This window comes from Kitasatospora sp. GAS1066B (assembly GCF_041262605.1).
GTDB lineage: Bacteria > Actinomycetota > Actinomycetes > Streptomycetales > Streptomycetaceae > Kitasatospora.
In genome coordinates this window covers 1-57671 of sequence record NZ_JBGCCO010000045.1, presented here as the reverse complement: position 1 = coordinate 57671, position 57671 = coordinate 1, and the positions used below count along the sequence as shown (strand labels likewise).

Below are 57671 nucleotides of genomic sequence, written 5' to 3'. Positions count from 1 at the left end.
ACTCTCGATGGTCTCCGACCAGAACGGTGCCGCGTGCCTAATGATCAGTGGCCGTGAACAACATGGATGCTGAGGTAGTCCTGTTCCCGGACCTGGACGACCTGGCGACAGCGAACAGTGAGATCGGCGGGATACCGTGACCGTCGTTGCCTACGCGGGTGCGCCCGAGGTGCTCTGCCCGGCCTGCGGCGGCCGATTACGTCGGGACTACCGACCCTCAGGCGTTTGCTGATGGCCGCTCAGCTCGTGCCCCGCCTCCCGGCCCCGGCCGTCGACCGGCGGCGACCTGCGGCCACCACCAGGCCAGCCCTGGGCGGCACAGCCGGACAGGGCACGCACAGCCCCGCCACCGCCCACCTGCCCTACGAGCCTCAGTCCGTCGGCGCGGCCCGCCGCCTGGTGCGCGGCGCACTGCGCGAGTGGCAGCTGCCCGACCTGGTCGAGGCCGGCGAACTTCTCGCCAGTGAGCTGGCTGGCAACGCGGTCAAGACCGGTTGCGGGTGGCGTATGACGGTCGCGATCGAGCACCTCACCGACCGGTGTGTGCGCATCAGCGTCCGTGACGGCTACCGGAGCTTGCCGTGCCTGATCGAGGTGGGCTCCGGTGCCGAGCCGGGCCGAGGCCTGGCCCTGGTCCACCAGCTCACCGGCGGGCACTGGGGTGCCACCGCGCAGGCGTTCGGCAAGACTGTCCACGCGGAGTGCGCCCTGCTGTGTGGTGAGGGGCCGGGAGGAGTAGAGGGCCGGCGCTATCGCGATCGCTCCCGGCGCTCCGAAGCTTCTGGACCGCTACGGCGTCGGCCCGGACACCGTTGGCTAACGCATCGGGGCTGCAGTTTCTCTACGTACCTATTTGAGCATGGCTCCCGTCGAACAGATTCATAATTTCAGATAAAGTAAACCCCATCTTTCACGTCGGCTGGAATGGAGGTGGCCTGCAATGCCAGATGCCAGAGACAGGTATCTTAGGCCCGGCAATCCCGAAAGGGATAATTACCACCCAGACGTAGTGCCCAACTCCGACGAAATGAATGCAACAGGCGGACCCCTGAATTCGGCACGATTCCGGGCAAGGCAAGCGGATGCGTGGGCCCAGAACGACCCAGCGAAGGCAGCTTTTCACTACGAGGCCGTTGGGAGAATCAAGAAAGCAGAAGCGCCTAAGAGCACCATGGACTCCCTCAAGAACACCCTCGGACGCCTATCAATGACGAGCGCGCGGGAGCAGGAAAAAAACGTCGGCGGACGGTCTAGAGATGCAAGGAAGGCGCATGAGCACAATAGAACCCCTTCGCCTACAAATCGGAACCCATCGCAAAAATAGCGGCTGACGATGCTCCGATGACTATCTGGCGCTACTGATTCCCAAATAAGCTGACCGTCCCGTGGCTGCCGCGTCAGACGAGATGGCAGGGTTCTTTCCCTGGCGTGACATATCTTCGAAGAGAGGCGCGACATGTCGACCGGCTTCCCCTCCTCTGGCAGCAGTGGACCACCGGACCCTCAGCTAGACAGCCTGCGAGAAGCTGCCGGTAAACTCGATTCTAATATCGTCAAGCAGAAGCTCACTGGGGAGGTGCATGAATTCAGCGAAGCCGATATGAAGGAACTAAAGAGTCTCGACGCGCGAGCAAAGGGTGGAATTGGGCACGGCTATGCGCATGTTGGCGAGGAGGCTCACTAGGAGGCTTACAGAGAGGCTCTGTACGGAAACGCGATCAAAGGGGCGCGAAAGATTTTCGAAAGGGTAGGGGCCACAAATCCAGAGACTACGGAGAAGGAAATTTATCGCCTTCTTGACTCTAGCGCTCGCGATGGCTTTGCGCCCATTGAGCCCTCAAGGAATGGGCCGGGCATTGGACCGGCGGGTACGGCAGTGACTAAGGCCGCGTCATGGCACACCGAAGCCAAGGGTGAAGGTGTCAGCAAGTGGGACCGCCTCACCTCCGCGTTGGGCCGCCTAGGCAAGTCCGTCGGGTTGGGTGTCACGGACTCGCCGAAAGGGGCTCATGGTCCTACCAGTACAAAAGAGAGAGCGGCAGCAAATAATGCGGCAACACAGGAGCGGGCGAATAAAAATGGAGGGCGTCATATTAAGGGGCCCTAGCCTCAATGCCAGTGACTTAAGGATCGTTGCTGGTAGGTTGCCTGTCCAGGAGGTGCCTGGATGCCACGCTCTGGGCAGGTCAAGCCGTCGACGGACGAGCGATTGTCGGACCGGATAGCGATCGGTCTGCTGACGCACGCGTTCCCGCCAGAGCTGGTGGACCGGATCGTGGAGGAGTGCGGCCGGACCGGGCGGCGCCAGCGGCTGCTGCCGCCACGGGGGTGGTCTATTTCGTGCTGGCGATGTGCCTGTTCTCCGGGCAGGGGTAGGAGGAGGTCGCGCGGCCGCTGACCGAGGGGCTGGCAGGGCGAGGCACTGGTCGGGGTCGTGGCAGGTTCCACCATCGCGGCGATCTCCCGGGCCCGGGTCAAGCTCGGGCCCGAGGTCCTCAAGGCGTTGTTCGAGCAGGCGGCCGGCCCTGTGGCGACCGGGGCTACCGCTGGTGCATGGTATGGGCGTTGGCGTTCAATGGTCATTGACGGGACGACGTTCGATGTGCCGGACAGTGAGGAGAACGACGCGCGGTTGGGCCGTCCCAAGACCCACCGCGGTGAGTGGTCGGCGTTCTCGCGGGTGAGGGTGGTGGCGTTGGCGGAGTGCGGCACCCACGCGATCACTCACGCGACCCTGGGCCCGTTCAGCACCGCCGAGTCCGTGCTCGCGCGGGAGCTGTTCGACGTTCTGGGGCCTGAAGATCTGCTGATGGCCGAGCGTGGCTTCGCCGGCCTGGAGCGGTGGCGGGCCGCTGCGGCGAGCGGAGCGGACCTTCTGTGGCGTATCAAGTCCACTGCGGTCCTGCCCGTGTGGCGCGAGCCTCCTGGCGGCTCCTACCTGTCCGACATCGCCGCCGCCGGGGACCGCAAGCGCGCGGACGCGGTCGTCGCGCGGGTCATCGAGTACACCCTGGACGACCCCGGCCGCCCGCAGTACACCACCCGCTACCGGCTGATCACCACCATCCTCGACCACGAGTCCGCGCCCGCGATGGAGTTGGCGGCCCGCTACAACGAGCGGTGGGAGATCGAGACCGTGCTGGACGAGCTGAAGACCCACCAGCGCGGCCCCGCTCAGGTTCTGCGCTCCCGCTCGCCCGAAGGTGTCGAGCAGGAGGTCTGGGGCCACTTGCTCGTCCACCACGCGATCCGCTCGCTCATGCACACCGCCGCGCCCAGGACATCGGCGAGAACCCTGACCGGCTCTCCTTCACCCGCACCCTGCGCCTCGCGCGACGCCACGTCACCGCGCGGGTGGCCTTTTCCCCTGACCGCCTGACCGCAGCCCTCGCCGGTGGGCAGGAGGTGGCCCGCCACCTCCTGCCCACCCGGCGCAGACGCTCCAACGCCCGCGTCGTCAAACGGGCCACAGCCCACCTGAGACCCGATCGAAGCAGGTCACCATTGCGCCGCACCACAAGACCGCCTCGATCAACCCACCCGTCACGGTCAGGCAATCCTGGGACTACTAAGTCACTGTATTGAGGCTGACGCTGAACTGACGACCCTATGCGCAGTCGCTGGCCGCACGAGGCGGGGAATCCTCGAAAGGCGGTCGCAATCGCAGGCCGCACCGGCACATACTGGCGCGCATGTCACGGATGCTGGAGGATCTGTCCACGAGAGCGGGACAACGGGGTGGGCCGTGGGGTTGGGAGCTCTTGCGCGGGTGCGAGCTGGACGCCGCGATATGGAGGTGGACTGAGGTTCTGGTCCGCCGTGGTGGCCCAACGCTCGCCGCTTTGCGCCCATTCGACCCAGCCGAAGTAGAGCCGAATTCCCTGAGCGCACGTTACGGTAAGGCGCTCAGGCGTTGCATGTATGGGCAAACCAGCGAGACGCTCACCACGCACGGACAGCTGACGAATCGAGGTCAACGGTTCCTTCGAAGTCGATCGGCCCGCCCCGCAGCGTTGCGGTCACAGTCTCGGTGAGTGTGCCGGAGAATCCTTCGTGGAAGAAGGGTGCTGCCACACGGCACTGCGCGAGGACTCGCCCTGCTGTGTGAGATCGCCCCTTGCCGTGCCGATCCGTGCGGCGCGCTCTCGTAGCAGCGCGGCACGCTCCGTCGTTGACAACGCCCCCAAGCTGGCTGCTTCCTGGATCGCGGCTGTGAGCTGGGGGGCCATTTTCTCTCGCGCAGGTTTTGCGGTCTCGTAGCGCGATTGGGCGCCTATCTCCCTGAGCCGGTCGACGACGTTCTGCACGGTTGACTTGTTCCGTGATCTCGATCTGACTGCCTCGGCATGCCCGGCCACAATCTCTGGGCTGGGCGCCAATGCGTCGCTCCGGTCGGGCCTCCAGACGACTGGTTCCGCGCCCGCCGCTCCGATTTCGACGCGAGGCATCCCCATGTGGTGCAGGAACTTCGTCTCGACCGTGTGGGCGTAGTTCTCCGTCGGAATGTCTGCCACGTATCCCGCGAAACTATTTTCAAAATTAACCACCCTGGCCAGGCGTGCGGATTGGAGGTAGCCACTGTAGGAGTTCACAAAAGCGACCTCGGCGTCTCGGTGCTCCTGCGTCCCGGGTATCTTCCCGTCCAACTCGACAGAGGCCTTCACGGCATTTTTGAACTCCTTACCCACGATTTCCTTCTGTTCCTTGCTCATCCCCGCAAGTCTCGGCTTTTCATGCCTCCCTGGTCGGTGCAGGTCATCCAGTGGATTTTCATTGAAGGAGTCGATCTGTTTCTTGATCTTCGCCAGTTCCGAGCCGCTGTTCCCCTTTCTGCCGTAGTTACGCAATATGGGATCTTCTGCGTAGAGTTTCTTTGCCGTGCGATCGTGTGGCGAGGGAAACGTGTCCGGGAGTTTCGCGAAAACCTTCTTCCCGCGCCCGAATCCGGTTTCGTAGTACCTCTTTCCCAGTATCAGGTCCTGAGGAGTGGTCAGTCCAGCCTCTACCCGCCCTCTCGCCGCCGTGACCATGTCAGCATGGGGCAGCCTATTGCGCGAGTAGCCCATTTGCTCCCGAATTTTCTGATCACCCTCCCTCGGATGGGTATGGATAAGGTACTCCATCGACTTCATGTCGAACTCGTAGTGTGCCAACTCGTGGACCACCGTTGCTGCACCCTCGAGCGCTGCGGTGGCATAGTTCCCACCGGGAGCTCCCAGGACAGACATTTCATTCTTCACTGCGCTAAAAGACCCTAAGTCCATTCCAATCGAATTCACCGCTTCGGGATCAGAGAACCGCAGAGGCGGGCCCGGGTATCCATCGAGCTGCAGCTTTCTAATGCATTCCTCGTGAACATCTGTGATCAGCTTGCTGTAGTTATCCGCGGAGAGTACCAGTGAACTCTTTTCAGTGGTTCCCGGCTGTGTAACTCCCGGTTGCTCTTGTGAATAATAAGCCACGCGCTGGGTGGTGAAATTTGCGAGTGCCTTGAGGAAATCTTCATCGTCCATGGATCCCATCATGGCCTCCCGGTCGCGGTGAAATGGCCCCTCTCGTAGGATAGCAATCGAACATCCTCGTATCCCCTTATGATCGTAGCGTCATACGTAGTAGCAACGACCCCTGGGAGCTGTTGGTCAATTGCACGCGGCCAGAGCATGCGGGGCTGGCCCTTCAGCCTCGATCCTTCAGTGTCCGGTCGGTGGTGACCGTCTTGGCTGGGTGCCCGGTTTGTCCTGGGTGCCGGTGAGGTAGGCCGTCGCGTGACGCTGTGGGTGCGCCGGGTTCCACGGGCCCGGGTCTGCTTTTCTTTCTGGTTCGTCGGGGTGGTGACCGGCTGTCAGGGTGCGGCCGGGAGCTTGGTGGGGCGTTGCCAGGCCAGGGTGAAGGCTTCGGCCCAGGGCCAGGTGCGGTCGATGCGGAGCCAGCGGCGGCGGGTATGGCGGTTGAGGTGGGCCGGGACGCTGTAGAGGCGGTGGCGTATGGTGTCCGGCTCGGCGCCGGCGAGGTCTTCTTGGTCGTGCAGGGCGAGGAGGCGGACCCAGCAGTCCAGGTCGTGGCCGAGGTTCGCGGTGAGCATCCAGGCCGCGTTGACCTGCCACTTCTTGCTGGAAGGTTCCGCAGCCCCGTCGCCTTGCCGACCCGGAGGCGGGCCTCGACCATGGCGTGCGAGCGGGCGAGCGCGTCGAGGAACTGGGGCTGGTGGGAGCCGGCGATGTCCCACATGTGCCCGATGTTCGTGGCGACGATCGAGTACTTGAAGCCGGTGCGGGCCTCGTAGGTGGTGAGCTTCTTCGCGTGCCGCCCCGACGGTTTGACCCGGCGGACCAGCAGTCGCATCCCCGCCGGCCAACCCGTGCGAGTGTTCAGGCCGGTCAGCTCCGCGATCCCGTAGCCCTCCTGGATCTCGCCATCTTGGCGTAGGGCAGCCTCCCACATCCGCTCGGGGAGTTTGGCGATCGCCGTCTCATCCTGGTCGGTGATGGTCGAGCCAACCAGGTAGCGCACCGTGCGCCGGGCGGTGTTCAACGCCTCGATGTTCTTGATGAGCTCGTGGGTGGCCCCGGCCGTCGACCCGCACCAGGATCTTGGGGAGATCTGCTCTGGTGACCAGTCTTCGGCGAGCCTGGCAGTCACGAAGTCCCGAAGCTGTGTGTTCGTGGCGAGCAGGCACGGCTGCCGGCGTCGGGCGCGGTCCCAGGTGCGGTCCTCGGCGTCCACAGCGCGGTAGCGGGCGGGGCCCTTGTCACGGGCGATCTCCCGGCTGACGGTCGAGACGGCTCGACCCAGGCAGCGGGCGATCTCGCGCATCGAGTCGCCTCGGGCCAGACCTCGCGAGATCGACTCCCGTTCGGCAAGCGTCAGTTGGCCGTCCCTGCGCTGCCGGACCGGTGGAATGTAGCCGCCGTTGGACTTGATGATCGTGAAGATCGAGCCCGGCGGCCGGCCCAGCGCCCGCGAGATCTCGCGAATCGACTCACCGGCCTTCCAGCGGTCCCACAACTCGCGCTTCTGCATGTCCGATATGCCCGGATGGTGTCCCGCCTGGTGGTGTAGCCGATCTTGCTTGAGATCTTCACGACCGCCCAGCCGCCGGCGAGTCGAGTCGTGTTCTGCGACCGAAGCTCGCAGGCTGATGTACCGTCAGCCTTCCGTATGCTCCGCGGAAGCCGGATTCCGGTCCTGAACTGCGCTTCTACCGGCTTGATCGGCTACACCACGCCAAGGGACGCGACTCGAGGCAGGCGAGGGGGTGAGTCGCGATGGCTGGAGGAGACGCGGCCGTGCCCCCAGTCCGGGCCCGCGACAGCGGGTGCGCCGAGGCGGTAAGAAGGGCGACAGCGGGTCGGAACTGGCGAAGATCAAGGAACAGATCGATTCCTTCAATAAAAATCCACGCAGTCACGGGGCGTCCCTTGGGGGCGGCGGAGCGTGAGGCGGCGGCTGAGGGCCGCCGGTCTGTTCGAACAGGGTGTGCGGCAGGCGGAGGTGGCGCGTCTGTCGAAACAGCTCCCGCGCGAGCACGGACCCCGCGGTGGTGAACGGGCCCAGGGTCGCGTGAGTGATCGCGTGGGTGCCGCACTGCGCCAGCGCCACCACCCTCACCTGCGGGAACGCCGACCGCTCACCGCGGTGGGTCTTGGGACGGCCCAACCGCGAACAGGCGTTGCCCCGGCCGCCGCCGAGCAGGCTCCAGCCATGACGACACTTCACCTGACGAGCCGGTACTTCGAGGCCCCGCACGAGTACCGCCCGACCGCCGGCGACCCGACCGCCGTCTTCCTCGGCGGTGGGATCACCGGCTGCCCGAACTGGCAGGAGGCCGCGGCTCGCCGGCTGCTCAGGGCCGGCTTGGTGGTGCTGAACCCCCGCCGCGCAGTCGGCTTCGCTATCGACGACCCGACCGGCGCCCCGGCCCAGATCGCGTGGGAGCACCGCCACCTGCACCTGCCTGGCGTGCTCACGCTGCTGTGGTTCGCCGTCGAGAGCGTGCAACCGATCGCGCTGCTGGAGCTGGGCGCCGCCCTGGGTGAAGGCCGGGCACTGGTCGTCGGCGCGCACCCGGGCTACCCGCGGCGCCTGGACGTCCAGCAGGTGCAGCTGGCCCGGCCGGGCACACTGGTGTACGCCGCACTGGACGACGTCCTCGACCGTGTGGTGGAGCTGACGGGTGGGCAGGGCGCCCAGGCGGACCCCGCACGGAAGTAGCCCGGGGTCGAGGAACATTCGAGGTTTGCTCAGGAACCCTCATCCGTCCGGTGGTCCATCCGTTCGCCCAGCTCCACCCCGCGCGCGATGATTGCTGCGGTGAAGGAGTCGACCGGAGCCGGGCCCGTCTCCTCTGGTCGGTAGCGACCCGGGAACGACGGGTCGATGGCTGGTGCCCAGTAGCCCACGTCATGGCGGTTCGCGTACTCGATCAGGGCATCGCACAGGTAGTACTCGGCGCGAGCCCGACGATCTGCGGAGGTGCCGGGGGCGACGACCGCCCCGAACGACAGGTCAGCGAACACAACGCCCGCGTCGTCCCGATCAGCGGCCCGTAGAGCCTCCAACCGCACGTCAGAGGCCGCGCAGTCGAGGGCGAATGCGTCGGCGGGCACCGCACCCATCTCTCCTTCGTAACCTCCGTACATGATTCGCTGGAGTCGAATCCCGGGGTACTCGGCCAGAGTCCACCGGCTGTGCTCGCTGATCTCTTCCCACGGCCTCAGCGTCATGGGTGATCCCTTCGTGTCTGCGTCTTGTCGGGCGCAGGCGCCGAAGGGCGCAGGGCTCGCCGTGGGCGTCGGCGCCGAGCGGCAGCGCGTCACTGCGATCCGATGGTCAGGCTGCCCGCGGCTTGTCCTCCACGGGGTAGAGCTCGACCACGGCGTGGTCACCGAGGAGGAGAGCCGCACTGTCGCAGCTGGTCTTCGTCTGCGCGTCGCGCATACCCAGACCTGCGACGGCGAGCGCTTCATCAACACCCTTGAGCTGTTCGCGGCGGATGGCTGGGGCCTCGCCCTCCCAGGTGGCAGTGAGTTCCAGGGTCCGCCTGCTGCGGGCGGGGCCAGGGTGGATGTGCAGCGGTACCTCCCTGCCGAACCACGGCGCCAGGGCGGTGACCGCCTGGTCGAGCAGGCGCTCCCCGGCCAGGATGTCCAGGGCGATGGGACGGCTGTACACGTTGCCGGCGCGCTCTGCGACCTCATTCGCGCTGGCGCCCGCGCGGTTGTCCAAGAGCATCGCCTTCTCCAACCGTCGCTTGGCCTGCGTCACGGCCATCGCGGCGGGTGTGGTGTGGTCTGGTCCCGATGGCGTGGGCAGCGGCCAGCCGGTGCGCGCGCAGAGGTCATGCAGGTCCCCGGGACGCCCCTGCCATTCCGTCACAGCGGCCACGTGGCCGGCGACATCGTGCACTTCGATCCAGTCCAGTCCCGCGGCGCGCAGCCGCCCGACCAGCGTGTCCAGTGCCCGCAGTGAGCGCCGGGTGAAGGCGATCTCCAGGATCTCGTCAGCCATCGTCGTCCCTTTCGTGTTGGGGTGAACCCGCACACACGACCCTACTGATCAAAATCTTTACCAGTCAAGTTTTTTACCACTAACGAGTTCAGGTGCTGAACTCCCGACGGAGGCGGTCCAGCTTCTCCAGGACCGCCTCCGGAGACGACGAGCCGGCCCGCTCGGCGGCCGCGGTCGCCAGCGACACCGCCACGATCCGGTCGAGGCCGCCCAGGTTGCTGAGCAGCTCGAAGTGGCCGTCGGCGAAGGCCCGCAGCGCAGCCGCCACGTCTGCGGGCATCTCGATGCGCCCCATCGGGGTGGGGTGGCGTGGGCGTGGAGGTGGAATCCGGCGCCGAGTGCTGCCCCGCGCGGCCGGTGGCCAGGGGATGGGGTCCCCGGCCGAAGGCTGGGGGAGGGTGGGCTGATCGTGTTCGCGCTCTGGTTCCGGCGGGCTGCGCGGGGCAGGGGTGGGCGGCCCGTGTGGGCGCGTGCCTCCAGACGCTGGCCGAGGCCTGGTGGGGGGTGAAGCCCCTGGGGCTGGTCGGGGAGGGTGCGCGGCCTCGCCTGGGCGTCGCGCATGGTGTGTGGTGCCGGGTGGGTCCAGTCGTGGACCGGTCCACCCGGTGGCTCTGGGGTGCGGGGGTGGTCACCGCACGGGCGAGTGTCTCTACGACTGGGCGCCCGCCCGCGTGCCCGTTGCGTCACTGTCAGCGCTCGCCGTCCTCCGGTCGCCAGCTGCGCCCGGACCACAGCGGTTCGATCTGTTCCCAAGCCGGCTCCCAGGCTTGCTCTGCCTGCTGTGTAAGGGTGTGACGATGCACGACGTAGGTCGTCCAGACAACCGTCCCGGTGGCGAGGAAGACGCCCAGCCCACACAGTCCCGCGGCTACCGCCAGCTGGCTGTCCAGCGGCGGTGGCGCGGCGGGATTGCCGCTGTCGTCGACCCAGAGTGGGACGCTGCTGCCCGGCGCCGTCTTGGCGGCCACCGAGACCGTCCCGCTCCGATGCTCTGCCTGCGGATAGTCCCAGGACGCACGCGCCGAGGCGGTGTCGAGCCCTAAGCCGTTACTCGCCACCGCCAGCGTGATCGCGGTCACCTGATGGCGGTGCGCGGCGATCTGGTGGTTCTGTGCCCGCATGCTGCTCAGCAATGCCAGCGCGAGCAGCGTGGCGAGGGGCGCGGCTAGCGCCAGGGCCAGCGCGGCTGCGACCAGCAGCTGGCTGCGGGCCCGGTCGACCGGGCGACAGAGCGGATTAGGGTCCTGCCCGAGGGCGCGCCGCAGCTGGCGCACCAGGCACGTGCGGACCGCGGTGTGCCGGTGCGAGGCGGATATGGCGAACATGGCGGGCCTCCTCGTTGCCGCAGGGTCTTTCAGGGCATGACTGCCAGTTGTCGCTGCGCGATCTGCTGACCCGCAGGGCCGACGAGCCCAGGCATGGGCCCGCGACCCGGTCGGGCGAAGCCGAGCGTGTCAAGGGACCAGGCCCCGGCGGCCCAGCGGCGCGAAGGCCGCCCCGATACCGGCCACCTTGGTGGCCGCGAGCACCCCGGGGGATCCCCACGCGATGCTGGCGTTGGGCCGGCGCCTCGCTGGGCGCGTCGTGGTGGAACGGGCCCAGGTAGCCCAGCGGCGCCACCTCGGGCCAGTCGAGCGCCACGAAGGTCACCGCGCGTCCCACCGTGGCGAGCCCGATCACCGCGGCGGCCACCGGGGGCCGGCGACGCCCGACCGCCCAGACCACCAGCGCCGGCCCCCTTGTCCTCCACGCGAAGCCGTGGCCCAGCGGGCCGGCCGCGAACACCCCGCTCAGCAGCACCATCCGAGGCAACCGCGGTGGCAGGGCCACACCAACCGCCACCGTCAGCCTCGCCGCAGCATGGAGCAGTACCGAGGCGAGCGCGAGTATGGCCCTGCGCCGAGCCAGCAGCAGGTTGCGCGCGAGCGGACGAACCATCAGCAGCTCGGTGGCGCCCCACTCCACGTCGGCGGCGAACGCGACAGCGGCCGGCGAGCCGATCGCGGTGAGCTTCCCTACGATCCGAAGCCGATGGACCAGCCCGGCCCCCAGCGATGCGCGATGGCTGGCGATCGTCACCGCGCCGATCCAGCCGCTGAACACCTTGAAAACACCCGGCCAGTTGCCTGCTCACGCGGCCCTACCACCCTCGGCTGCCGCTGGGCCGGCCTGCGCGAGGTCGGCGACGGTCAGGTCGCAACTCAGCACGCCGCGTCGCATCAGCTCACTCTTGAGCGGCCGGTACCAGTCTTCCCGATCCAGCTCGTAGCGCTCGCAGTAGGCGGCCAGCTCCGCGGCCCTGGCTGGTGCCGGGTTCCTGAACAGCTCGGCGCAGAAGGCGGGTTCGACGTTGGCCAGCGCCACTGCCTTGCCATCCGGGGAGCCGGCCTCCAGCAGCAGCCGCTCCCTGCCCTGGTACACCGGTACGCCCGGATCAGCGGCGATCAGCCGCTTGATCGCCTGAGGGCAGCCGCTGGATTCCTTGACCGCCGCCACACCCGGCAGCCGGCAGATCCGCAGCAGGGTCGCCAACTCGGTGGCGTTGCCGCTGTGCACGCTCTCGTTGTACACGATCACCGCAAGGCCCGACTGGGCCGCGATCGCGGCGTAGTGCTGGTAGATCTCCTCCTGGCTGACCTGCGGCCCGTAGGGGCTGGTGGCTACCACCGCGGCCGCTCCCAGCCTCCTGGCCTCGATGGCCCGTTCGACGACCTGATCGGTGGTGGGCCGCTGAACGCCTGCCAGCACAAGGCGTCCGGCCGCATGCTGGATGGTCGTGGCCAGCATCGTGCGCCACTGATCATCCGTCAGGGCCCAGCCCTCGCCGGTGCTCAGCGTCACCAGCAGCGCGGTCACATGATCGCGCACCGAGCGCACCAGGCGCTCCACGTCCTGCTCAGCCACCTGCGCGCTGGAGGTCAACGGCGTTACCAGGGCCACCGTCACTCCTTGGAACATATTCACCTCCTGCCGGCCGCTCACAGCTCGGCGGTCGCGATCCGCAGCGCAAGCGATCGCTGGTAGAGCTCCTCCAGCGGTTGCGGGAAGGCCAGTTCGGGGCCCGGGTCGGGTGCTGCCACCGGCAGGTCCGGCTGCCTCGAGCGTCCGGTCAGGCGCGCGCTGACCGAGCGCAGCAGGCCGCCGCGGTGGATCACCATGCCCAGCAATAACCGTTCGTGGGTGGCGAGGCGGGGATACCTGGCGGCCTCAGGGGCACTGCGCAGATCGTCCTGCTCATAGCCGAGCCGGACGATCGCCATGACGGTGTGCAGGTAGTCCATGAACGGGTAGTAGGCGTCCTGCACCTCGCGCGGGAACTGCCAGACCAGGTCGTCGCAGCGGCCCACCTGCTCCAAGCTCATCATCACCCGCCCGCCGAGCCGGGTGGCGAAGAAGGTCCTGCACACCGCCCGGGTGTACTCATCGGTGCTGTTCATGCCCATGAAGAGCGTCGCGTCGACGTACTCCACCCCTTGGCCGGTCTTGATGTCAAAAGGCATGACGGTTCAGCACCTTCCGGATGATAGCCACCGCGTCGGCGAACATCTGCGGGTCACGGGCCAGCGCGAAGCGCACGTACGCGTCGCCCTTGCTCGGCTCGCTCCAGTAGAAGTACCGCCCCGGCAAAACGTAGACGCCCCGCGCGTAGAGCAGGCGCTGGACGTCCAACGCCTTCACGAGCGGGTGGTTGATCCTCGCCCAGGCCACGCTGACCTTGGCCACCGGCTCCTGGCACTCCAAGACGGTGCCATCCAAGGCCTCCCGGATCAGATCCCGGTTGCCGTCCAACACATCGCGGACGCTGGCGAGCTGCTCCTCGGCGGCGTCCCGCAGGTAGCGCGTCAGCACGTTCAACGTGAACGGCGAGACGTTGAGCAGCACACTGGTGTGCAGGTTATGGACAGCCTCACGAATGTCGTCGCTGGTGGTGATCATCGCGCACTTGGCGTCCTGGACCGGCCAGGTCTTCCCCGTGTCCTCGATCGCCAGATAGGTCACCCCCGAGTTCTCCAGCAACTCGTAGACATCGAAGCGGGTGACCGCAGAGTCGAACAGCGTGAACGAGGCGAAGCAGAAGTCGAGGACCAGCACCTTCTGCTGGTCCTTGCAGAAGCGGACCACCTCCTCGAAGCCGCGCCGACCGTGCCTCAGCAGGGTGAAGCCGGTGGGGTTGTTGGGGTCGACCAGGAAGAGCGCATCGGTGCGCACCCGCCGCTCGAGCTCCTGGTAGATCCGATCCGCAGCGTGCAGCGCCGACTCGTCGATCGGGTAGGCGGCCACGTCGAGGTTGGCGAGCACGTCGTACAGGTTGTCGAAGCACGGCTCGATCAGCGTGACGGCCATGTGGCGCTGCTTGAGGAACATGCCGACCACCATCGTGGAGATCGAGGCGGCGTAGGAGAGCATGGTCTTGTTGCGGGCCAGCGCGGTGGGCTGGCGCTGCAGGCGGAAGAAGGCCTCGGTGAAGCGCTGCTCGGAGGTGGCCTGCAGCCCACGCTCGGCCTCATACCACAGCTTGGGCAAGTCCGCGATGATGCCGCGCTGGCGATCCGACTGCCTCTGGTGGGTATGCGCGTCGGCAAGATTGTACCGGGTACGCAGCGCCTCGATCTCATGCTGCGTCAGATCAGGCAGCGCCGTGGCCGCGCTGGCGGCCTCGGTGACGGGCGGGTGGGAGCGGGGCTGGCTCTGAAGCGGGTTCATCACGGTCTCCAAGCCACCCGCGGGCGGGTGGACTACCAGATCTTGCATACGCCAGCCAATGCTCCTCTCACAGGAGATCCGGCGACATGGCGCGGAAAGTGGATCGAAGCGCCTAAGCCGAGGGATACACTGCCAGGCATCAGAGCGGGCCACATCGGGCGGAATGCTTCTGGGGCTACTTAGCCTCGATCTCGCACGACTGCCGTTGGCTTGGCCGGTAGGCCGTTTCTGCTTGGGCCGGGCCGGGTTTTCTGTCTGTCTCCACCAATCGGGCAGCGGCCCAGCGGGATTGGGAGATACCGCGCCACCCACGGGGGTTCGATCTTGGCGTAGCAATGGTCGACGACCGCATCGATAGTCCTCTCCCTGAGGCCCCTGACCTCGCGGATCTTGTCCGTGACGCCGATGAACAAGAGGCCGCCGTCGGTGCTGGCCAGTGCTGCCACACCGCAGGCGACCGAGTCGGCCAGCTGCTTCCTGTATTCGACGGTGGGAGCCGCGGGGCCGACTTGCCGCACCGCAGTGCGCACCCGGTCGGTAGTGAACTCTGAGGGAGCTGCGTCGAGCAGAGACGGTGCTGAACCACGCCTCGCGTCTTCCTTTGCCACCTCTGGCTTTGGATTGGCCGAGCCCCACGCTGGCGGTAGCCTCTGGCCGCTCTCGGGCAGTTGAGGGACTGTCGGGTCATGCTGGGTGTCGGCCGCGGTTGAGGGGGCTGAAGCCCTGGCTCTCGACCACATCCCATTGAACCTAGGTGTCCACATCACTGGGCAGTCGGGAAGATGTGGCCCGCGCGGCGTCTGTCGCGCGGAGCTTCTCCTCCCCAAACGCCGTGCGTGGCCTGCAGGCGGCGGCCCGCCTCACGGCACTCACGACGAACGGGGCAGAGCCTGCACCACGCCGCGGCCACCCGTTGGCCAGCGAGATCGTCAGTGAACCACAACTCCGGGTCCATGGCACGGCAGGGTATCCGAGCCTGCGCGTGATCCCGGATCCGCTGATACAGCTCCTCAACCGATCGTCTGATCTCTTTGGCCATCACGCTGCAACGATCCACTTCTCAGCCACGGCGATACGCTCCGCTCGCTCACCTGCACAAGGTGGCGGAGGCCATCAACTGTGTCCGAGTATGCCGCAGCGCCGCTGTCCGCGGACGCCCGGCCGATCCGGGCAGGGGGACCCGAAACTCCTGGCGTCGCACACCAATTGCCCAGCGCGGCAACCTCGATGCGCGTTACGTGCTCGGTATCCGAGTGGGACGACCACCTGGGGCCAACCCACTTATCAATATTTTTGAACGAGTTGCGCCAACCCGCTGGTTCCATCACGCCAGCTGTAGTTCGCGGTAAGCGCCGAGTCTCCGCTGGTCAGCGATCTGCCGAGGGCACTCCCGGCCATGGGGACCGCCACCGCGATCATGACCTTGGTGACGAAGAATCAGAGCGCGGCGGCGGTGGAGGCCACCGTAGCGCAGGCGGTGTGGCGGGACTTCTTCGGGGCGTTCATGGGGTTTGCGGCGAACTGCGTCCCACGCCGCGAGTCCCGGCAGACCTTGTGGGAGGTGACCGAGGCGGTCCTGATGGGACTGGAGTGCATCGCGCTGATCGGGCTGCTGCGTGAGCAGAATTCGGCGCTGGTCGAGCGGTGTGCCCAGTTGGAGGAACAAAACGCGAGGCTGACCGCGCGGGTGGCGGAACTGCAGCGCCGGCTGATCCGCGACAGCGGCAACTCCTCCAAGCCTTGCTCCTCGGACGTCTTCGGACGCCCGACGGAGAATCCGAAGCCGAAGGTCGCTGCCCTGCTCGCCCCCTACGACCTGGCCGGTGTCGTCACCGCCGACGCCCCGCACATCCAACGCGCCCACGCCCGCCACCTGGTCCAGGACAAGCAGGCGCACCACGTCCTCACCGTCAAGAAGAACCAGCCAAGCCTGTACGAGCAGCTCCGTCTCCAGCCCTGGGGCCGGGCGAGCGCGAAGTTCTACCACCGCACCACGGGCCACGGCCGGCTGCAGACCCGGGTCGTTGAGGTCCTTCACCTTCACGAACCTGGGCATCGACTTCCCCCCACGCCGTCCAGGCCGCACGGATCGTGCGGCACCGCACCGACACCCGCACAGGCAAACGCACCCGCGAAACGGTCTACGCCATCACGGACCTGACCAGCTGCGACGCTGCTCCCGAGCGGCTCGCCCCAATCGCCCGATCCCAGCAGACGGTCGAGAACCGACCCCACTCCCTGCGCGACACCACCTCCGCCGAGGACGCCTCCAAGATCCGCACCGGCCACGGCCCCGCCAACGCGGCCACCCTCCACGACCTGACGATCAACCTGCTCCGCGCGGCCGAACACACCAACATCGCCGCCGCCATCGGTGACGTCTCCTACCAACCCTTCCCCCGACCCCTGGACCTCCTGAACATCCCATGACCTGCACCACAACATGATCACCACGACTTTGAATCAGCCCGCCTCCCCCCGATCACGAGGGACGAGAGGGGCGAACCACCGAGCCCGTCAGCGACTCAACCGCCCCGACAAATCGAGGCCAACGGAACATCAGCACAAAATTAAGCACGTTCCCCGATCTATCAACTGCTTTCTCCGGACGATTATCTGAACTCCGGGGTTCTAATGGCCAGCCCAAGGAGAGAGAAATGGCAGACGCCCATGAGACTGCATCGGGAATGATCACAGAAAAGAATGCCCTAGAAGTCCGGAAGGCCATCGACACTCTCATCAGTGTCCGCAAGGAGCTCAAGCAAGATAATTACCAAGGCGACCAGTCCGGCTTTCGGAATCGTGGCGGAAAGGAGAATGCGGCACTCCAGAGCGCACTCATGGAAAATGGATGGCAGGGAAATCCTGGCCAAAATTGGTCGTACAAGGAAATATGCAAAGAGGGAGATAAGTTTTTAGCGGACCGCGGTTTCTCTCACCTGAAAACCGCGGGAGGGATGCAAAAGGACCTGACCCAAAGGTCGAACCAGCCGGCGGAAAACGCCCGTATCGTATTGCCAAATGAGAATTCCCTCAAAAATCATGTTGCCCTAGCTGAGATCGAGGCAGGTTTCAAACTCCTCGACAAGGAGGCGGCGGGACTGGGCGGGAACCGATCCCAGTCGACATCGAACGCAAAGGATGAGGAGCTCCAGGGGAAGGCTAAGTCAATTCTTCAGGGCATGGGATATGGGCAGTCAGGGTCCATGGACCGCTCCAAACTTCGGGGTGTCATGAAAGATGTACTGACAGACTTCCAAGTCGACCACCCGGCGTACAAGGGAAGAATTGACAGGATTCTCCAGGGGCATACCGCTAGAGAGATGCTTGCGAACCTGAAAGAGCCCACCGTAGGGCTGACCGCTGGCTCCCAGGACGCCGCGGAGAGGCTTGCGAACCTGAAGACCATACCCAAAACCTCAGGGCTGACCGGCGGCATCATGGACGCGGCCGCACGTACGGGCGGCGCGACGGGCGACGACAGGAATCTCCTCAAGCTCGTTTATACCCACTTTGCATCAATCGAAATGAACCCTGGAGGTGGAGGACTGCTGAAAGCGAACGTCGCAAATCAACACCTTGGGACACTGGCGGAAAAAAATCTAATAACCGCAGGAAAATACACCCCAAAGGCGCTTGAAAATAAGGACGTTAGGGCAAATCTATTGGATGATATAAGCCGCCAGCTCAAGCCGCCAACGAATACCAGAAGCACCCTTCAGAAAATAGAGACAGGCATTCGCAATCTGGCGATACGTGGCCACCGTGGCATCAGCGCCCCGAGTGCCCACAAAACGTCTACCCAGAGGGCCACACCTCATCAGTCTGGACCACTGGACCCTATGCAGAAGAGAACGTCACCTCATATAAAATAGCTTGATCTTATTCAATTTGGTTCTCGTCGCGGATGTAGCCACGGCCGTTTCAAGAGCCACGCGGTAGTCCGAGGACGCTGTAAGGGGCGGTCCATGGAGCGGCAGCCGACCGCATCACCACATGCGCCCGGCTCCGGCCAGCCCAGGACCTGACCGACCCGACCGAAGCGTCCAAGTTCACCCTGCGCCGCCTGGCCCGCCGATACCAGGACCTGGACCGCGAAATCACCGAATACAACGCCGAGTTGATCGCACTCGCGACCAAAGCCGCCCCGGAGATGCTGGCTGTGAACGGAGTCGGCCCCGAAACGGCCGCCCGCCTCCTGGCCGCGTCGGCGACAACCCCGAACGCCTGCGCTCCGAGGCCGCCTTCGCCCATCTGTGCGCAGCCGCCCCACTCCCCGCCTCCTCCAGCCGGCGGGACCGGCGCCGGCTCAACCGCGGCGGCAACGGTCCGCCAACGCCGCCCTCCAACCCATCGCCGTCGTCCGGATGCGCCAGGATCCGCGAACACGCGAGTACATCGCGCGCCGCACCGCTCAAGGGCTGCAGAAGAAGGACATCATCCGCTGCCTCAAGCGGTACATCGCCCGCGAGGTATACAGGGCGCTGACCTGCAAGAACACCACGTAGTTCCGCACGTCGCGGGTCACTGCGCAGTGCTGCGGGGCGACGCCGACGGACTTGGTCCCTTTCTCTGCACCTGGGTGTCGTCCAGCACCAGCGACGCGGCCTGATCGCCCAGGTGCTCGGCCACGTACGCCTGCGGCTCGTCCAGCAGCGCATCCGCCGAGCACGACAGCGCGTTCAGGAACTTCTAGATCCGCGAAGGCGTGACATGGCCCGCCCGTGCGGCCATCGTCCACGCGTTCTTCCGGCGTAGGTCCGACAGCAAGCCCTCGACCAGGTCCGCGAACACCTCCCGCGGCTGCGGCCGCGGAACAGATGGTCGAGCCCACCCAGCAGAACAGCCAACTCCTCGGCCCACCCGCCGAGATGCTCCTCCGTCACATCCACCAGCATGACCGCTCAACGACAGAACCGATCAGCAGTCACATGATCTGCCGCTGTAGTACCAGTTCCCGGGCGACAACGGTGACGTTCCGATGCGGCGAGGGGAGTGTCATGAATTCGGTGGACGCCCTGATCAAGGGAGTCACTGAGGAGCTCGCTGACGGATCACCAGATCGGGTCGGTTCCTGGCGGAGCGGTTTCGCCGGAGGTGGGATCGGCCGATGCCTTGGACATGGGGCCGAGGAAGAACACTGGCGGGTCGGATGTGGTGGCGTCGGTTGCCGAGCTGGCGGCCGAGCAGGCCAGGGGAGGCGGGATGCAGTTGCTGGGTGAGGGCGGGCTGCTGCAGCAGCTGACCTGGCACCTGCTCCAGGAGGCCTTGGAAGCCGAGGTGGATGAGCACCTGGCCGGCGCCGAGCCGGGTCGCAGTGCGCGCAAGGGCGGCAACGCACGCAACGGCTACCGGGCCAAGACGGTGATGACCGAGGCTGGGCCGGTCACGCTGGAGGTCCCGCGGGACCGGGCCGGGACCTTCGAGCCGAAGGTTGTGCCAAGGAATTCGCGTCGCACCGAGGGCCTGGACACCCTGGTCATCTCGCTGACCGCGAAGGGCTTGACCGCGGGTGAGATCGTCGCTCACCTGGCCGAGGTCTACAGCATGGCGACCAGCAAGGAGACCGTCTCGACGATCAGCGACCGGGTCCTGGAAGGCATGGCCAACTGGCGCACCCGTCAGCTGGATGCGGTTTGAGTTCTACCGGTGGTTGCGGACGCTGCCGGAAGCAGAGCGTGGCGCGGGGCGTACCGGCGTTGGTGGATGTCATTGGGGGCTGGTGGTTCCTGGGCCGTTGCGGTCCGTGCTGCGGGGAGCGAGCGCACCCCTGCTCGTTGGTGTGGCGGCACTGGCCGGCTGTGTGGGGGAGCTCTGGCCGGCGGGCGCGGGTGGTGAGCGTGCGGGTCGGGTTCCTGCCGGTCTGCGGCTGAGGGTGTGTGCTTTCCGCTGGGGCCGGGGTGGAGCGTGTCGGGCCGGCGGTCGGCGGGTGGGGCAGGGGCGGGGGGCGTTCGGGTGGGTCCAGGCCAATATTGCGTGCTGCTGCCGCGGGCGCTGCCGCTGGGTCGCTGGGGGGGGGAGGTGCTTTCTGGGAAATGTTTTTGACGATTGGTCAGGAAATTAGCCGTGGCGCCAGCGCGGTGGGTGGCGGTTCGGGGCGCGGTTGGCAACTGGTGGCAGGGGGTGGGCGAACGGTCCGCTTGGCGGTTCTTTGGGTCGGGTGCGGCCATTGTGTCGGGCGGGTGGGGCGAGAAGGCGTCGGCTGCTACGGCAGTGGCCGATGATGATGGCGCAAAGTAGTGCCACGGACCCTGTGGGTGATGCCTAGGCTGTGGATCTCCGGCGCCGGTTCCACCGAGCGCATGTCATGCTCAGGCCATCAGTCCGGTCGGCCCGTGCCGGGTCCTGGCCCGGGTGGGGTTCGTGGCCGTCGGTCGTCGTGGTCCGGGCCGGGCTGGTGGAGAGAGACGAGGAGTACCTGTGGCACACGTGTTGGTCCGACGGCTGGTACCGCAGCTGCGTCCGGGTGCGGGGCGCAGATCGGGCGGTAGGCCGCGTGTGCGACGTTGACGCAGCGCTCTGTAGCGGGCGTCGCTGAGCCGCTGGTTCACGGTGCACCCGGACACGGTGGAGCAGCGCAGCAAAGAGCCGGACCGTCAGCCGCCGGAGCATCCGCAAGCCCTGCGGCCCGCGGTGGCACAGCAGTGGCGGTGGCCATGGCGATCTGCACACGGCGCGGCGTCGCGAGGGCCGGGGCACCGGCGGCGCCGCGATCCCCGTGCGGGTCAGGACGCCGGCGCGATGCCGGCAGGCAGCGCTCGGCGTCAGGCGTGGAGGCTACCGAACACCTCAGGCACCAGCGCGTGGGCGCCCATCGCGACACGGCATGAGCGCCAGGTGCCCGCAGGTCCGGCCACGCGACTCGACAAAGCGCCCGTCACGGCGTCCGTGGCCCGCGCCGTCGCCGGCTGCGCAGCAACCACCTTGCCAAACCGAGAAGTGAGTGCCGAAGACACGACACTCGCCCTGAGGAGTTCACGTGGCAGAAGAACCCGCCGATGTCCCAGTCCCCGAGCAGCCGGCTACGCAGGAGATCCGCGCGGATGCGGCGCGAGATGTCGAGACGGTCTACGCCTCGGTGCTGGCCGAGATCATGGGTATCGAACGGCTGTCCGTCGACAGCCACTTCTTCGACGAGCTCGGCGCCGACTCCATGGTGATGGCCCGGTTCTGCGCACGCGTCAGGAAGCGCGGTGAGGTGCCGCCGGTGTCGATGAAGGACATCTACCGGCACACGAGCGTGCGAAGTCTGGCCGCCGCGCTTGCCGGCGCCGCGCCTGCCCCCACCGCGGCGGCGCCCGCACCGCCGCCCGACCCGGTGCTACCGGGCAGCACGGCGCGGTACATCCTGTGCGGAACGCTGCAGTTCGTCGCCTTCCTCGCGTACTCCTACCTCACCGCGCTCGCCACCACGCGGGGTTACGACTGGGTCTCATCCGGGCAGGGCCTGGCGGCCGTCTACGGGCGCGCGGTGGCCTTCGGCGGGGCCTACTTCATCGGACTGTGTGTCTTCCCGGTCGTGGCCAAGTGGATCCTGATAGGCCGCTGGAAGCCCGGTGAGTTCCCGGTCTGGAGCCTGGCGTACCTGCGCTTTTGGATCGTCAAGTCCTTGGTGCACACGAACCCGATGGTCCTGTTCGTCGGAAGTCCGCTGTACGTGCTGTACCTGCGGGCACTGGGCGCGCGGATCGGCAGGCAGGTCACGATCCTCACCCGCACCGTTCCGGTGTGCACCGACCTGCTCACGGTTGGCGCGGGCACGGTCGTACGCAAGGACGCGTTCCTGCTGTGCTATCGGGCGCACGCCGGGTGCATCCAGGCCGGGCCGGTCACCCTGGGCCGGGATGTGTTCATCGGTGAGCGGACCGTACTCGACATCGACACGTCGATGGGAGACGGCGCACAGCTGGGTCACACGTCCGCGCTGCACAGCGGGCAGGCCGTACCCGCGGGCGAGCGCTGGCACGGGTCGCCCGCGGGGCGTACCGAGCTGAACTACCTGAGGGTCGCACCCGCGGTGTGCGGCGGTGTGCGGCGGTGTGCGTTCGCCGTGTTCACCTTGCTCAAGACGGTCCTGGTGACGGTGCCGCTGACGCTTGTGGGCCTGTACGTCCTGCTGAACGACCTGCCGCTGCTGGAGGGGGCCGGCGCGCAGTCGCCGACCTCCTGCGCGTTCTACCTGGACACACTGCTGCTGTCCGCCGTGCTGTTCTTCGGCTTCGTCGTTGCGGGACTCGGTGTGCTGTTCACCGTTCCGCGGCTGACGCGTCTGGTGATCGAACCGGGGCGGACCTATCCGCTGTACGGCGCGCGCTATGCGATGCATCGAACGGCCGCGCGGATGACCAACCTGAAGTTCTTCATCTGGCTCTTCGGCGACAGCTCCTACATCGTCCACTACCTCACCTGCCTGGGGTACGACCTGTCGCAGGTGGAGCAGACGGGTTCGAACTTCGGCGGCGCGGTGCAGCACGAGAGCCCATACCTGAGCGCGGTCGGCAGCGGGACGATGATCGCCGACGGGCTGTCGATCATGAACGCGGACTACTCCAGCACATCCTTTCGGGTGTCCCGGACGAGCATCGGGGCGCGCAACTTCCTCGGGAACTTCATCGCCTACCCACCGGAAGGCAGGACAGGAAACAATGTTCTCCTGGCGACGAAGGCGATGGTCCCGCTCGACGGCGAGATCCGTGAAGACGTGGGTCTGCTGGGCTCGCCGTGCTTCGAGATCCCCCGCACGGTGGAGCGCGACACCCGCTTCGAGGGCCTGCGGGCCGAAGAGGAGCTGCGCCACCGCCTCAGGGCGAAGAACCGCCACAACCTGCACACCATGGGCATCTTCCTGCTCCTGCGGTGGCTGGACTTCTTCGTGCTCACCGCGCTCGCCCTGGCCGCCATCGGACGCGACGACGCGTTCGGACAGCTGCTGGACACCGTCTTGCTGGTGGCCGGCCTCGGCTTCACAGCCGTGTACTTCGCGATCGTGGAGCGCTGGTTGACCCGCTTGCGCCCGTTGCGGCCGCGGGTGTGTTCCATCTACGACCCGTACTTCTGGCGGCACGAGCGCCTGTGGAAGGTCCCGGACACACATTTCGCCGTCTTCAACGGCACACCGTTCAAGAACGTGCTCTGGCGGCTGTTGGGCGTGCGGCTCGGCAAGCGGGTCTTCGACGACGGTTGCTATCTGACGGAGCGCACGTTGATCACCATCGGGGACGACTGCGTGCTCAATGCCGGAAGCAAGCTCCAGTGCCACTCGCAGGAGGACGGCACGTTCAAGTCCGACCACATCGTGCTCGGAGCCCACTGCACCATCGGTGTCGGCGCGCTCGTCCACTACGGGGTGGCGATGGGCGAGAGTGCCGTACTGGCCGCCGACTCCTTCCTCATGAAGGGCGAGGACGTGCCCGCGCACGCCCACTGGGGTGGAAACCCCGCCACCGCGACGCGAGCGCCCGCCGGCCACAGCCCCCGCACGCCAGGGCCCCGGCGGCTCGACGTCGTGGCGGCGGCACACAGAAGGCAGCAGGGCGGCATCCGACCCGCATCGCCCGTGCGGCACCAAGGCAACGACGAGAAAGTGAAGTCACCATGATCAACCCACCCGGCAGTGCACGGGAATTCTGGCGTGACATGCTCGCCGCGGCCCACCCCACCACGATTGCCCACTGGATCAGCAAGCCAGCACAGGCAGTTGCGGAGCACGAGGACGTCATCGCCGCCGATCTCGAAGCGGCACTGCACCGGTTGGCCGATGCGTGCGCGGTCTCCTTCGACGCGGTGCTCCTGGCCGCCCACGCGAAGGTTCTCGCGGCACTGTCTGGCGAGCCGGAGGTCGTGACCGGCTACGTCCTGACGCCCGGTGCAGCGGCGTTGCCGTGCCGCCTGACGACCAGGCCCTCCTCGTGGCGGGCGCTGCTGCTCGAAGCCCACCGCACGGCATCAGGACTGCGCACGTACCGCGACTTCCCCTTGGACGCCATGCTGCGCGATCTCGGCCTGACGCAGCCGGTGCTCACGTCGCTCTTCAGCGCAACTGGCCACGGCGGCGAACTCGCCCAGAACACGGTGCTGTCGGTGGCGTTCACCCGGCGTGGCGAGCACCTGGCGCTGCGATTGCGGTACCGGACGCAGGCCCTGGACGCGGACTTCGCCGCGCGGATCGCGGGCTACCACCAGGTGGCGCTGGCGTTGATGGTGGCCGGCGTGGACGCCGTGCACGGACAGCTGAGTCTGCTGTCAGCCGAGGAGCGCCGTTTCCAACTGGAGCAGTTGGCCGGTCCGGTCCGCGAGCTGCCAAACCGGCGCTTCCACGAGCTGTTCGAGGAGCAGGTACGGGCACGCCCCGATGCCGTGGCCGTCGTACGAGGCGAACGGCAGTGGACCTATCAGGAACTCAACCAACGCGCCAACGCATTGGCGCGGGCACTGCTGGCACGAGGGCTCGGCGCCGAAGACGTCGTGGCGGTGGTCACCGAGCGCACCCTGCACTGGGCGGCCGCCGTCCTCGCGGTCTTCAAGGCAGGCGGTGTCTACCTGCCCATCGAACCGCATTTCCCGGGCGAGCGGATCACGGCCATGCTCGCGCGCGCGCAGTGCGAACTGGTGGTGACCGAGCCCGCCAGCACCACCACCCTCGACCAGGCGCTGAAGTCGCTGCCGCAGGTGCGCACGCTGTTCATCGACGCGGCTCTGGAGGAGGGTCACGCCGGCAATGACCTCGGCGTCGAGGTGGCGGCGGATCGGCTGGCCTATGTCTTCTTCACCTCCGGTTCCACCGGTGAGCCCAAGGGCGCGATGTGCGAGCACGCGGGGATGCTCAACCATCTCTACGCGAAGGTCGGCGACCTGGGGGTCTCCCAAGGGCAGGTGGTCGCGCAGACGGCACCGCAGTGCTTCGACATCTCGCTGTGGCAACTGCTCGCAGCCCTGCTGGTCGGTGGGCGGACCCTGCTGATCGAGCAGGAGGTGATCCTGGACGTGGACCGGTTCATGGACAAGATCGCCCAAGGACGCGTCGCGGTGCTCCAGGTCGTGCCCTCGTATCTGGAAGCGGTGCTCTCCCACCTGGAACGGCATCCGCGTGAACTGCCCCACCTGCGATGCGTATCGGTCACCGGCGAGACACTGAAGAAGGAACTGGTGCAACGCTGGTTCGCCGCGAAGCCGGGAATCAGACTCGTCAATGCCTACGGCCTGACGGAGACGTCGGACGACACCAACCACGAAGTCATGGACCACGCCCCGGACGGCGACCGCGTCCCGCTGGGCCCCTGCGTCCCCAACGCCCGCGTCTACATCGTTGACGACAACCTCTCACCGGTGCCGCTGGGCGCCCCCGGGGAGATCGTCTTTTCCGGAGTGTGCGTCGGGCGCGGCTACGTCAACGACCCCGAGCGCACCCGCCAGTCCTTCACCACCGACCCCCACCGCGCCGGCGAACGGCTCTACCGCAGCGGCGACATCGGCCGCTGGCTGCCGGGCGCCAAACTGGAGTTCCTCGGCCGCAAGGACGACCAGGTCAAGATCCGCGGCTTCCGGATCGAGATCGGCGACATCGAGAACGCGCTCCTTCGCGTACCCGGTATCCGAGACTGCGCCGTGGTGATCGCCGAACGGATCGACCACAGCAAGCACCTCGCGGCTTTCTACCACGCACCCCAGCCGCTGGAGAGCGACATCCTGCGGGAGCGTCTGGGCGCGACACTGCCCGCGTACATGGTTCCCACCACGTTCAACTGGCGCGAACGACTGCCCCTGACCGCCAACAGCAAGATCGACAGAAGGGCGCTCACCGCCCTCGCAGCGCAACTCGACACCCCCGACGGGACCTGCCAGGCCCCGCGCACATCGGCCGAGAAGCGGCTGGCGGCAGCATGGGCGAAGGTTCTCGGCGTGCCCGAGAACCGGATCAGCAGGCAGGACCACTTCTTCGACCTGGGCGGCACGTCACTGTCGGCGGTGAAGCTGGCCATCGCCCTGGACCGCGCGGTGTCTTTGAAGGACATCACCCACCGCCCGATCCTGGCGGACCTGGCCGAGCTGGTCGACAAGAACCCTGATGCCCATGCCGGACGACAACCTGGACACGGCTTCGACCAGGGATGATGGCTTCATCTCTCCCACCGCCCAGACGTGGCAGGCCCCTGCGGGGAAGCCTCCGTTGCCGCCGGCGCCTCACCATCACCCCGGTCGGGCCGATCGCCACCAACGACAGGTCAATCGGGCGCGGCCTGCTTCTGCGTCACGCCCGATCACCTCCCTCGTCCACCAAGCGGACCGAACAGGCGCGCAACCACCGACAAGCCGTCACACCACGCTAGGCCCGAAGGAACACGCGCCATCCCACGAAAAGGACCACACATGTCATCATCACCCCTGAACCTCGCGCTCAATGTGGAAGTCAGCCCGGGTAAACCGCCCCTGCTGCGAGCCCAAGCCCTCGGCGCCACCCGGCAGTGGGCAGCCACGCATCGGGACGCGCTGCGCGCCGTCGTCGCCGAGCACGGCTCGGTGCTGGTCCGCGGACTGGGGCTGCTCGACACCGCGGGAGCCGGCGCTGTCTTCCAGGAGATAGGAAGCACACTGCTGCCCGAGGCGGAGCCCTTCGCCCCCCGGCTGCCGTACGGCAACGGTGTGCACTCCTCGACGAAGTGGCCGCAGAACCAGCCGATGTGCATGCATCACGAACTGAGCCACCGGCTGGAGTTCCCCGCCCTGATGCTGTTCGCCTGCCTGACCGCACCCGCCAGCGGCGGGGCCACCACAGTGGCCGACGCGCCATCGGTGCTGCAGGCGCTGCCGGCCGCACTGGTCGAGCGGTTCGAACGCGACGGCTGGCTACTCACCCGCACCTACAACGAGGAGATCGGAGCCTCCGTCGCCGAGGTCTTCGGCACCGAGGACCGCCAGGCGGTCGAGACCTACTGCCGGGCCAACGCCATCGACTTCGACTGGCAACCCGACGGCGCACTACGCACCCGCCAGCGGCGCAGTGCCGTGCTGCGGCACCCGGTCAGCGGCCGGCGCTGCTGGTTCAACCAGGTCGCCTTCCTCAACGAATGGACCATCGGCGACGAAGTGCGTGAATACCTCCTGGACGTCTACGGCCCCGACAAACTGCCGTTCAACACCTGCTTCGGCAACGGTGATCCGATCGACAAGGACATCGTGGAACTCCTGAACGCGGTCTACGAGGACCACACGCTGCGCGAGCCCTGGCAGGACGGCGACCTGCTCATCGTCGACAACATCCGCACCGCACACGGCAGGGAACCCTTCGAAGGGCCACGCGAAGTGGTCGTCGCCATGACCGACAAAACCCGCCTGGCCCACTGCAGCCCCACCACGCAGGTGACCGCCCCGTGACCACACACGCTGCGTCAGGGCCCGAAAAGCCAGCCGGGGCACCACCGTTCGCGGTGATCACCGGCACCCAGGTCCACCAGGCACTGCACGGCCGACAAAAACAGATCACGGAACTCGTCGAAGCCACCTACCGGCTGCATGCGGACGGAGAAACGCTCAACCCGCCCTCGTACTTCCTGCAGTTCCCCGACCGGCCCTCGTCGCGGATCATCGCGCTGCCCGCCTCGATCGGCGGGGACCTGCGGGTCGACGGACTGAAGTGGATCTCCAGTTTCCCGCAGAACGTCGCGACGGGCACCCCGCGGGCCTCGGCGGTGCTGATCCTCAACGACCACGCCACCGGCTACCCCTTCGCCTGCCTGGAAAGCTCCATCATCAGCGCCACCCGCACCGCCGCCTCAGCCGCACTCGCCGCCGACCACCTCACCCGAACCCGGCAACGCCCCACCCGCATCGGGTTCTTCGGCACCGGACTGATCGCCCGCTACATCCACACCTACCTGGCGGGCACCGGCTGGACCTTCGAGAGCATAGGCGTCCACGACCTGTCCGCCGACAGCGCCGACGGCTTCCGCACCTACCTCGAACAATCAGGGGCCCGCGCCGCGCTCACCGTGCACGACAATCCCGAACAACTCATCCGCCGCAGCGACCTGATCGTCTTCGCCACCATCGCAGGCACGCCCCACGTCCACGACGTGCGATGGTTCGACCACCACCCCGTCGTGCTGCACGTCTCCCTGCGGGACCTGGCCCCCGAAGCACTGCTCACCTGCGCCAACTTCGTGGACGACATCGACCACTGCCTCAAGGCCGACACCTCGCCCCATCTCGCCGAAAAGCTCACCGGCACAAGGGACTTCATCACCGGAACCCTCAACGACGTCGTCACGCGGCAGGTGACCGTCCCCAACGACCGCACCGTGGTGTTCTCCCCCTTCGGACTCGGCGTCCTCGACCTCGCCGTCGGCAAATACGTCTACGACGCGGTCACCAGCTCCGGAGAACTCCACGTCATCCCCGACTTCTTCCACGAACTGCGCAGGTACGGGTGAACAAGCGCCGTACCGCGACCGACGAGAGGAGGACGCCATGGGCGTCATAACCGCTCCCATGGACTTCAACGAGGAAGAACTCTACGTCGACCTGCGACCCATGACCGGCCACCGCGTCTTCCTCAAGTGCGAAGGCGTCAACTTCGCGGGCTCGATCAAACTCAAGGCCGCCAGCGCCATGGTGGAAGCCGCGATCCACAGCGGCGCCCTCACCCCGGAATCGACCCTCGTCGAATCCTCCTCAGGCAACCTCGGCGTGGCCCTCAGCATGATCGCCGCCAGCAAGGGCTACCGTTTCGTGTGCGTCACCGACACCCGCTGCAACCTGTCCACCCGACGCCTGATGGAAGCACTCGGCAGCCAAGTCCACATCATCACCGAACCATCCGCCACCGGCGGCCTGCTCGGCGCACGGATCGACCACGTCAGCGCACTGTGCGCCGCGGACGACCGGTACGTCTGGCTCAACCAGTACACCAACCCAGCCAACTGGAAAGCCCACTACCACACCACCGCACCAGCCATCGCCCGACGGTTCCCACACCTGGACGTGCTGTTCGTAGGAGCCGGTACCACCGGCACCCTGATGGGCTGCGCACGCTACTTCCGCGACTCGCACCACCGCGCGCGCATCATCGCGGTGGACACCGTCGGCTCAGTGACCTTCGGCGGCCCACCCGCCCCCCGGATGATCCCGGGCCTTGGGACCAGCGTGCGCCCACCCATCCTGGACGAGTCCTACGTCGACGAGGTCATCCAGGTCGAGGAGGCGGACACCATCCGCACCTGCCACCACCTGGCGCGACACGGATTCCTCTTCGGCGGCTCCACCGGAACCGTCGTCAGCGGCGCGACCAACTGGCTGAGCCGGCACGACGCGCAGCACCTCACCACCGTCGCCATCGCCCCTGACCTGGGCGAACGCTACCTCGACACCATCTACCAAACCAACTGGGTGCAGGACCTCTACGGCGGACACCTGCTGCGGAGCGAGGAACTGACCATCGACGCCCGCAAACCCTGACCACCACAGCCGTGCAGCCGCCGCCACGCCCCGTGACACGGTGGACGGGGGTGCCTTCGTATAGGCCCGTTGAAGGCACCCCCGTACCGCAGCCCCAGGACGCCCGAGGTCAGCGTTGGCAGGTACCGTCGGCCGGCACCGCGGCGAACGCCACCGAGGAGGGACCGCTTCCGGTGTTGACCGCTGCGGTGACCGTGTTGGTGGCAGTGTCGATCACCGAGAGCCCGCGCGGATTGCCCAGAGAACTGGCGACGTAGGCCTGGCGCCCGTCGGGGGTGAAGGCCACGGTCATCGGATTACGACCAACGGTGATCGTGTTCGGCAACGCCGTGGCCGTTGCCGTGTCGACCACGGCCACCTCGTCGGACGCCGCTTCCGTGACATAGGCGCGGCTGCCGTCGGGGGTGACCGCAATACCTTCCGGCAGCCCCCAGCCGGGCAGCTTGATAGGCGCGCCGGAGACACGCGCCGTTGCCGCATCCACGGTAATCACCGTCCTGCTCACGCTGCCCGCGACGTACACCTGTCGGCCATCGGGAGCCACAGCGACGCCCTGGGGATCCCGGCCCTGCGGACCGAGGCCGACACTGGAGGTGACCTTGCGGGCAGCGGTGTCGATGATCGCCAGCGTGCTCTTGGCCGCGCTGGTGACGTAGGCGTGCGTCCCGTCGGGGGCAAAAGCGATCGCCGCGGGGCTGAGGAGGCCGTCGTCGCTGATGGTGTCGATCACGCGGTCGCTCGCCGTGTCGATCACCGTGATGCTTCCCGGGTCCTCGGTCGTGCCGGAGTTGACCACGTAGGCATAGCGGCCATCGGGCGTCAGCGCGACCTGAACAGGCTGGCGCCCGACGGCCACCGCGCCCAGAACATTCCCTGTCCCGGTGTCGACCACCGATACGGTCTGCGGGGGAGTCGAAGGGTCAACGGGGTTGAGGGGCAGGCCACCGAAGTTCGCGACGTATGCCTTCTTCCCGTCGTGGGTGATGGCAATCGACGAGGGGTTCAGGCCCAGGCCAGTGGTGGTTCGGACGACCTCGTGCGACGTGGTGTCGAGTACTGCCAGGCTGCTCCTCGCCCCCGACGGGTTGTCGGCGTTGACCACGAAGGCGTAGAGACCGCCGGGAAGGCAGGAGGCAGAGGAAGGGGCCGCTGCGGTAGCCCCAGGAGCGGCTGCCCCGACGGTGGAAATGGTGACCGCTACCGCGGCCAGCGCCAGTGACTTATTCATTCGTTCTCTCCACTCGGCACTCTGTACAAGTATTGATATTGCTCACGGCTTGTCGCCGTGTCATAAATTAGTAGCGGTTTGGAGGTAGACCTTGCCACCTCATTTAGTTGTGGTCGGCTACTACTTTGATCCAGCTTGGCCTCGATCCGTCAGCTGCTTCCGCTCGGTGATGCCTCGGCGGTTCGCCCGAAATGTCTTCGATGTCATCGAGGCGGGCCGTCGCGTGACGCTGTGGGGACGCCGGGTTCCACGGGCCCGGGAGCGCGCTCCCTTCTGATCGTCGGAGCGAGGGTCGGGCGTCAGGCGCCGGTCGGAAGGTCGGTGAGCTGCTGCCAGCTCGATCCGGAGCCAGCGGCGGCGGGCGTGTGTCGCGAGGCGGGCGGGCAGGTGGTAACGCCGCAAGCGCATGGTGTCGGGCTCGACCTGGGCCAGGCCGTCGATGTCGTGCAGGGCCCGCAGCCGGACCCAGGCATCGAGGTCGGCCGCCGCCGGACACCGGGTTTTCGTGCGCCGCGAACCCGCCGTCCTCGTGCGCGGCCAGCGCAAGCGAGGGCTGAAGATCCCATCAACCTGGCCCTGGGCGGACGAGATCGTCACCGCGTTCCGCCGCCTGCAGGTCCTGCCCCGCCCCACCTGACCTGGGTAAGCGCCTGGCCGAGCACCGAGAAAAGGCCACCTCGCCATTCCCGGACCAGGCCCGTGGAACCCGGCTCCACTACGTATTCTCCCCGTTCCCGTACGGGGAGCAGAGTGAAATAGTTGACCAGTTCATGTCCTCGCGCCGGTCAAAGGCGCGAAGAGAAATCGAGACGCAACGACAGAGGCACGAGATTGCAGCGAGATCACCGCTCGAGGAGATGGGAAGCATGACTACCCCGCATGACGCGCAGGACCAGGGTTCATCGCCCTTCTCGGATGCGCAAAGGCGTCAGGATGCTATGGCCGCCGAGCTTGACACGATTAATCGCCTACGGGGGCTGGATCTCACTGCTCGCACGGGTAGGTTTGCTGACAGGTATCCCGCGAGACCGGATGATAAAAAGGGGGTCGAGCAGAAAGACCACGAGGCGAATGCCCGCAGCCTTCTTGGCGAAGCCAGAAAGTATGAATTGATTCAAGACGGCGATATTCCAAATGGATTGGCTGACATTCAGGGGGCGGACCTGTATGCCGCAGTTCGAAAAGCGGCAAAGAATGGGGTCGACAGATCCAATGCCCTGCAGGCGGACATTGGTGAAATCCGCGAGTGGATGCAGGATGTGCTAGATGTTGGCCCGTTGCATCCAGAACACCCTCAATTCAGGCCGCAGCCGCCGCCGGGGCAGCCCGGCGATCCTGAAAGTCTTGATGATGCTCTTGGTGATCGGTCGCTATCGGCTTCGGGCCACCTCGAGGAGCCACCGCCGCCACCACCGGCGGATGCCTATCCGGGAGACGGGGAGCACGGATCCCCATCCAGTAGCCCAGAGAAACCTCCAGAGGTTCGAGGGCAGGACCAGGCTCCTGGAATCACCGAGAGGGGACAGGGAAACCCGGAGCCGGCACCCGCCCCGCAGCATCATATGCATGCGGTGCTAGGGGAAGAAGATATCAAAAATGCCAGGGAGTGCATGGCACTCCTTGCGGGAACGCTCGAAGTCGAAGGGAACGGCCGAGGCCGACCGGGGCCTGGGATCGCCGACATGCAAGACGCTTTTTCGCAGCGGTACCTCAAATCGGCGAGGGAACAGGCAGCCAAGATTGGCATCGAAGGAGCCGATGATCTTTCGGGGAGGGACCTTCTGCGCGAATTTAATCTTTGGGAAGCGCGCCGGGGCGGGGATAAATTCATCGGCTTTCCAGCAGTAGCCGCCCAGGCACCCGAGGCACATGGGCAGCGCGGGCCGGGAAACATTGCATGGGACGAGTTCAAGAACTCCATCAAGAACTCGATTTCGAGCCTTGCGGGCTGGGCCAAGAAGCACCCGATTGCGGCGGGGGCCGGGGCGGTAGCTATTGGCTCTGCGGCTGTTTTGGCGGCCGTGTTTGCCCCGCCCGCTGCCATTGCGATAGGTGGCCTTGCTGCGGCTTCTGCAGGGGCAGTTGTCGGTAAAGGAATTTACGATGCTCGCGCTCCTTTGAAAGAGTTAGCCAAAAATAGCTTCGGAAAATTCTCGAGCGGAATCAAGAGCCTCTTCGGCGGGCCCCGGCCATCCAGGAATATCGGGCAGGAGACGCAACCAGAGCCGGCGCCTGGGCCAGTGCAGCCAGCGGCAAGGGTGGGGCCGCAACAACCGGTGCAGCAGCCGGTAGCGGTTGAGCAGTCGACGGAACGGGCGGTACGCCCCCCTGCGCCTTTGGCGCAGCCGCAGAGGCTTCAGAAGCCGGCCCCGGATCAGAAGGACATGGAGCGGGAGACGCCTTCGAAGCGCCAGGAGATGCCCTTGTCTACTGGCGACCGGCTGGCTGCGTCACTGGAGAGACTTGAGGACCTGCAGCCCAACGTCTCGCTGCCCAAGCCAAACCCCTCACCGCGGCGCAGCCAACCATCGGTGGAGCACGAGCAGCAGCGGCATGGAAATCCCGGACTCTCGTGATCCGTTGGGGACCTGCGCAGTTGCCTGCTGCCCCGGCCCAGCGGGCGCCGGCGACCCAGGGGAACTCTGCTGCTCAATTGTGACTGCTCACGACCGCACCAGGCTCCGCAAGCACCTCGAGTTCGGATACCTCACCCCACTCGAGACGGCCGCGTCCCCTGGAGTGGTGTAGCCGATCAAGCCGGTAAAAGCGCAGCTCACGACCGGAATCCTGGTTCCGGGGACCATGGGCAGGCTGACGGTGCGTCAGCCTGCGAGCTTCGGTCGGAGCACTCCACTCTCACGATCCTGGCCGCCGCCCGCCTGCAAGCGGAGGTGCCGGCTGCTACGGGCGACGTGATGCGCGATCGCCTGGAGGCGGAGCGCACCCGATGGATCAACCAGATCGGCACGGCCGCCCGCGAGCTGGTCGACAGCCTGCTGCCACTGCTCATGGATCTCTGGGCCGGCAGGCCATGACGCGGCGCGGGCCGGCGCGTCATGCCGGCCCGCCGGGCGGCGGCAGCCGCACGCCCCCGGGCGGGAGCGGCCTGGAGGGTATCCATGACGGCAACCTTCTCAAGATCACCCCTACGGTTGGTATTGGCGGCCCGCGATCGCCTCAAGTAGGACTTTTGTCAGGGGAGTTGGTTGAATTTGTAACCTCCGGGGTGGGGTCGGCGCACGGCCGCAGGCGCGTCCCTCGCATGCCGGGCCCGGTGGCACGCTACGGTTCGATGCACCGGAGAGACCCTCAACAGCCCGGCCACGACGATGCGACCGGTCGGCCAGGGCCTTGCTGCACCCGCGTGCGCCTCCTGCCGTACGGGGACGGGCGGGGAGTGCGTGACCGTTGTGAAGGAGAGTTTTGAGTGACAGAGGTGGCGCTGCAGCCCCGCTACTGGTTCGTCCAGCCGTCCCAGGCCGAGTGGGCCGGCGGTTGTGTCAGAGCGCTGGATCCTCAGATGCTCCAGCGACACACTCTGTCCAGGGATTGCGCAGACATCCTGCGGGTCGCTGACGCGTTCCAAACTGTGCACCCTGCGCGGCGCGTGGTGTTCTTCGAGGACCTGACCGCGTGGCTCGAACGCGCAGGCAGCAGCTGGGCACAGCTCGGCACCAACTGGCGCGAGGGTCTGGCGGAGCTGAGGAAGGTGCCCGCCCCGGCGCTGACCATCACACTCGACCAGGCCACCTCGTCTGTTACGAGCGCTGCCCAGGCTGGCACACGGGATACCGGGAGCGGGCCGCGGAACCTCTCGTGCGCCGGCCCCGACGCCCTGGCCCTCATCGAACGCGAGCTCATCTGCTACTGGTCCCAGTACATCAGGGTGCTCACCAGCCTGGGCGCGCTCACCAGCCACTGACCGCACACCCGCTGGCCGCGTAGGCTGCCACAATCCGCAGGCGGCGGCGCGCCTGCCTCGTGCATGTTCACCGAGGCTCGCGACGACGACAGCCCTCAACCTGATCAAAGAGGTGGCCGCCACCGCGCCGACCTGGGCCGGCCGGGCACTTGGCCGGCCTTCACGTGTGGCTGCGGGAGCGTCGGTTGCCCTGGTGCACCGTCCCGTGCCGGTCGGCGTGATCCTGGAAAGTAACGGGAGCGGGTGCGTTGCGGTGGTCGGCTGCGCGGTACGGGCGCAGCGGGGCCTGCTCGTGTCGCTCTCGGGTTGGCAGCCGGCGCGGGCGGTAGGGACCGCGGGCGTGGCCTTCGCGCGGATGCGACGGTAATCACCCGGCGGATCTGTCGGTCCCTGTGGTCGCACCCGATGGTGAGCCGAGTCGCAGGGCACATTACAGCGCTGGATGGTTTCGGCGGCGTCGCCCAGGCCGGTGGCACGGGCGGGGATTGGCGCGCCGATGGCGAATCCCGGGTGGCGCCGGCTTCGCTGGAGCCCAGCCTGCCCTCCGCGCAGGTCCTCACAAAGGGGGGCGGCTTCGCTGCTTCGAGGATGCGTGCCGTCAAGCCTGCCTCGTACCGGGCGCGGTGCTCAGCAGGTCCGGGACGAGCACCGCGAGCGGTGCAGGTAACCAGTGCCGCCCGCCCCGGCCCCCACACCCCGGCGCCGGATCGCCGGCGCCGGGGTGTGGGGGCCGGGGCGGGCGGTGGTGCGGCACGGCATGTCGGTTCGGGCTTTCATGTGCCGCTACCGGGATCGGTTGTCTGTGCAGGATGAGCGTACTGAGAGGCCGCCATGACGACTCCCCCCATCTCGATGTGTCCGATGTCGCCCGTGGACGCCTGGACGCCTCACGCCAGGGCCGTGCGTCGAGGGCTGGGAACATGCTGGTTAGAAATCAATCAGCCCATTAACTCGAACATTTGAACCGGCGTCGGAGGCGTGCCTATCTATCCACGTGTGGTTTGTCTGATTCTGCAAGCTTCCGATTGCTTATGCCCGTTGGCGTGTGGCGCCTTCTGCGGGGCTATTGCTGTGCCGGGCGGGCATTGCCATACTGTGGAGTCGGATGCAGTTCCAAGCGGCTATGGCCGCTGTCGGGTCTGCTGGCTGTACGTGGCTGCCCTTGGGCGGCGTGTGAAGATCACGGCGGCTAGGCTGGTTCAAGCCAACCCCTTGGAGCAATCGCAGCTTTGGCGTCGCGGGTCCTCGTCGCCGCTGACCGGTTTGTTTTGAGCTGTACATAGCCGACCCCCATCGTGAGGCGCCGGCGGCCGTTCAGTGCCAAATGGAGTGGTCGTGTCGTGTAGCCGTGGTGAGGCATTTCTTGGCGAGAGCGCACCGCGGGCTTGGCAGTTGAGCCGAGGAGAGATCATGTCATCCCACTATGAGCCTGAAACCTATGAATTGATGAGTAGTCAATTCTTCGTGTGGCGGTCCCAGCGGACTGAACCGAACGGCTCGCCATTCAACATCGGGGCGTACTGGGACATTCGTGGGACGCTGGATGTGGGCCTGTTCGAGATGGCCCTGCGGCGGGCGATCGCCGAGTCCGAAGCCCTGCATTTGCGGTTCACCGGGGATGCCGCCGAGGTACGCCAACACATCGACAGGACGGCGCAATGGCGGCTGCATGTGGTGGATGTGAGCGGCGAGGCGCAGCCGCTGGAGGCCGCGGACGAGTGGATGTGGGCGGATATGTGCCGCCTGGTTGATCTTGAGCGCGGGCCGCTGTTCACACAAGCTCTGTTCAAGATCGGGACCAGCCGTTTCCACTGGTACCAGCGCTGTCATCAGATCGCCGGCGATGACAGCAGCCTGCGGGCGATCGCTGAGCGCCAGGCCCGGCTCTACTCGGCATTGGCCACCGGCACTGCAGCGCCCGAGCCCGGCCTGGATCAGTTCACGGCGCTGCTGGCAGCAGATCGGTCCTACCGGGCATCGCCGCGGTTCGAGCAGGACCGGCGGTACTGGCTGAGCGTTCTTCAGGGCCGGGAGAACACGGCCGAGCGGTCATGGGGAGAACCTCACAGGCCGGCGCGGTGCACAGATTCCTCCGAACCCGCGCACGCTCCTGGGCCTCGCCCCGTGGTGTGCCGACAGGCCACGGACTCGGCGGAGGCAGTGATCACGGCCGCCGCCGTCTATGTCAACCGCACCACCGGATCGAAGGACATCGTTGTCGGCGTTGCCGATCCCGGTCGGGAAGGAGCCGAACCGCAGGCCATTCCTGGTTCGGCCTTGAACGTCATCCCCCTGCGCCTCACGGTAGCGCCGGACATGTCGGTTGAGGAACTCCTGCGCCAGTCCTCTTGCATGCTGCGCGAGGGACTCGCCCGCCGACGATACCGCTATGAGAGCATCCTCACCGACATTGACGTCACCGACCCCAGCCGACTGTTCGACGTCGTCGTTCACGTCCTGCCCATCGAGGAGCAGATACGTTTCGGCGACAGCCGGTCAACCCACCACTGGCTCGGGACCCGGCCGGTTACTGCAACGACGATCACCGCCCGCACGCTGCTTCACGGGAGCGTGGGGATCGACGTCCTGACCCATCCAATGCTGCATGATGCCGAATTGGCTCGGACTGCAGCCCAGCATCTGAAGAACCTGTTGAACGGATTGGCAGCTGCCACGCCATCCGACCTCGTCCACCGGCTTGAGATGCTGACTGAGGTGGAGCGTCGTCGGGTGCTGGGGGAGTGGAACGACACCGCCTGTGAGGTGCCGGATGTGACGTTGCCGGGGTTGTTCGAGGAGCAGGTGGGGCGCATTCCTGGCAGTACGGCGGTGGTGTTCGGTGAGCGGTGTGTGAGCTATGGGGAGGTGAATGGGCGGGCGAACCGGTTGGCCCGGTTGCTGGTCGCGCGTGGGGTGGGTGCGGAGGATCGGGTGGGGGTGGTGATGGGTCGTGGTGCGGAGCTGGTTGTCGCGCTCTTGGGTGTGTTGAAGGCGGGTGCAGCGTATGTGCCGATCGATCCGGCCTACCCGGCGGAGCGTATCGGGTTCATGCTCGCCGATGCGCAGCCGGCGGTCGTCCTCACGACTCGCGACGCGGCGCCGGCCTTGCCCGATCCCGCCCCCGTCGCGCTTGTCATCGTCGACGACCCGGACACCGTCGTACTGCTGGAAGCCCAGGACCCCGGCGACGTGGCCGATACGGAGCGTGTCAGGCCGTTGGTGGCGGCGCATCCGGCGTATGTGATCTACACCTCCGGTTCCACCGGCCGGCCCAAGGGGGTGGTGGTCGAGCATGGTGCACTCTGCCACTACCTGCGGTGGAGCGTTGAGGCTTATCCGTCGGTGGCAGGGCACACTTTGGCGCATTCGTCGGCGGCGTTCGATCTGGCGGTGACGTCGTTGTACGCCCCGCTGATCAGTGGCGGTCGGATAGAGGTGGCCGCGTTAGAGGCCGGGGCGGGGCGGGAGCCTGTCGGGGTTAGCTTCCTCAAGGGGACGCCGGGCCACTTGGCGCTGCTGGATGTGTTGCCCGAGACGTTCTCGCCGACTGGTGAACTCGTTCTGGGCGGAGAGCAACTCCTTGGTGAGGTGCTGAACCCGTGGCGGGCGGCTCACCCCGGGGCCACGGTGGTGAATGAGTACGGTCCGACCGAGGTGACGGTCGGGTGCGTGGTGTACCGGGTTGCTCCTGGAGACTCGCCGTCGACCGGGGCGGTTCCGATCGGCCGGCCGATCGCCAATACCCGCGTATACGTGCTGGATGGGGGTTTGCTGCCGGTGCCGGTGGGGGTGGCGGGCGAGCTTTACATTGCGGGAGCGCAGTTGGCGCGCGGCTACCTCAATCGTCCTGGCTTGACGGCGGGGCGGTTTGTGGCGTGCCCCTTCGGAGCGGCTGGCGCGCGGATGTATCGCACCGGGGATCTGGTGCGTTGGACCCCACAGGGGGAGCTGGTGTACCTGGGCCGGGTGGATGACCAGGTGAAGATCCGTGGCTTCCGGATCGAGCTGGGCGAGATCGAGGCCGAGCTTCTGTCGCACGAGAACGTCGCGCAGGCCGCGGTCACTGTCCGCGAGGACATGCCGGGCGACAAGCGCCTGGTCGCCTACGTCGTGCCGACACAGGATGGCGGTGGTCTCCAGGATGTGGCCGGGCTGACCGACACGGTGCGGAGGGCTCTGGCCACGCGTTTGCCGCAGTACATGGTGCCCTCGGCCGTCGTGGCGTTGGAGGAGCTGCCGTTGACGGCCAACGGCAAGCTGGACCGCAAGGCGCTTCCCGCACCCGACTACGGGGGATCTCCAGGGCGGGAGCCAAGGACGCCTCGTGAGGAAATACTCTGCGCAGCCTTCGCGAAGGTGCTGGGTCTACCCCGGGTCGGTATCGATGACAACTTCTTCGAACTCGGCGGGAATTCACTCCTCGCGGTGTCGCTGGTGGAGCGCTTGCGGAATCGAGGTGTGACGATTCCGGCAAGTGGGTTGTTCGCATCGCCGACGGTTGCCGGGCTGGCTTCGGGACTTGGACCGGAGCCGGTGGTGGTGCCGGCGAATCTCATCCCGCCAGCCGCTGAGATGGTCACGCCCGAGATGCTGCCGCTGGTCGACCTGACGATGGAGGAGATCGAGAACATCGTCGCTCGCACACCAGGAGGAGCGGCGAACATCGCCGACATGTACCCGTTGGCACCACTGCAGGAAGGCCTCTTTTTCCACCACGTCATCGACCAGAGCGAGTCGAACTCGGGCAGCGATGTGTATGTGTTGCCCGTGGTGCTGGGTTTCGACACACGTCGGCATCTCGACGCGTTCGTGGACGCGCTCCAGCAGGTGGTGAACCGCCATGACATCCTGCGCACCGCGGTGCAGTGGCAAGGATTATCGCAGCCGGTACAGGTGGTGTGGCGCAGTGCACCGCTACTGGTGAACGAGGTGGCCCTCGATTCCGGGGGCTTGCGTCCGGTCGACCAGCTTCTGGCGGCCGGCGGGGCAGGTATGGACCTGACCCAGGCGCCACTCCTGAAACTGACCATTGCCAGGAATCCTGACGCCACCACGGATGATGGGCGCGGAGGATGGCTTGTGCTGATGAGGACCCATCACCTCGTCCAAGACCACACAGCGCTGGAGGTCATGCTGGAAGAGGTGAGCGCGGTCCTGCGCGGAAGCCAGGATGAGCTGCCCGCCCCGGTGCCGTTCCGTGATTTCGTGGCCCACACCCGTTTGGCCATTCCTCGAGAGGAACACGAGGCATTTTTCGCTGACTTGCTGGGAGATGTCGAGGAGCCCTCCGCGCCCTACGGGGTGCTGGAGGTGCACGGTGAAGGCCGCACCACCGCCCAGGCGTATCTGGCCTTCGACGAGCATCTCTCCGAGCGGCTGCGGGAGCAGGCGAGCCGTATGGGAGTGAGCGCGGCGACGTTGATGCACGTGGCGTGGGCGCGGGTGGTGGCCGCGACCAGCGGGCGCGATGACGTGGTCTTTGGCACCGTGCTGTTCGGGCGCATGAACGGCGGTCAGGGTGCCGATCGTGCCGTGGGCCTGTTCATGAACACCCTTCCAGCCCGTCTGCACACCCACCGAGTCGACGTCACAAGCGCGGTGCAAGCCATGCAGGCACAGCTTGCCGGACTGCTGGCGCATGAGCACACCCCACTGACGATTGCCCAGCGAGCCAGCGCCGTCACCGCACCCACTCCGCTGTTCACCGCCCTGTTCAACTACCGCTACAGCCCAAACCTCAGCCCTCAAGCCTTGTCCGGTCTCGACGGCATCCAACTCCTCCACCTCGATGAACGCACCAACTACCCGATCACCCTCTCCATCGACGACACCACCTCCCGATTCAGCCTCACCGCCCAAGCCGTCCTACCTGTTGACCCACGCGCCATCTGTCAGCTGCTCCGCACCACCACTGCCAATCTCCTCACAGGCCTACAGAGCGATCCCACCACCCCGCTGTGCCTGATCGATGTCCTGGACGACAGGGAGCGACGACGGCTGCTGGTGGACTGGAACAACGACGAGCGCGAGAAACCGCGGGTAACGCTGCCGGAGTTGTTCGAGGCGCAGGTGCGGCGCACGCCCGACAGCATGGCGGTGGTGTTCGACGGCGAGTGCCTGACGTACGTGGAAATGAACGCGCGGGCGAACCGCTTGGCTCGGCTGCTGGTCGGTTATGGAGTGGGAGTGGAGGATCGGGTCGCCGTGGTGATGGGCCGAGGCATCGACCTGGTGCTTGCTCTTTTGGCTGTGCTCAAGACTGGTGCGTCGCATCTGCCGATCGATCCCACCTATCCGGTGGAGCGCATCTCTTACATGCTCGACGATGCGAGGCCGACGGTCCTGCTCACCGCACGCGATTCGGTGCCGGCGCTTGCGGACGCGGACGCGATTGCGGTCATCGTCGTCGACGACCCGGACACCGTCGTGCTGCTGGAAGCCCAGGACCCCGGCGACGTGGCCGATACGGAGCGGGTCAGGCCGTTGGTGGCGGCGCATCCGGCGTATGTGATCTACACCTCCGGTTCCACCGGCCGGCCCAAGGGCGTATGCGTTACTCACCAAGACGTGGTGGCGCTGTTCACCGCCGCCGAAGGGCTGTTCGGCTTCGGCGCGAACGACGTGTGGTCATGGTTCCATTCCTTTGCGTTCGATTTCTCGGTGTGGGAGATGTGGGGGGCACTGCTGCACGGTGGGCGGCTGGTGGTGGTGCCCCAGGACGTGGCCCGCTCACCACTGGATTTCCTGCACCTGTTGGTCGATGAGCGGGTGACGGTCCTGTGCCAGACCCCGTCGGCGTTCTATCAGCTGATTCAGGCCGATACCCAGGACCCCGAAGTGGGTGATCGTCTCGCGTTGCGCTGGCTGGTTTTCGGTGGTGAGGCGTTGGACCTGGCTCGTCTCGGCTCCTGGTATGCCCGGCACGCGGATGACGCGCCGGTGCTGGTGAACATGTACGGCACCACCGAAACGACCGTTCATGCCAGCTTCCGCCGCCTGGACGCCTCATCGGCCGCCAGCGCTGGCGGGCGCAGTGTGATCGGGGCAGGGCTGCCGGGGCTGCGGTTCCTTGTCCTGGATGGGGGTTTGCTGCCAGTGCCGGTGGGGGTGGCCGGGGAACTTTATGTCGCCGGTGCGCAGTTGGCGCGCGGCTACCTCAATCGTCCTGGCTTGACGGCGGGGCGGTTTGTGGCGTGCCCCTTCGTGACAGGCGAGCGGATGTATCGCACCGGGGATCTGGTGCGTTGGACCCCACAGGGGGAGCTGGTGTACCTGGGCCGGGTGGATGACCAGGTGAAGATCCGTGGCTTCCGGATTGAACTGGGCGAGATCGAGGCCGCCCTCCTGTCGCACGAGAGCGTCGCGCAGGCCGCGGTCACTGTCCGCGAGGACATGCCGGGCGACAAGCGCCTGGTCGCCTACGTCGTGCCGACACAGGACGGCGGCTGTGAGGAAACGGCCGGATTGGCTCAGGCTCTGCGCGAGGCTCTGGTCCGCCGGTTGCCGCACTACATGATCCCTGCAGCGACCGTGGTGCTAGAAAGCCTTCCGCTGACAGTCAACGGCAAACTCGACCCCAGGGTCCTGCCGGCACCCGACTACGGCGCCTCAGGCCGGGGCTCCTCTCGGCGGGGACCTCGCACCGTCCGCGAGGAGATCCTTTGCGCTGTTTTCACCGGCCTGCTCGGCGTCGAGGTTGGCACCGATGACAATTTCTTCCAGCTCGGAGGGCACTCACTGTTGGCGACGCGACTGGTCAGCAGAGTGCGCTCGATGCTGGATGTGGAGCTGCCGATCCACGTGCTGTTCGAGAGGCCGACACCGGCAGGAGTCGCGGCGTGGCTCGCTGAGCACACCGACCATCCAAGGGATACGAGGCCTACCGTACGGCCGATGCGTACGAGCGAGGAGTCATGATGATTCCGTTGTCGTTCGGCCAGCAGCGTCTATGGTTCGTGGACCAGCTCGACAGCCTCGGCGGCCTCTACACCATCCCGCTGATCGTACGCCTGACCGGGAGCCTCGACCCGGTATCCCTGGCCAATGCGCTGCGGGACGTGGTGGCCCGTCACGAAGCCTTGCGCACCATCTTTCCCTCCCCAAACGGCAACCCCGTGCAACAGGTCCTGCCCCCCAACGAGGCCGTTGTCGAACTACCCGTCACCCATGTCACCGAAGTCGACCTGACGGGGGCAGTGGCCGAGGCGAAGGCACAACCATTTGACCTGGCCACCGAGATCCCGATCCGGGCCGAACTGTTCGCCCTCGCGGCCACCGAACACGTCCTTGCCGTGACCATCCACCACATCGCGGCCGACGGCTGGTCCATGGGTCTGCTGGCCCGGGACCTGTTCACCGCCTACAACGCCCGCACGAACGGCCACCCCCCCGCCTTCCCCGACCTACCTGTCCAATACGCCGACTACACACTCTGGCAGCGCGAACTCCTCGGAAGCGACGACGACCCCCACAGCCGCCTCAACCAGCAACTCGCCTACTGGCGCCGCGCCCTCGCCCACCTGCCCGAAGAACTCACCCTCCCCACCGACCGCCCCAGGCCCAGGGTCGCTAGCCACCACGGCGCCACCGTCGAGGTGACCATCCCCGCCGACGTGCACCAACAACTCCATGCCCTCGCCCGTGCCCATGAAGTGACCGTCTTCATGACGCTACAGGCCGCCCTGGCCGTCCTCCTGGCCCGGCTAGGCGCGGGCGAGGACATCCCCATCGGCGCCCCCATCGCCGGCCGCACTGACGAAGCCTTCGACGACCTCATCGGCTTCTTCGTCAACACCCTCGTCCTGCGCACTGACCTGTCCGGCAACCCCACTTATAGCCAGACCCTTGCCCGCGTCCGCGAAACCACCATTGATGCCTACGACCACCAGGACCTGCCATTCGAACGTCTCGTCGAAGACCTCGCCCCCACCCGCTCCATGGCCCGGCACCCCCTCTTCCAGGTCGCACTCACACTGAACAACACACCCGCCACCGCGCTCCACCTCCCTGGACTGGAATCCACTGCCCTACCGACCGGCTCGATGCCGGCAAAGTTCGACCTGGAATTCGAACTTGCAGAATCGCGCAACCAGAACCAGCCATCGGGCATCCACGGCACACTCACCTACGCGACCGACCTGTTCGACCACGAAACCGCCCAGGCCCTCACCCAACGACTCATCTTCACTCTCCGCACCCTCACTACTCACCCCGACACTCCGCTGTGCCGGCTTGAGATGCTGACTGAGGTGGAGCGTCGTCGGGTGCTGGGGGAGTGGAACGACACCGCCTGTGAGGTGCCGGATGTGACGTTGCCGGGGTTGTTCGAGGAGCAGGTGGGGCGCATTCCTGGCAGTACGGCGGTGGTGTTCGGTGAGCGGTGTGTGAGCTATGGGGAGGTGAATGGGCGGGCGAACCGGTTGGCCCGGTTGCTGGTCGCGCGTGGGGTGGGTGCGGAGGATCGGGTGGGGGTGGTGATGGGTCGTGGTGCGGAGCTGGTTGTCGCGCTCTTGGGTGTGTTGAAGGCGGGTGCAGCGTATGTGCCGATCGATCCGGCCTACCCGGCGGAGCGTATCGGGTTCATGCTCGCCGATGCGCAGCCGGCGGTCGTCCTCACGACTCGCGAGGCCACCCCCGCAGTCCCTGAGCCGTTCGCCGGGCCGCTGCTGGTCCTGGATGATCCCTCGACGGCCGCTTTCCTGGCACGGCAGGACAGTGCTGATCTGGCCGATACGGAGCGTGTCAGGCCGTTGCTTCCGGAACACCCGGCCTACGTCATCTTCACCTCCGGCTCGACGGGACGGCCCAAGGGCGTCGTGATCCCGCACGCGGCCCTGGCCAACTTCCTGACCGACATGAGCCGCCGTTTCCCGCTCGGTACAGAGGACTGCTGGGCGGCCGTGACCACGATCGCCTTCGACATCGCCGCACTCGAGCTCTACCTGCCGCTGATCAGCGGCGCCCGCCTGGAACTCGTCCCACGACAAACCGTCATCGACATCCCCGCCCTGGCCGAACTGCTCCACCGCTGCGGTACCACCATCATGCAAGCCACCCCCTCCCTGTGGCACGCCCTCACCGAACACCTGACCCAGAGCACGATGGAGCTGCCCCGCCTGCGCATCCTCACAGGCGGCGAAGCACTGCCCGAACCCCTTGCCACCACACTCGGCTCACTCGCAGACGTCACCAACCTTTACGGCCCCACCGAAACCACCATCTGGTCCACCACCGCACCCATCACCCCGACCCGCACCCCCACCATCGGCCGCCCCATCGCCAACACCCGCACCTACGTCCTCGACGCGGGCCTGCAACCCGTCCCCACCGGCGTCACCGGCGAGCTCTACATCGCCGGATCCGGCCTGGCCCGCGGCTACCTGAACCAACCAGGCCTGACGGCAGGGCGGTTTGTGGCGTGCCCGTTCGCGTCGGGTGAGCGGATGTACCGCACGGGCGATGTGGTCCGGTGGAACAACAGGGGCGAGTTGGTGTTTCTCGGCCGGGCGGATGACCAGGTGAAGATCCGCGGCTTCCGGATTGAACTGGGCGAGGTCGAGGCCGCACTGTTGACTTACGAAGACATCGCGCAGGCGGCGGTCATCGTACGGGAAGACGTCCTGGGCGATAAGCGTCTGGCTGCTTATGTCGTTCCTGTGCACGGCGCTTCCGGCAACAGGAAGCCGCCCGCCACCGACGGGACGCCCGCTGTGGACGGATCCTCTGCCAAGGGCGGGTCCAGCGATTCCCATGGGTTGTCGGCACAGAGCGTGCGCCGGTTTATCGCCGCTCGGCTGCCGCACTTCATGGTGCCCTCCGCGGTGGTGGCGCTGGATGAGTTGCCGTTGACGGTGAACGGCAAACTCGACCGCAAAGCGCTGCCCGTGCCCGACTACCTGGCCGCGTCCTGCGGGGTCGGCGGGCGCGGTCCGCGTACCGCGAGGGAGGAGGTGCTGTGCGCGGCCTTCGTCGAGGTCCTCGGTGTGCCCGCGGTGGGGATCGACGACAACTTCTTCGAGCTGGGCGGGCATTCACTGCTGGCGGTGACCTTGGTGGCACGGCTGCGGGAGCAGGGTGTGGCGGTGTCGGTGCGGGCGATGTTCGACACCCCGACGGTGGCCGCGCTCGCCGAGGCCGGCGCGCAGGACGTTGTGGTCGTACCGCCGAATCTGATACCGCCCGGTGTTGAGGTGATCACGCCTGAGATGCTGCCCCTGGTCGATCTCACCGCGGCTGAGATCGAGCTGATCGCCTCCCTTGTTCCGGGGGGTGCGGCGAATGTCGCCGATATCTATCCGTTGGCGCCGTTGCAGGAGGGCATCTTTTTCCACCACCTCATGGGTACGGGTGGTGCCGGTGGGGATGTGTATGCGCGGCCGGCGGTGTTGGGGTTCGACACGCGTGAGCGTGTGGACACCTTCGTGGAAGCTTTGCGGCGGGTGGTGGAGCGTCATGACGTCCTGCGCACCGGAGTGCAGTGGGAGGGTTTGTCGCAGCCGGTGCAGGTGGTGTGGCGTAGCGCGCCGCTGCCGGTGCGTGAGATCGTCCTGGACCCTGAGGGTGGGGATCCCGTCCGCCAGCTCCTTGATGCCGGTGACACCGCAATCGACCTGGCCCAAGCCCCCCTCATGCGCGTCACGATTGCCCCCAATCCTGACCGTCCCGGCTCTGGTACCGGCCGGTGCCCTGACTTTGGGGCCGGGGCTGGTCTCGGTGCGGACGGCGCCGTCGAATCCGCTGGTGCTGAATGGTTGTTGCTGTTGTGTACGCATCACCTGGTGCAGGACCACACGGCGGTGGAGGTGATGCTTGGGGAGGTGGGGGCGTTCCTGACCGGAGGTGGGGAGGGGTTGCCCGTGCCGGTGCCATTTCGGGACTTCGTCGCCCAGGCCCGCCTGGGAGCGCCGCCCTGGGAGCATGTGCGGTACTTTGCCGACCTGCTGGGGGACGTGGAGGAGCCGTCGGCGCCGTTCGGGGTGCTGGATGTGCTCGGTGACGGCTCGGGTACGGCCGAGGCGCAGCTGGTGGTGGATGGGGAGCTGGCGGCCCGGGTGCGGGGGGCGGCGCGTGAGCGGGGGGTGAGTGCGGCCACCGTGATGCACGCGGCGTGGGCGCGGGTGGTGGCGGCTACCAGCGGGTGTGATGACGTGGTGTTCGGCACGGTGCTGTTCGGGCGGATGAACGCCGGCACCGGCGCCGAACGGGCCCTTGGACTGTTCATCAACACCCTGCCCGTGCGCCTCACAACCACCGAGCACAACGTCGCCACGGCGCTGCGTGTGATGCAGACCCAACTCGCCGCACTGCTGGTGCGTGAGCACGCCCCGCTCGCTCTCGCCCAGCACGCCAGTGCCCTCACTCCGCCCACACCACTGTTCACCACCATCCTCAACTACCGCCACAACCCACAAGACCGGGAGACGACCCTCGAGGGGATCCGCTTCCTGCACAGCGAAGGACACACCAACTATCCGCTGACCGCCTCCATCGACGACACCGGTACCGGCTTCGCACTGACAGTCGAGGCAGTGGCGCCCATTGATCCGCACGCGGTCTGCGCGATGTTCCACACCGCCATCAACAACTTCGTCACCGCCCTGGAAAGCGAGCCCCACACCCTCCTGTCCCGAGTGGGGGTGCTGGAGGAGGCCGAGTCCCGGCTGCTGCTGGTGGGGTGGAACGACACCGGCCGGGACGTGCCGGATGCGACGCTGCCGGAGCTGTTCGAGGTGCAGGTGTGCCGCACCCCCGACAGCACGGCAGTGGCGTTCGAGGGCAGGTGTCTGAGTTATGCGGAGGTGAACGCGCGGGCGAATCAGCTGGCGCGGTTGCTGACCGGACAAGGGGTGGGGGCGGAGGATCGGGTCGCGGTGATGATGGAGCGCTCGGTCGACCTAGTGGTCGCGCTCCTGGCGGTGCTGAAGACGGGTGCCGCCTACCTGCCGATCGATCCTGCCTACCCCGGCGAACGCATCACCTACATTCTCGCCGATGCCAAGCCCGCGATCGTCCTCACGACTCGCGAGGCCGCCCCTGCGGTCCCCGAGGAGTCCGACATCCCGCTGTTGGTCCCGGACGATCCCCCGACGGCCGCCGTGCTGGAAGGCGAGGACACGGCGGACATGACGGATGCCGAGCGGGTACGGCCCCTACTACCCGAACATCCGGCATATGTGATCTACACCTCCGGCTCGACGGGACGGCCCAAGGGCGTGGCGGTTGCCCAGCGTGGTGTCGTTAACCGCCTGGCCTGGGCGCAGAGCGCGTACCCCCTGGAGCTTGGGGATCGGGTGTTGCAGAAGACGCCGTTCGGTTTCGACGTGTCGGTGTGGGAGTTCTTCTGGCCGCTGCTGGAAGGCGCCACTCTGGTCGTGGCCCGGCCTGGCGGGCATCAGGATCCCGCTTACCTTGTGCAGCTGATCCAGCGTGAGCACATCACTCTCCTCCACTTCGTCCCGTCCATGCTCCAGACCTTCCTCCGCGAGCCCGCCGCAGCGAACTGCACCGGCCTGCGCGCGGTGCTGTGCTCGGGCGAGGCCCTGCCCGCCGACCTGTGCGACCGCTTCCACGCGGTGCTGGATGTGCCTCTGCACAACCTGTACGGGCCCACCGAGGCCTCCATCGACGTCACCGCCTGGCCCTGCACCCCCGGCACTGCCGGCCCCAGTGTCCCCATCGGCCGCCCCGTGGCCAACACCCGGGTCTTCGTCCTGGACGCCGCACTGCAACCGGTACCGGTGGGAGTACCCGCAGAGCTCTACCTGGCCGGCACCCAACTCGCCCGCGGCTACCTGAACCAACCCGCCCTCACCGCCGAACGCTTCATCGCTTGCCCCTTCGGCACGGGTGAGCGCATGTACCGCACCGGGGACATCGTGCGCTGGAACAACGACGGCACCCTCGTCTACCTCGGCCGCACCGACGACCAGGTCAAAATCCGCGGCTTCCGCATCGAACTCGGCGAAATCGAGGCCGCCCTCCTGTCCCATGACACCATCGCGCAGGCCGCAGTCACCGTCCGCGAAGACAGCCCGGGGGGCAAGCGCCTGGTGGCCTATGTCGTGCCGTCCGGTGACAGTGGCCTTTACGAAAGGTCGGTGGTCCTTGGGACTCTGCGGAGGTCTCTGGCCACGCGCTTGCCGGAGTACATGGTGCCGTCGGCGGTGGTGGTACTGGAGGAGTTGCCGTTGACGGTGAACGGCAAACTCGACCGCAAAGCCCTACCCGCACCCGACTACGGGGGATCTTCAGAGCGGGGGCCAAGGACGCCTCGTGAGGAAATACTCTGCGCGGCCTTCGCGGAGGTGCTGGGTCTACCCCGGGTGGGTATCGATGACAACTTCTTCGAGCTGGGTGGGCATTCGCTGCTGTCAGTGCGGCTGGCCAGTCGTGTTCAGGCCGCGCTGGGTGTGGAACTGACGCTTCGGACCCTGTTTGAGGCACCGACGGTGGCCAGACTCGCCGAGTGGCTCGACTCGGATTCCCGCGATGGCTCGTCGATGGGACTGTGGGAGGTCCTGCTTCCGCTCAGGGCGCAGGGTAGCGGCCGTCCCTTGTTCTGTATCCATCCGGGTGAGGGGATGAGCTGGCTGTATGCCCGACTGATGCGGGAGCTGGGCGCTGGCGTTCCGATATACGGGCTTCAGGCCCGTGGGCTCGCCCGCCCCGAGGCGCTCGCGCGGAGTGTGGAGGAGATGGCGGCGGATTACCTGCATGAGATCCGGACCGTCCAGCCGCACGGGCCGTACCGCCTGCTGGGGTGGTCCTTCGGCGGCCTCGTCGCTCATACCATCGCCACCCGGCTCCAGGCCCAGGGCGAGCAAGTCGATCTCCTAGCGATACTCGACGCCTATCCACCCACATCTGCGGAGGGAACCGCGGTCGACAACGCCGAGGATCTTGAGCGCAAGGTACTCGCAGGGCTGCTTGAGGATCTCGGGTACGACGCCGTGAAGGTGGGGGGCGGGCAGCTGTCCAGGCCCACGGTCGCGCAGTTCCTCCAGCGCCAGGACGTCGGGCTTGCCCTGATCGAGGAGCGCCATCTCGACGCCATCCTAGCCGTCTCGCTGAACAACGCCCGGCTGCCGCACTGTTTCACTCCTGGCGGCTATCGGGGGGATGTGTTGTTCTTCAACGCGGCACTCGACACCGGTGTTATGGCTTCCCGCACTCCCAGCGAGTGGGGGCCGTATGTGGAGGGGTGGATCGACAGCCATGATATTCCGTGTGCGCACACTGCGATGTTCGAGGACGGTCCGGTCGCTTTGATCGGGCGGATCCTTGCCCACGAGCTCGACGATTTGGCGAGGAATCGACCTCAGTCTCAGGAAGGAGCAGAATAGATGGCAAATCCCTTTGAGGACCCGAGCGGTATCTATATGGTGCTGGCGAATGATGAGGGCCAGTACTCGCTGTGGCCGGCGTTCATCGACGTGCCGGCTGGCTGGAGTGTGGCTCATGAGGCGGATGCCCGCCAGGCCTGCCTCGACTACATCGAGACCCACTGGGCCGACATGCGCCCAAAAAGCCTTATCAAGGCTATGAAAGCTGCAGAGAACCGAACGTCCTGACCGTCAGCCAATACGCCAACCACAATTTATCGGCGGTTGTGAGTCGCTGACCATCTGGTCGGTTCACCCGTTACGCCCCTCATGGTGGCGGCTGGGGGCTTCGCGTGTCGCTGCACTCGGTTTCCATGGCAAATTAGGAGGATCCTGGGTAGTACCCAGAAGGAGCGGTGCTGAATTCTGACGGTGCGTGATCGCGGCTGGCCATCCCGAAAGGTGAGCCATCAGACGCCCTCGCCCGGGGGCACCCGACGGAATACCCCCGGAAGCGGGTCTTGCCCATGCGACATCTTCTCACCGACCGCAACATACGCCTCTACCTCGCCGGACAGTGTCTGTCCGTACTTGGCGACTTCGCCCTGTGGCTGGCCGTTGCGATCTGGGTCAAGATGCTCACCAGCAGCGCCTCCGCCGCTGGCCTGTGCATCCTTATGCTCTCCCTCGGTTCACTGGCCAGCCCGCTCACCGGCGCCCTCGTCGACCGCACACGCCGCCGCCCGCTGCTCATCATCGTCAATACCACCACTGCCGTGCTCGTCCTGACCCTGCTGCTGGTCCACCGGCCCAGTCAGGTCTGGCTCATCGACACGGTCATGTTCGGCTACGGCATCTCCGGCGCCATCCTGACCCCGGCCCAAGCCGCCCTGCTCCAAGCCATAGTTCCAGAAGAACTCCTGGGCGCGGCCAACAGCATGTTGCAGACCATGCAATGGGGGATGCGAGTAATCACTCCACTCCTTGGCGCAGGTCTTCTGGCCGGGTTCGGACCTGTACCGGTAATCATTGGCGACGCGACCAGCTTCGTAGTGGCCGGCACCACACTCGTGGCTCTACGCACCTGCGAAGACCTCCCCACGCCGTCCAGCGGGCACCAGCTTGCCGAAGCCGCCGCTGGCGCCCGGCATATCCTCCAAACACCCGCCCTGCGCCAGTGCACCGCTGCCGCCGCGCTCGCCATGGGGGCATTCGGCCTCGCCGAACCCACCATCTTCGCTGTCGTCAGCCAAGGACTGCACCGCCCTGATGCCTTCCTGGGCGTCCTGGTCTCATTCCAAGGAGCCGGTTCCATCGCCGCCGGCGCCAACGCGGCCCACCTGCTACGCCGCCTGAACGAAACGCGCCTCACCACCGCCGGGCTCGCATGCGCCGCCGTCGGGTTCCTCCTCGAGGCCGTCCCATCCATACCAGCCGCGCTCACCGGCTGCGCGTTCATCGGGGCCAGCCTGCCCTGGATCACGGTAGGCATCACTACCCTCTTCCAACGGCGCACTCCGCCTCACCTGATGGGCCGCACCACCGCAGCGCTCAATCTGGCGCTCTCCCTGCCCGACACCACCGCGGTCGCACTCGCCGCCGCCCTCATCACCGCGCTCGACTTCCGGATCCTTCTCCTCATCATCGCGGCCTTGGTCACACTCGCAGCCGCCTACCTTTCCACCCGAGGCGTGAACCATCACCTGACACACGCCCCCTGCCAGTAACCGTTCCTGATCAGTGATCAGGAGTTTCTTGGACCAACGGTTCATCACTGCGTGCGTCCCGAACGGTTTTGGGTGCGCTGGTCGCCCGCGTTCTTGTCGTCTCTGTTCCGACGTGGGCTTGCTCCGGTTTGACGCAGCCGCCCGGCCGGACCCGCGGGGCTCTCCGGGCCATGGGGTGTGGGCGTACGCGGGGGTGGAGAGGCGGGTGCCGGTGGGGCACGGCATGTCGGTTCGGGCCGTCTTGGATGTGTCGCTACTAGGATCGGCTGTCTGTGCAGGATGAGCGTACTGAGAGGCCGCCATGACGACTCGGCTCAGCTCGATGTGTCCGATGTCGCCCGTGGACGCCTGGACGCCTCACGCCAGGGCCATGCGTGCTTCACCTCCGACCTGTCGGTCAACGAGTTCGTGTTGCTGGGCGATGCGGGCTTCGAGCCGCCGCGCCTCACGCTCCGCAGCCCCCAGGGGACGCCCTGTGACTGCACCCATACGTCCGGCTTAGCAGAAACTGGCGAAGCGTCAAGAGACTGCATAAAGATCAGTATGCGTCTCGGAACGTTTCCCGATGTGCCAGGGGGTGCATCATGGATGAAGTGGAACTCCAGGTCATCGGTGAAGGGCTGAATGGCATGCCAAAAAATGGCCAGAGTGCCGCGGAACAGATCTTAAGGCGATTCCAATCGACACGAACCGCGGGGAGTTTAGTTAATCCGGGCTCGCCGGAAGAGAAAGCCAAAACGATCCACTATGGTGCGCTTGTCGCCAAGGGTGTGACTGACTACTGCAAAGAAAACAAAATTCCGGCAAAATTTAAATATGAGAGATTGAAGGAGATTGATCATGCCTTATTTGATGAGAGCTCAGGCGAGATCGATTCTCTCGAGAAGCTAGGGGGGCGGCTGCAGGGACCCGGGCAGATCAAAGCGCTGAAGGAGTGCGAGCTGCCCGGTGGCAAGGGTAATCTTGGCGTCGAGGACGCAAGGTCACTCCTGGGTCAATATATGTCAATCAAGGGAGAGATGGACAGTAGTTCGGATATATCCACCATTAAAGCCGTCGAGAAGATTTTCGACATCAATGACCTTTCGCAAAAGGTGACTGCATATCTGAAAATTGCCGCCCGGGAAGCAAGGAAGGAAGAGGCTGTTGGGGTGGTGGATCGTTATGTTGCAAGCTTTGGCATTGGGCATAAGCTCACCAAGCTATTCGAGAAGGGTCCTGATGGTGCTCATATTTTAAAGGAAGCCGAGAGGGGCGGATCTGGGGCTTAGGCGAACTAGCGCTATTGACGCTGAGATGGAAGCGGAAAGCCGAGGCCGAAGCCCGCCGGGCTGCCGCACCGGCTCAGTCTGCCGACCGCGAAGTGCCCACCGCGCGCACCGTCTTGGACTAGGACCGGCTCGCGCACCTTCCACTCGCGCACCTTCCACCTGTAGAGCACGCACACTCCGAAGTATCAGCAGGGGGCCTCAACGAGCGGGGGCTCGAGCAACTCGCATTCCCACAGAGCGTTGCCGCACTCGGTACAGTCGGCGCCTGCCCCCAAGCACCGGTAGGCACATCGCAGCAGTGGACGTCCCCGCAGAAGTCAGAGATTCTCAGGCAGGAACATAAAACGATGCTGCGCCAGACCAGCCACTGATTCCCAATCGGATTTGTCAGGGCGAGGGTGACGCTTGGTGGGCAGGTTATGTGGGACTTGCCGGCGCATGCGCCGCTGATACGTCCGGAGTCCTTGGGCACCGATCTGTTCGTCGAGGTCCATCGCCGCTCTGGCCAGGGCGTGGGCCATGGCGGCGGCGGTCCTCCCGCCCGGGATCACCGTGGGTGGGGTCGATGTCGATGAACGCGACCTGGTCGGATCCTGGAAGCAGCGGCGTCGAGCGGGCCAGGCTGGCGAGGAAGGCACGGGGCACCCGGTGGAGTTGGCGGTCGTGCCCGTGGGTGAACGAGCGCAGGAACGTGCCCAGGGTCGAGGGCGCGCGCACGCCGCTGAAGAGCCTGTCCATCGCGCCGTGCCGCAGCCGGTCCACATCGTCAATGCTGTCCGCGCCCACACACGTAGCCGCTACCAGTGTCATCGCCTTCGCGCCCGGGTTGGCGCCGCCGCCGTTGTCGGCCCCGTCGATGCGCAGTCTCTGCGCGACCATCCCCGGCAGGCCGGCCCGCTCGGCCAAGCGGACCAGCCCAGCATCCGCGACCAGGTTCGACTCGTCGAAGGCAGCGCGGACCGCCACGACGGCATGGGAAGAATTGCAGCTCGCGGATGTTCTCTCGCTCTGTGGACTTGGAACCGTAGGAAGTCCCATCACCCAGGTCAGAGGGCATCCGCGCCCTCATGTCCAGGCCCTGGACCAGCTATTGATCGGTGGATCCGGGCTCAGGCTCCGCACCCCGCGATTACTCACGACGCACGCCGAGGCGGGAACGGGCCCTGCACAACCGTTCGGGACGCGCGCAGTGACGAACCATGGGTCCAAGACCCACTCCTGCTCACTGATCAGGAACGGTGTACGCGGGGGTGGAGAGGCGGGTGCCGGTGGGGCACGGCATGTCGGTTCGGGCCGTCTTGGATGTGCCGCTACTAGGATCGGCTGTCTGTGCAGGATGAGCGTACTGAGAGGCCGCCATGACGACTCCGCCCCAGCTCGATGTGTCCGATGTCGCCCGTGGACGCCTGGACGCCTCACGCCAGGGCCGTGCGTGCTTCACCTCCGACCTGTCGGTCAACGAGTTCGTGTTGCTGGGCGATGCGGGCTTCGAGCCGCTGGGCATGGTGCTCGGCAGCAGCGTCTACCACGTGGGGCTGCAGGGCGCGGGCTGGAAGGTCAGCCAGGAGCTCGTCACCCAGACCCAGGCCATGTACAACGTCCGCGAGCTGGCGATGGGCCGGATGGAGGCGGAGGCGGCGCAGCTCGGCGCGGACGGCGTCGTCGGCGTGGTGCTTCGGCCGATGAACTACGCCTTCTTCAGCGACGTCATCGAGTTCACCGCGGTCGGCACCGCCGTGCGCGCGAGCGACGGGAAGGACTACCGGTCCCCGAACGGCAAGCCGTTCACCACCGCGCTTTCGGGTCAGGACTTCTGGACGCTGTGGCAGCACGGCTGGCTGCCGCGCCGGCTGGTGCTCGGCAACTGCGTCTACCACGTCGCCCACCAGTCGCTGCGCCAGATGCTCTCGCAGGCCGGGCAGAACAGGGAGCTGGCGCAGTTCACCCAGGCGCTGTACGACGCACGGGAGCTGGCGATGGCCAGGATGCAGGACGAAAGCCGGCAGCTGAGCGCGGACGGGATCGTGGGCACCACCGTGGACGACCACCGCTTCTGGGGCGAGCACGCGGTCGAGTTCGCCGCCGTGGGCACGGCCGTCAGCCGCATCCACCCGGACGCGGTGCCGGTCAGGCCCGGCATCACCCTGCCGCTCAGCGGCTGAGCGGCCGCGGACACCGGGCGGCCGTGCCCGTGATGCCCTCGCCCGCGGCGGGCCGGCGGCGCCAGGAAGAGGAGCTGAGCGGTGCGGTGCCAGCGTCTCTGATCAGCTTAATGATCCTGTGTCAGTGGTGTCTGGTTTGAGGATGTGTTCCCACCGTGGGGCGGTAGCGTGAGCGTGCAGGTGGAATCCTGCGCCCAGTGCTGCTCCTCGCGGTCTGTGCCGGTTGGTGGGTGTGCTGATCGTCGTCACGCCCTGGTACCGATCGGCTGCGCGGGGCAGCGGGGTCCGGTCCGTGTGAGCGTGTCCCTCCCGACGCTGGCCGGCACCACCGTTGGGTCGTGCTGGGGAGGGTGTCCGGCGTCGCCTGGGCGTCGGACGGGTGGGCTTGTGCCGGGTGGGTCTGGTCTTGGACCGGTCCCACCCGGTCTTGGGCGTGGGTGTGATGACCGCGCCTGTTTCGAGTTTGTCCACGACCGTGCGAATGGCCATGGCCCCGCTGGTGCGGTCGGTAACGGCTTTGCTCTGGTGGGTGAGGCCGCGTGCGGCGATGCGCTTCCAGGCCCCTTGGTCGCGGTCGCCCTGCCAGCCGCACGATGGGCGCAGGGCCCATTTCCAGCCCGCGGTGGTGGGCCGGTCGGGGGCTTTGCGGTGCCGCAGCGGGGTGAGGCACCGGGGGCAGCGCTGGGAGGTGTCGCGGGCCGGGACGGTGACCACGGCGATACCCACCTCGGCTGCCACGTGTCGCATACAGTCCACGATCTGTCCGCGTACCTGTTGGGACATGCGCGTGTTGATGGTGCGGCCCATGCCCTTGGCCTCCAAGGAGCGGAGCTCTTCGACATAGATGACGCTCGCCCGGGCGGCGATAGCCTGGTCCAGCGGGCAGCGGACCAGGCAAGCGCGTTGTTGAGGTTCGAGCGTCGCTCAGACACCGCGCGGACCTCGTCTCGCAGGAGAGTGCTCCTGGTTTCCAAGGGCACGTCAGGAGCGGTGCGTCCGTTGATGAGCCGCTGGTACCGGTCGACTTTGGCATGCAGGCGCTCACACTGTCGGCGCAGGCGGTGCTGCTTGGCCAGGACACCGGCAGCGCGGAACTGGGCACCGGAGCCGAGTGCGGTGATGCGGCCGTCGTCGTGCAGGCGCACCGCGCCCACGAACAGCAGGGTCCCCAGTCCCCAGTGCCCAGTCCACGCCGAGCGCGAGGGTGTGCCCGGTGCGGGCGCTCTTGGCAATGGCGTGGGCGTAGGCGAGATCGGCGCGCACCTGGGTGCCGATCATCCGCAGGGTCGGCAGGGTGCAGCACCGCGCCGGCGGGTATCGTCGGGGCGAGCATGATCGGGCAGGCGACCCATCTCCAGTCCTGGTAGGACCGAGGATCAGGCCGGGTGGGGAGCTGGAGGCGCAGCAGCGCGCGGCCCGGCTCGTCGTCGGCGCGTTCGATCGTGGCCTGTTGCCCGTCACAGGCCGACAGCAGCAGCATCTTGGCCACGCGTGGCGCGCTCTCCAGCTCGAACACATCGACCGGCAAGCGGCCGTGCTTCGTGACGAACGTAGCAATCTGCCGCGTGCGGCCCTTGAGCACACTGGACGGCAGATGCTGCCCACCGGGCACCGCCGCACGAACCGCCTCCCAGTCCCCGCCAGTGCGCCTGGCCCAATCGGCGGGCCACGCCGCGAGCACCCCGCCGGCAAGGTCGCAACGCCACTTCGCCGAGCGCAGAGCACGCCCGGCCTGCTCCTGGGCCATGCGAACGATCCGGTCGTTGACGCGGATGCCCTCGGGCGGCGCGGTGGTCCAGCCCAGGCGGCGCAGCGCCATCCAGGCGTTCGCGGGAACGCTTCCTGCCCCCGCCGTCCAGGCCGGATGCGAGGACGTCCACGTCGTCTGTGTTCCAGTGGTCGGCCAGCAGGGCAGTGACCATTGCGGACACCAGGTCAGCAGCCCATCCGACCCGCTGCGCCAGCTCTGGCGTGGTGAGGAGTTCTGCGGGTCCCACGATGATGGCGGAGAACTTCTCCGCGACTTCCGCCGTCTGCAGGCGCTGCTGCTGCCCTTGTGCCAGGAACGAGCGGTACTCCGGGCCGAAGAACTGGTAGCGCAGGGCGGCCTCCAGGGTGCCGCTCACCTCCGAGGGTTCCTGCGGAGCCCGGGCCCGGGTTCTCGCCCCCGTTTGCCCGGCTCCAGCCGGCCGCCAGCCCGAACCTGCAGGAGCCGGCTGGTCGTGGCCGCCGTGATGTTCGGCGCTTGCTGCAGATGTTGGAGCGGACGTGGGTGTGGCCCCCGCTTGGCGGGAGCCACGGTGTTGTTGCGTGGCTGGGGTTGCTTGTTAGAGGAGGTGGGCGTGGGCGGTGCTGGCGGTGTGGTTGGTGTCGCCGGTGT

The 57671-nt window shown here is 66.6% G+C and carries 33 protein-coding genes and 1 pseudogene; 20 read left to right on the top strand and 14 right to left on the bottom strand.

The window, feature by feature from the left end:
• The first annotated feature begins 2167 nt into the window (after positions 1 to 2167).
• Entirely contained in the window at positions 2168 to 2398 is a 231-nt protein-coding gene (locus ABH937_RS34360) for a transposase domain-containing protein (protein WP_280694377.1), read from the top strand.
• Positions 2399 to 2434: 36 nt separating this feature from the next.
• Positions 2435 to 3379, top strand: a complete 945-nt coding sequence (locus ABH937_RS34355; RefSeq protein WP_280694378.1) for an IS4 family transposase — start codon at positions 2435 to 2437, stop codon at positions 3377 to 3379.
• A gap of 640 nt (positions 3380 to 4019) precedes the next feature.
• Here ABH937_RS34355 and ABH937_RS34350 read toward each other — a convergent pair.
• The 3 genes and pseudogenes from ABH937_RS34350 to ABH937_RS34340 all read right to left on the bottom strand — a co-directional run.
• Positions 4020 to 5513 carry a hypothetical protein gene (locus ABH937_RS34350; RefSeq protein WP_280694379.1) on the bottom strand — a complete coding sequence of 498 codons (1494 nt, stop codon included), beginning with the start codon at positions 5511 to 5513 and terminating at the stop codon, positions 4020 to 4022.
• Positions 5514 to 5842: 329 nt separating this feature from the next.
• Positions 5843 to 6082 (bottom strand): transposase, encoded by a 240-nt coding sequence (locus ABH937_RS34345; protein WP_280694411.1) that lies wholly within the window; start codon positions 6080 to 6082, stop codon positions 5843 to 5845.
• 680 nt (positions 6083 to 6762) lie between these two features.
• A pseudogene (locus ABH937_RS34340) lies at positions 6763 to 7020 on the bottom strand (helix-turn-helix domain-containing protein); the annotation flags it as partial.
• Between the two features lie 681 nt (positions 7021 to 7701).
• On the opposite strand from ABH937_RS34340, the gene ABH937_RS34335 reads away from it, so the two are divergent.
• Positions 7702 to 8211 (top strand): nucleoside 2-deoxyribosyltransferase domain-containing protein, encoded by a 510-nt coding sequence (locus ABH937_RS34335; RefSeq protein WP_370220503.1) that lies wholly within the window; start codon positions 7702 to 7704, stop codon positions 8209 to 8211.
• A gap of 29 nt (positions 8212 to 8240) precedes the next feature.
• On the opposite strand, the gene ABH937_RS34330 is transcribed toward ABH937_RS34335, so the two are convergent.
• From ABH937_RS34330 to ABH937_RS34295, 8 genes are all read right to left on the bottom strand, one after another.
• Positions 8241 to 8606 carry a hypothetical protein gene (locus ABH937_RS34330; protein ID WP_370220502.1) on the bottom strand — a complete coding sequence of 122 codons (366 nt, stop codon included), beginning with the start codon at positions 8604 to 8606 and terminating at the stop codon, positions 8241 to 8243.
• A 223-nt stretch (positions 8607 to 8829) separates the two neighbouring features.
• Positions 8830 to 9507 carry a hypothetical protein gene (locus ABH937_RS34325; protein ID WP_280694382.1) on the bottom strand — a complete coding sequence of 226 codons (678 nt, stop codon included), beginning with the start codon at positions 9505 to 9507 and terminating at the stop codon, positions 8830 to 8832.
• Positions 9508 to 9595: 88 nt separating this feature from the next.
• Positions 9596 to 9802 (bottom strand): hypothetical protein, encoded by a 207-nt coding sequence (locus ABH937_RS34320; protein WP_280694383.1) that lies wholly within the window; start codon positions 9800 to 9802, stop codon positions 9596 to 9598.
• Positions 9803 to 10196: 394 nt separating this feature from the next.
• Positions 10197 to 10832, bottom strand: coding sequence for a hypothetical protein (locus ABH937_RS34315; RefSeq protein ID WP_280694385.1), 636 nt, complete (start codon positions 10830 to 10832; stop codon positions 10197 to 10199).
• A gap of 805 nt (positions 10833 to 11637) precedes the next feature.
• On the bottom strand, positions 11638 to 12465 hold the full coding sequence (locus tag ABH937_RS34310; RefSeq protein ID WP_280694386.1) for a dihydrodipicolinate synthase family protein: 828 nt from the start codon (positions 12463 to 12465) through the stop codon (positions 11638 to 11640).
• Positions 12466 to 12485: 20 nt separating this feature from the next.
• Positions 12486 to 13007 carry a DUF6190 family protein gene (locus ABH937_RS34305; protein WP_280694387.1) on the bottom strand — a complete coding sequence of 174 codons (522 nt, stop codon included), beginning with the start codon at positions 13005 to 13007 and terminating at the stop codon, positions 12486 to 12488.
• Positions 12997 to 14211, bottom strand: a complete 1215-nt coding sequence (locus ABH937_RS34300; protein WP_280694389.1) for an aminotransferase class I/II-fold pyridoxal phosphate-dependent enzyme — start codon at positions 14209 to 14211, stop codon at positions 12997 to 12999. The genes ABH937_RS34305 and ABH937_RS34300 overlap by 11 nt, the downstream gene beginning before the upstream one ends.
• Positions 14212 to 14974: 763 nt before the next feature.
• The gene (locus ABH937_RS34295; protein WP_370146970.1) at positions 14975 to 15250 is read right to left on the bottom strand and encodes a WhiB family transcriptional regulator; all 276 of its coding nucleotides are present in this window, start codon (positions 15248 to 15250) and stop codon (positions 14975 to 14977) included.
• 540 nt (positions 15251 to 15790) lie between these two features.
• On the opposite strand from ABH937_RS34295, the gene ABH937_RS34290 reads away from it, so the two are divergent.
• The 9 genes from ABH937_RS34290 to sbnA all read left to right on the top strand — a co-directional run bounded on the left by ABH937_RS34290 (position 15791) and on the right by sbnA (position 29661).
• Complete coding sequence (locus ABH937_RS34290; protein ID WP_370146972.1) at positions 15791 to 16372, top strand: DUF6444 domain-containing protein; 582 nt, start codon at positions 15791 to 15793, stop codon at positions 16370 to 16372.
• On the top strand, positions 16303 to 16641 hold the full coding sequence (locus ABH937_RS34285; protein ID WP_280694391.1) for a hypothetical protein: 339 nt from the start codon (positions 16303 to 16305) through the stop codon (positions 16639 to 16641). Before ABH937_RS34290 ends, ABH937_RS34285 begins: the two co-directional genes overlap by 70 nt.
• 227 nt (positions 16642 to 16868) lie before the next feature.
• Positions 16869 to 18086 (top strand): hypothetical protein, encoded by a 1218-nt coding sequence (locus ABH937_RS34280; RefSeq protein ID WP_280694392.1) that lies wholly within the window; start codon positions 16869 to 16871, stop codon positions 18084 to 18086.
• Positions 18087 to 19368: 1282 nt separating this feature from the next.
• Positions 19369 to 19851 (top strand): transposase, encoded by a 483-nt coding sequence (locus tag ABH937_RS34275; RefSeq protein ID WP_370220501.1) that lies wholly within the window; start codon positions 19369 to 19371, stop codon positions 19849 to 19851.
• 1339 nt (positions 19852 to 21190) lie between these two features.
• Positions 21191 to 23809 (top strand): Pls/PosA family non-ribosomal peptide synthetase, encoded by a 2619-nt coding sequence (locus ABH937_RS34270; protein WP_370146966.1) that lies wholly within the window; start codon positions 21191 to 21193, stop codon positions 23807 to 23809.
• Positions 23806 to 26322 (top strand): amino acid adenylation domain-containing protein, encoded by a 2517-nt coding sequence (locus ABH937_RS34265; protein ID WP_280694394.1) that lies wholly within the window; start codon positions 23806 to 23808, stop codon positions 26320 to 26322. Before ABH937_RS34270 ends, ABH937_RS34265 begins: the two co-directional genes overlap by 4 nt.
• Positions 26323 to 26577: 255 nt before the next feature.
• Positions 26578 to 27582 carry a TauD/TfdA family dioxygenase gene (locus ABH937_RS34260; protein WP_280694396.1) on the top strand — a complete coding sequence of 335 codons (1005 nt, stop codon included), beginning with the start codon at positions 26578 to 26580 and terminating at the stop codon, positions 27580 to 27582.
• Positions 27579 to 28637 (top strand): 2,3-diaminopropionate biosynthesis protein SbnB, encoded by a 1059-nt coding sequence (gene sbnB, locus ABH937_RS34255; RefSeq protein ID WP_280694397.1) that lies wholly within the window; start codon positions 27579 to 27581, stop codon positions 28635 to 28637. The genes ABH937_RS34260 and sbnB overlap by 4 nt, the downstream gene beginning before the upstream one ends.
• Before the next feature lie 37 nt (positions 28638 to 28674).
• Positions 28675 to 29661 carry a 2,3-diaminopropionate biosynthesis protein SbnA gene (sbnA, locus tag ABH937_RS34250; RefSeq protein WP_280694398.1) on the top strand — a complete coding sequence of 329 codons (987 nt, stop codon included), beginning with the start codon at positions 28675 to 28677 and terminating at the stop codon, positions 29659 to 29661.
• 109 nt (positions 29662 to 29770) lie between these two features.
• Here the strand turns inward: sbnA and ABH937_RS34245 are convergent, their stop codons facing one another.
• Positions 29771 to 30889, bottom strand: coding sequence for a hypothetical protein (locus tag ABH937_RS34245; protein ID WP_280694399.1), 1119 nt, complete (start codon positions 30887 to 30889; stop codon positions 29771 to 29773).
• A gap of 866 nt (positions 30890 to 31755) precedes the next feature.
• On the opposite strand from ABH937_RS34245, the gene ABH937_RS34240 reads away from it, so the two are divergent.
• From ABH937_RS34240 to ABH937_RS34210, 7 genes are all read left to right on the top strand, one after another.
• On the top strand, positions 31756 to 33465 hold the full coding sequence (locus tag ABH937_RS34240) for a hypothetical protein (RefSeq protein WP_370220500.1): 1710 nt from the start codon (positions 31756 to 31758) through the stop codon (positions 33463 to 33465).
• An 851-nt stretch (positions 33466 to 34316) separates the two neighbouring features.
• Positions 34317 to 34811, top strand: coding sequence for a hypothetical protein (locus tag ABH937_RS34235; protein ID WP_280694403.1), 495 nt, complete (start codon positions 34317 to 34319; stop codon positions 34809 to 34811).
• Between the two features lie 1410 nt (positions 34812 to 36221).
• Entirely contained in the window at positions 36222 to 42728 is a 6507-nt protein-coding gene (locus tag ABH937_RS34230; protein WP_370220499.1) for an amino acid adenylation domain-containing protein, read from the top strand.
• Positions 42725 to 50152 (top strand): amino acid adenylation domain-containing protein, encoded by a 7428-nt coding sequence (locus tag ABH937_RS34225; RefSeq protein WP_370220498.1) that lies wholly within the window; start codon positions 42725 to 42727, stop codon positions 50150 to 50152. Before ABH937_RS34230 ends, ABH937_RS34225 begins: the two co-directional genes overlap by 4 nt.
• The gene (locus ABH937_RS34220) at positions 50153 to 50380 is read left to right on the top strand and encodes an MbtH family protein (protein WP_280694406.1); all 228 of its coding nucleotides are present in this window, start codon (positions 50153 to 50155) and stop codon (positions 50378 to 50380) included. It abuts the gene before it with no gap.
• 278 nt (positions 50381 to 50658) lie between these two features.
• Positions 50659 to 51858: an MFS transporter gene (locus tag ABH937_RS34215; protein ID WP_280694407.1), complete on the top strand. Its 1200-nt coding sequence runs from the start codon at positions 50659 to 50661 to the stop codon at positions 51856 to 51858.
• A 584-nt stretch (positions 51859 to 52442) separates the two neighbouring features.
• On the top strand, positions 52443 to 53129 hold the full coding sequence (locus ABH937_RS34210) for a hypothetical protein (RefSeq protein WP_370220496.1): 687 nt from the start codon (positions 52443 to 52445) through the stop codon (positions 53127 to 53129).
• A gap of 417 nt (positions 53130 to 53546) precedes the next feature.
• Here ABH937_RS34210 and ABH937_RS34205 read toward each other — a convergent pair whose 3' ends face one another.
• Complete coding sequence (locus ABH937_RS34205) at positions 53547 to 54095, bottom strand: hypothetical protein (protein WP_280694409.1); 549 nt, start codon at positions 54093 to 54095, stop codon at positions 53547 to 53549.
• Between the two features lie 392 nt (positions 54096 to 54487).
• On the opposite strand from ABH937_RS34205, the gene ABH937_RS34200 reads away from it, so the two are divergent.
• Positions 54488 to 55291: a heavy metal-binding domain-containing protein gene (locus ABH937_RS34200; protein ID WP_280694410.1), complete on the top strand. Its 804-nt coding sequence runs from the start codon at positions 54488 to 54490 to the stop codon at positions 55289 to 55291.
• Between the two features lie 102 nt (positions 55292 to 55393).
• Here the strand turns inward: ABH937_RS34200 and ABH937_RS34195 are convergent, their stop codons facing one another.
• The gene (locus ABH937_RS34195; protein ID WP_370220505.1) at positions 55394 to 56038 is read right to left on the bottom strand and encodes a zinc ribbon domain-containing protein; all 645 of its coding nucleotides are present in this window, start codon (positions 56036 to 56038) and stop codon (positions 55394 to 55396) included.
• Positions 56039 to 57671 lie beyond the last annotated feature (1633 nt).

Coding starts and splice junctions, on each gene's coding strand:
- ABH937_RS34360 (WP_280694377.1), top strand. CDS start 2,168: ATGCCACGCTCTGGGCAGGTCAAGCCGTCGACGGACGAGCGATTGTCG.
- ABH937_RS34350 (WP_280694379.1), bottom strand. CDS start 5,513: ATGGACGATGAAGATTTCCTCAAGGCACTCGCAAATTTCACCACCCAG.
- ABH937_RS34345 (WP_280694411.1), bottom strand. CDS start 6,082: ATGCTCACCGCGAACCTCGGCCACGACCTGGACTGCTGGGTCCGCCTC.
- ABH937_RS34335 (WP_370220503.1), top strand. CDS start 7,702: ATGACGACACTTCACCTGACGAGCCGGTACTTCGAGGCCCCGCACGAG.
- ABH937_RS34325 (WP_280694382.1), bottom strand. CDS start 9,507: ATGGCTGACGAGATCCTGGAGATCGCCTTCACCCGGCGCTCACTGCGG.
- ABH937_RS34320 (WP_280694383.1), bottom strand. CDS start 9,802: ATGGGGCGCATCGAGATGCCCGCAGACGTGGCGGCTGCGCTGCGGGCC.
- ABH937_RS34315 (WP_280694385.1), bottom strand. CDS start 10,832: ATGTTCGCCATATCCGCCTCGCACCGGCACACCGCGGTCCGCACGTGC.
- ABH937_RS34310 (WP_280694386.1), bottom strand. CDS start 12,465: ATGTTCCAAGGAGTGACGGTGGCCCTGGTAACGCCGTTGACCTCCAGC.
- ABH937_RS34305 (WP_280694387.1), bottom strand. CDS start 13,007: ATGCCTTTTGACATCAAGACCGGCCAAGGGGTGGAGTACGTCGACGCG.
- ABH937_RS34300 (WP_280694389.1), bottom strand. CDS start 14,211: ATGAACCCGCTTCAGAGCCAGCCCCGCTCCCACCCGCCCGTCACCGAG.
- ABH937_RS34295 (WP_370146970.1), bottom strand. CDS start 15,250: ATGGCCAAAGAGATCAGACGATCGGTTGAGGAGCTGTATCAGCGGATC.
- ABH937_RS34290 (WP_370146972.1), top strand. CDS start 15,791: ATGGGACTGGAGTGCATCGCGCTGATCGGGCTGCTGCGTGAGCAGAAT.
- ABH937_RS34280 (WP_280694392.1), top strand. CDS start 16,869: ATGGCAGACGCCCATGAGACTGCATCGGGAATGATCACAGAAAAGAAT.
- ABH937_RS34265 (WP_280694394.1), top strand. CDS start 23,806: ATGATCAACCCACCCGGCAGTGCACGGGAATTCTGGCGTGACATGCTC.
- ABH937_RS34260 (WP_280694396.1), top strand. CDS start 26,578: ATGTCATCATCACCCCTGAACCTCGCGCTCAATGTGGAAGTCAGCCCG.
- sbnA (WP_280694398.1), top strand. CDS start 28,675: ATGGGCGTCATAACCGCTCCCATGGACTTCAACGAGGAAGAACTCTAC.
- ABH937_RS34245 (WP_280694399.1), bottom strand. CDS start 30,889: ATGAATAAGTCACTGGCGCTGGCCGCGGTAGCGGTCACCATTTCCACC.
- ABH937_RS34240 (WP_370220500.1), top strand. CDS start 31,756: ATGACTACCCCGCATGACGCGCAGGACCAGGGTTCATCGCCCTTCTCG.
- ABH937_RS34230 (WP_370220499.1), top strand. CDS start 36,222: ATGTCATCCCACTATGAGCCTGAAACCTATGAATTGATGAGTAGTCAA.
- ABH937_RS34225 (WP_370220498.1), top strand. CDS start 42,725: ATGATGATTCCGTTGTCGTTCGGCCAGCAGCGTCTATGGTTCGTGGAC.
- ABH937_RS34220 (WP_280694406.1), top strand. CDS start 50,153: ATGGCAAATCCCTTTGAGGACCCGAGCGGTATCTATATGGTGCTGGCG.
- ABH937_RS34215 (WP_280694407.1), top strand. CDS start 50,659: ATGCGACATCTTCTCACCGACCGCAACATACGCCTCTACCTCGCCGGA.
- ABH937_RS34210 (WP_370220496.1), top strand. CDS start 52,443: ATGGATGAAGTGGAACTCCAGGTCATCGGTGAAGGGCTGAATGGCATG.
- ABH937_RS34200 (WP_280694410.1), top strand. CDS start 54,488: ATGACGACTCCGCCCCAGCTCGATGTGTCCGATGTCGCCCGTGGACGC.
- ABH937_RS34195 (WP_370220505.1), bottom strand. CDS start 56,038: ATGCGACACGTGGCAGCCGAGGTGGGTATCGCCGTGGTCACCGTCCCG.